The sequence below is a fragment of the Archangium violaceum genome, from assembly GCF_016887565.1.
In the GTDB taxonomy this organism is placed as follows: Bacteria; Myxococcota; Myxococcia; order Myxococcales; family Myxococcaceae; genus Archangium; species Archangium violaceum_B.
In genome coordinates, this window is record NZ_CP069396.1 from 9703963 (window position 1) to 9761633 (window position 57671).

The following is a 57671-nucleotide window of genomic DNA, read 5'->3' on the forward strand; positions in this document are numbered from 1 at the left end:
TCCAGGCCGCGCCCGACTTCGTCTCCGCCCGGCTCAACCTCGGCAACGCCTGGCGCGGCCAGGGGGACTTCGCCCGTGCACTCGCCGAGTACCAACAGGTGCTCCGCCTCGCGCCGGACCTGCCGGACACCTACTTCAACCTCGCCATCCTCCACCTCGACGCCGAGCCACGGGACATGGACGCCACCGTCCGGCTCCAGACCGCCCTCACCTTCTTCGACCAGTACCGCTCCAAGGGCGGCCAGGACGAGCGCGTGGACGACTACGTCAAGGAGGCCAAGAAGGGTATCCAGCGGGAGGAGAAGCGCCGCGAACGCGAGAAGAAGGAGCAGCTCCGCAAGGCCCAGAAGGCCGAGGACGAACAGAAGAAGGCCGCCGAGGCCCAGGCGACAGACACCCAGCCCTCCAAGGCCGAGGCCCAGTCCAAGGCCGACGCTCCGGCACCCGATTCCGCCCAATCTCCTACACCTGCCCCCAAGAAGCGCACGCCCCCTGCCCGGCCGGCCCCGGGCTCGGGTAGAGTGGCCGAGGACAAGAAGTGAGCCCTCCCATGCGCCCAGCCCTCGCCCTGCTGCTGCTGCTCGCCTCCGCGCCCGTGCTGGCGCAGGACCCGGCCGCCTCCAGCTCCGAGTCCAAGGACAAGGAGACCAAGAAGAAGAAGGTCATCCGTCTGGACGCCATCACCGTCGAGGGCCGCATCCAGAAGCCCCAGGCCTTCTACGTTCTCCCTCGCGGCAACCTGAACTTCGACGAGCTCAACAAGTCCGAGAGCTTCGTGCCCAAGGTCGTCAAGAGCGTGGAGAAGGAACCTTTCTAGGGTAGGAAGGGTCCCAGAGAAGAAACATGGCTTCCCCTCAGCAGAGCCGGATCCTCCGTGTCGGTCTCGTCCAGGATGGGCGCATCCTCGAGGAGCGCCTCCTGCGCAAGCCCGGCAACTTCACCGTCGGCCAGGATCCGAAGAACTCCCTCGTCCTGCCCCTTCCGGACCTGCCGGCCAGCTTCCCCGTCTTCGAGTACAAGGCCAACCAGTACAACCTGGTCTTCACCGACGACATGCAGGGCCGGGTGAACCTCGGCTCCTCGGACGTGGACTTCCAGGCGCTGCGCAAGCAGGGCATGGCCATGGAGCGCGCGGACCAGTACGTCCTGCCCCTCCAGGAGAGTGCCCGCGGAGTCGTTCAGCTCGACAAGGACCTGCGCCTCTTCTTCCAGTTCGTCACGCCCCCTCCCGACTCCGAGAAGCTCAAGCTCCCTCCGGACCTCCAGGGCGGCAGCTGGCGGACCATGGACCGGATGTTCTTCGGCATCCTGGCCGCCTCGCTCCTGCTGCACTTCTCCGGCGCGGCGGTGATCATCGCGTCCAAGCCTCCACCCGAGCCCGAGCTCGAGCTGGATCAGCTGGATGACCGCTTCGCCCGCGTGTTCATTCCTCCGCCCAAGCAGGAGGAGCCCAAGAAGCAGGCCAACGAGACCGCCCAGGCCGCGGCCCCCGAGAAGAAGCCCGACAAGCAGAAGGCCACCGAAGAGAAGCCCGCGGAGACCGCGTCCAAGCCCTCCACCCCGGAGGAGGCCGCCGCCCGGCGCGCCGAGGTGGCGAAGAAGGTGGCCGGCAAGGGCCTCTTGAAGATCCTGGGCTCCTCGGGCGGTGGCGGTGGCGCGTTCTCGGACGTACTCGGTGGCAGCACCGGCGGCGGAGACATCGCGTCGGCGCTGGCCGGCGCGGGCGGCGTGGGCATCGCCAATCAGGCCGCGGTGGGCTCCGGCGGCCCGCGCGGCGGTGGCAGCGGCAGCGTGGCCGGCATCGGCGACCTCGGCACCAGCGGCGGCGGCAAGGTGGACCTGGGCACCAAGAAGGAGGCCGAGATCTCCGGCCGTGTCACCAGCGCCACCCCCGAGGTGGACAGCGCCGACGTGGACCGCGACGCGCTCAGCCGCTACATCAAGGCCCGCCTCAAGGCCATCCAGAACTGCTACGAGAAGGAGCTCAAGCGCAACCCCAACCTCAAGGGCAAGGTGACGGTGCGCTTCAACATCATGCCTTCCGGGCGCGCCGGGGACATCGAAATCGAGGAAAACACCCTGGGCAGCGACGCGGTGGGCAGTTGCATCCGCACCGTCGTGCGCGGCTGGGTGTTCCCCTTCAAACCAGATGACGAAGTCTCGGTGGCCTACCCGTTCCTCTTCTCGCCCGGAGGATAGGCTCGGAGCGGCAACCTGAATCCCGGGGGGTCGGGAGACATGGAAAAGCTGGCCGTCATTTCATCCTCGCCGCTGTTCGAGATGCTCTCCAGCACGGAGCTGGCGCATCTGGCCGAGCTGGCCGAGCAGCGGCGCTACACCGATGGGGAGCTCATCTTCGAGGAAGGTGAGCTGGGCGACAGCCTCTACGTCATCGTGCGCGGCGAGGTGGAGGTGGTGCGGCGCGATGGCGGCGGAGTGCCCCGGCCCCTCACGGTGCTCACCGCTCCGGACTTCTTCGGGGAGATGAGCCTCATCGACAAGGAGTACCGCTCCGCCACGGTGCGGGCACGCACGGAGGCGGTGCTGCTGCGGCTCACCACCCAGCATCTGTCCACCTTCCGTCAGACCCACCGCGACGGCTTCACCTTCGTCGTCATCAACATCGCGCGCATCCTGTCGGCGCGGGTGCGCGAGGCCAATGCCCGGCTCGCGGCCAGGCAGGCGTGAGCGGCTCCGCGTTGACACCCCCGGCCCGGCTCTCTAGCGTCGAGCCCGTGCGCCGCGCCCCAGGAGTGAAGGACATGCGCTACATCGGAATGCTGGCGGTGGTGCTCATGAGCGGGCTGGCGGTGGCACAGTCCGCTCCCCGTCCCGCGCCCATCCTGGAGAAGGCCAGCGACGTACCGGATCCGGACAAGCTCAAGCGCAGCACCCAGGCGCTCACCGGCATGCGCGACGTGCTCCGGGACGTGCTGGGCAAGCTCGAGGAGGCCCGGCGCGCCAAGGACGTGGTGAAGCTCAACTGCGTCAACGAGAAGCTCACTCAAATCAAGGGCCTGCTGCGCATCTCCGAGCAGGCCGATGTGGCGCTCCAGGAGGCCGTGGCCCGGCAGGAGGCCGCCTCCAGCCAGCACGAGTACACCAAGGTGATGATCGCCCAACAGAAGGTGACCCAGCTGCGCGGCGAGGCCGAGGAGTGCATCGGGGAGCTCGCCTTCCGCACGGACGAGAACCTGGCGGTGGAGGTGGAGGAGCCCAAGGATCTGCCCGGGGGAGACCCCTCCCGGCCACGTCCCGTCGAGGACGTCGTCGTCCGTGCGCCCCCCGCCAGCCCCGTCAAATGATTCCAGCCCGGTTGCCGCCCCTACCTGCGAGCCTCCGAGGCCTCTGGGGCACGAGGAAGTCATTTCAGGTGGTAGGGATGTGCGTGCTATGACCGCGGGCTCGGGGTTTCGACCGTTTTCATGACGCAGCCAGCCAACAAGAGGGCCCGGTCCAGGGTCGGATGCCTGCTGGCGATGGTGGCGCTGTGGCCCGTACTCGCGTTCGGACAGTCCTCGCCGATCGGCATGGGCGGCAACGGCCTCAAGGTAGGTGAGGGCCGACTGCACCCGACGTTCGACCTCGAGATGAGGGTGGACAGCGCGGCCGGCTATTTCCCGCCACCGGGTAACACGACCCCCGGTGTGGTGACGGACACGCTCTCCGGCGAGGCCCTGCTGCACATCCGGCCCGGGTTCGTGCTGGAGCTGCCCGGCTCCACGGTGTCCGTGGACCTGAAGGGCTACGTGGACTACGTCCACTACACCGGCCTGCTGACGCCCGGTTCCACCGCCGTCTCCCACATCGAGGGGCTGGGGGATCTCAAGCTCACCTTCAACCGTGAATCGCCGGTGTCCGTGGAGGTGGGAGACCACTTCGAGCGCTCGGACCGCACGACCAGCGCGGCGATCGGCGCGGGCGTGCTGTCCCTCTTCAACGAGGCCCGGTTGGCCGTGCCGCTGCGGCCCGGCGGCGGCGCCCTGGAAGTGACGCCCCAGGTGTCGTGGGGCGTGGAGCTCTTCAAGCCGCTCGGAGGCCTCGCTCCGATAGGTTGCGACAACGCGCCCGTGTGCGACCCCACACAGGTGAACGGCTTCGACTACAGCAACCTGCGGGCGAGCCTGCAGGGCCGCTGGCGCTTCCTGCCGAAGACGGCGGTGGTGGTGGACGCCCAGTTCAACTACCGCAGCTACTTCCAGGAGAGAACCGATCCGGCCCTGCTGCTGCACGCGACGGCGGGTGTGGCGGGCCTGGTGACTCCGAAGATCTCCGTGACGGCCAAGGCGGGCTGGGGCAAGGACTTCGGCACCGCCCAGGGCAGCACCCTGCTCGCGCAGCTCGAGGGCACCTACCTCATGAGCCAGACGGCCAGCATCAAGGTCGGCTACGCGCGCGCCCTGGAGCCGGTGGCCACCTTCGGCCTGTTTCGCGATGACCGGGGGTACCTGGAGGGACAGGCCCTGCTCGGCGGCCGACTCACGGTGCGGGGCACCACCTCCCTCGACTTCCTGAGCTTCGGGAACGCATCCCCCCGGAAGGACACCCTCTTCCGGCTGGACGTGGGCCCCCATTACCAGTTCGAGCGATGGCTCATCGGTGGGGTCGGCTACCTGTTGGCCATCCGGGAGTCCTCGGCGTCCGGAACGGGCATCAACTACTCCCGCCACGAAGGGTATCTTCGGGTGACCGTGACGTACTGAGGCGGCCTCCGTGATGCGCACCCCTTCCCTACTCGTGCTGCTGCTCGTCGCGCTGACCGCGTGCCGTACCACCGCGCCCGCCCCGACGACGCTCGACGCCTCGGCGGCCACCGCCGCGACCTCTGACTCCGACGGCTCCGAGACCCGCCGCACCCTGGGCGCCGGAGACCTGGTGGACGTGCGCGTCTACCAGGAGCCGGAGCACTCGGGGGTATGGGCCGTGTCCCCCGAGGGCACCATCGACTACCCGCTGTGCGGGAAGATCCACCTGGCGGGCCTCACCTCCGGCACCGCCGCGGACGCGCTGCGCCAGTGTCTGGCCCGCTACCTGCGCCACCCCGACGTGTCCGTCGCCATCCGCGAGTACAACTCCAAGAAGGTCTTCATCTTCGGCGAGGTGCAGAAGCCGGGCACGTTCACCTATGTGGAGGGGATGACCATCATCGAGGCCATCACCATGGCCGGCGGTCTCACCAAGCTGGCCTCGCCCAACGGCACCCACGTGGCGCGTCAGGCCGAGGGCCAGCAGCAGAAGATCCGCGTCCCGGTGAAGGACATCCGCGACGGGCTGGAGAAGAACTTCTCCCTGCGCCCGGGGGACATCGTCTTCGTGCCGGAGAGCTTCTTCTAGGCGCTCAGGAGACCGGGGCCTTGGGCACCCAGCCGATGTCGGCGAGGAAGCCCTGGCTCTCGGTGAGGAGCTGCTGGGCCAGTCCCGGCGCGCAGGCGAGCACATCCCCAATCCCCACCCGGAAGGGAGCGCCGTCGATGCGCACCATCGTCCCGCCCGCCTCCTGCACCAGCAGCGAGCCCGCCGCCACGTCCCAGGGCTTGAGGCCGAACTCGAAGAAGCCGTCGAAGCGGCCCGCGGCCACGTAGGCCAGGTCCAACGCGGCGCTGCCCGTGCGGCGCATGCCCTGCGCCCGGACGATGAAGCGCCGCAACAGGCCCACCGGTCCCTCGGGCCGCTGGTGCACGTCGTAGGGGAAGCCCGTGCACAGCAGGGAGTGCCCCAGCTCCGTGGTGCTCGAGGCTCGCAGCGGTTGGCCGTTGAGCGTGGCCCCCTCCCCTCGCGCGGCGGAGAAGAGCTCGTTCAACATGGGGTTGTAGATGGCCCCGGCGAGCACTCCGCCTGGCCCCTCCACTCCCACGCTCACGCAGAAGTGCGGCACCCGGTGCGCGTAGTTCGTCGTGCCATCCAGCGGATCGACGATCCACCGCAGGCCCGAGCCCTGCGAGGCCCCGCTCTCCTCGGCCAACACCGCATGGCCCGGGTAGTGCTGGCGGATGAAGCCGAGCACCGTCTCCTCGGCCGCCCGGTCCGCGTCGGTGACCAGGTCGATGCCTCCCTTGTATTCGATGATGCGCTCGCCCTGGAAACGCTCGGCGAGCACCCGTCCGGCGAGCCGGGCTCCCTCCTCGGCGATACGGCGCAGGGTGGCGGGCGACTCGTCGGACATGGCGGCTCCTCCTTCTCAGTTCGCGGGCTCGGCGAGCAGGTGCTCGATCTCCGACTGGTACTTGGCGAGGAACTCCTCGGCGAAGCCCTCGTGGACGTAACGCACCATACCCTTGCGGTCGATGAGCACCGTGGTGGGCATGAGGCGGACCCGCAGCACCTTCTCCGACACCTCGGCGTTGGCGTCGAGGAGCACGGGCAGCGACACCTTCGTCTCCTTCAAGAAGGTGGGGATGGCGCGGGCATCCTCATCCACGTTGAGCGCATACACCTTCAGGCCGCGCGAGGCGTAGTGCTTCGCGAGATCCTCGTACATCGGGAGCGCGTCGCGGCAGGGCTCGCACCAGGTGGCCCACACGTCGAGCAGCACCACGCTGCCCCGGTCACTGGCGATGGCGTGGGGCTCGCCGCCCGGGTAGCGCTTCACGGAGAACTGGAGCGGCGCGGGCGCGGAGGACTCGGACGCCACCAGGGCACTGGAGGCGGTGGCGGGAGCCGCGGGCCCGGTGAGCGGCGGCATCTTCGACGCGCAGCCGGACAGGGCGAGCGCGGCCAGGGTGAGGTGCAGGGGACGCATGGCTACCGCTCCCCCCCGCGCGAGCGCAGCGCGACGAGCAGCTTGTCGATGAAGCCCCCGAAGGCGCCGTTGCTCATGACGAGCAGCACGTCCCCGTACTTCGCCTCGCGCGCCACGCGCTCCACGAGCGAGGGCACGTCCGGGGCATGGTCGGCGGCGATGCCCTGGGCCTTCAGCTCCTCGCAGACGCGGGGCACGTCCAACTCCTCGCCGGTGGGCACCTTGTCATGACGCTCGGGCACCTTGAGGCTGGCCCGCGTCGCGCCGGTGAAGGAGTGCGCGTAGTCCTCCTGGTGGATGTTGCGGCGGCTCGTGTTGGAGCGCGGCTCGAAGATGGCCCACAGCCGGCGCTCCGGGTAGCGGTGGCGGATGGCGGCGATCGTCTCGCGCACCGCCGTGGGGTGGTGCGCGAAGTCGTCCACCACGAGGATGCCGCCCGGCTCCCCGCGCACCTCCTGGCGGCGCTTCACCCCGCGGAAGGTGGCCAGTCCCTTGGCGATCTCCCCGAAGGTGAGGCCCAGCCCGCGCGCCGCGGCGACGACCGCGAGCGTGTTCTCCACGTTGTGCATGCCGGAGAGCGGCAGCAGCGCGGTGCCCAGCGCGGTGCCGCGCTCGACGACCTCGAAGCGGGCACCCTCGGGGCCGAAGCGGATGCCGCGCGGGGTGTAGTCCGCCGCCGCGCCCTCCTTGGCCACGTACGTCACCACCTGGCCCTGGCACGCCTTCGCCAGCTCCATGGCGTTGGGGTACGCGGTGCACACCACCAGCCGGCCGTCCTTCGGAATCAACCGGATGAACTTGTCGAAGGTGGCCTCGTAGTGCGGCAGGTCCTTGAAGATGTCCGCGTGGTCGAACTCCACGCTGGTGAGGATGGCCGTCTTCGGACGGTAGTGGAGGAACTTGGAGCCCTTGTCCCAGTACGCGGTGTCGTACTCGTCACCCTCGACGACGAAGTGCTGCCCCTTCCCCACCCGGTAGTTGCCCGAGTAGTTCTGCGTGACACCGCCCACCAGGAAGCTCGGATCCCTCCCGGCCTCCACCAGGACGTGCGCCATGAGCGAGGACGTGGTCGTCTTGCCGTGCGTGCCCGCCACCACGACGGAGTGCGAGCGGTCCAGGAAGAGCGAGCCGAGCGCGGCCGGGAAGCTCATCTGGGGAATGCGGCGCTCGCGGACGGCGGTGGCCTCGGGGTTCACCCGGCGGATGACGTTGCCGATGATGACGAGGTCCGGCTTCGCGACGTCGAGGTTCTCCGGGCTGTACGGGGTGAGCGCCTGGATGCCCCAGTTGCGGAGCATGTCGCTCATGGGCGGGTAGACGTTCTCGTCGCTGCCGGTGACTTCGTACCCGGCGGACTTGAGCATGCCGGCGAACGAGCCCATGCCGGTGCCGGCCACGCCGACGAGGTGGATGCGGCGCACGGCGCCGGGGGAGATGGTTTCGAGGACGTTGCCGTTGTCGTCAGCCATGTGCTTTCGGGGTCAGGTCGTTGAGGCCGAGTGCTTCCACGACGAGGTCGTGGAAGACGGGACGGAATTCGCGGATGCGCAGCTCCTTGCGGCCGTGCGCCACGCGGTTGGTGACGAGCGCCACCACGAGGGTGCGGCGCAGATCCACCCAGAGGCTCGTGCCGGTGAAGCCGAGGTGGCCCACCGCGCCCGGCGGAGTGTCGCCGATGAAGTGGCCCGCGCTGGACAGGCCCTGGGAGGGCGAGTCGAAGCCCATGGAGCGGGTGCTGCCCTGCACGATGGAATCCGACGCCAGCGCGCGGTGCCAGAGCGGCCCCGGAGCGAGGCTCGGGTCTCCCGCGCAGCCGGAGAGGACGGCCTGGCCGAAGCGGGCCACGTCCACCGCGGTGCCGAAGAGGCCGGCATGGCCACTCACGCCATCCATCACCCAGGCGTTGTCGTCATCCACCTCGCCGGGCACGGCGGGGCGCGAGGGCATCTCGCCCCATAGGCCCTCCTGACCGGGAGCGGGCTCGCGCGGCCGGGTGGCTCCGGTGGGCGCGACGCGGCCATCGGTGGGGAAGTCGGTGAGCCGGTGGAAGCGCGCGGAGAGACCCAGGGGCTCGGCGACATGGCGCGAGAAGAGGACATCCAGGGACGCGCCCCCCACCCGGGCGAGGATCTCCCCCAGGAGGATGAAGCCCACGTCGCTGTAGGCGGTACCGGTGCGCGGAGGAATCGCGAGCGGGGTGCGCGCGGCGGCCTGGATGACCTGCTCGCGGACGCGGGCGCGGGTGGCCGAGGGACACGAGGGCTCGAGGAGCTCGGGGGCGGAGGAGAGCGCCTCGGCGAAGAAGGGCACGAAGGGCGGCAGGCCGGAGCGGTGGTAGAGCAGATCCGCCACCGTGGCGCCCGAGTCCCCCACGGGCGAGCCCGGGAAGAAGCGGGCCACCGGAGTCTCCGGCCCCACCTTCCCCTCGGTCCAGAAGCGCAGGAAGAGCGAGGTGGTGCAGAGCACCTTGGTGACGGAGGCCAGGTCGAAGCGGGTGTCCCCGGTGACGTTGCCGGCCACACCGCCGAAGACCTGGACCCCCCGGTGCATCACCACGGCCTGGGCGGCCGGGAAGATGCCGAGCGTGACGGCCTCCTCGAGGGCACTCTGGAGATTGGCGATGGGGTGACTGCTCATGCCTGCACCGCTCCTTCAAGGAAGGTGAGGCGCGCCACACCGGCATCCAACCGCACCTGGGTGCCCAGCGCGATGGGGTAGTTGGGGATGACGTGGCCGACCGGGAAGCCAGCGGCACAGGGCAGGCCCGTCTCCTCGGCGAGCGAGCGGAGCACGTCGGCGCTGCCGTAGGGGGCGGCCTTCTCATCGCAGTCGGTGAAGTCACCGAGCACGATGCCACGCACCCGCGAGAAGACGCCCGCGAGCCGCAGGTGCGTCCACATGCGGTCGAGCCGGTAGGGGCGCTCGCCCACGTCCTCGAGGAAGAGGACGGCCCCATCGAGCGGGGGCATGTAGGGCGTGCCCAGCAACCGGGAGAACACGGAGAGGTTGCCGCCGAGAAGCGGGCCCTCGACGACGCCGGGCACGTAGGAGGCCTTGCCCTCGAGGGGCGGAGGGGGCTCGGGGGATTCGAGGAGACGGAAGAGATACTCCAGGACCTCGGGAGGCTGCTTGCCCAGGTGGGTGATGACGGGCCCGTGGATGGTGACGCGGCCGAGCCCCTGGAGCGGCAGGTGGAGGGCGGTGATGTCCGAGAAGCCGACGAGCGCGGTGGGCGCGGTGTCCGCGAGCGGGAGCGACGGCAGGAGGCGCATGGCGCCATAGCCACCCCGGGCGCAGAAGACGGCGCGGGCGTCACGGTCTGTGAGGGCGCGGGCCAGCTCCTCGGCCCGGCGGGAATCGGAGCCGGCGAGATAACGCCAGGCCTCGAAGAGATCGGGCCGATGGACAGGCGAGTAGCGCTGTCCGATGACGCCGAGACCGACCTCGAAGCTGGGGAGATCGAAGGGTCCAGCGGGGGCGACGACGTGGACGGTGTCGCGAGGACGCAGCGGGAGGGGCTTGAGCCAACGCACGGGCGCCTTCATAGCACTCGGAGCGAGGGTGTCCGCGTGCTTCGAGCAGGACGTGTCCGAGTGACAACCTCCCCTCTCCCCCCGGGAGAGGGCCAGGGTGAGGGTGCCTGCCCCCTTGGGTTCCAACCCCCTACCCGTCCCCGCGTTCCAACACGGCGGCGAAGAACCCATCGGTCCCGTGCAGATGCGGCGCACAGAACAAAAATCCATCCCGGACACACGAGGGGTCCAACCACCCGGCGCCGGGGGGCACGAGCCGGAACTCGGGGGCCTCGCGAAGGAACCCGAGCACCACCGCCTCGTTCTCGGCGCGATTGACGGTGCAGGTGGCGTAGACCAGCCGCCCGCCGGGGCGTACGAGCCGGCGAGCACGCCGGAGGATGTCCTGTTGCTCCCAAGGCAACACGGACAGGGACGAGGGCTCGAGACGGAAGCGCAGATCCGGCCCGCGCCGAAGGGAGCCCAGCTCCGAGCACGGGGCATCCACGAGCACCCGATCGGCGAGCACCCCCTCGGGAGGAGCCCGGAGCACCTGGACGATGGAGAGGCCCGCCCGGGCGGAGCGCAGCAGGAGCCGATCGAGCCGCTCGGCATCCGGGTCATACGCGAGGAGCCGACCCCGGTTCTCCATGGCGGCGCCGAGCTGGAGCGTCTTGCCCCCGGCCCCGGCGCACAGGTCGAGCACGGTCTCCCCGGGCCGGGCCTCGACGAGGAGCCCGAGGAGCTGACTGCCCTCGTCCTGCACTTCGAAGAGGCCCTCGCGCAGGGAGGTGAGCCCGTAGAGGTTGGGCCTGGGGCCCACGACGTGGAGCGCGAGGGGGCTGAGCGAGCCAGGGCGGGTCTCGACGCTCTCGGAGCGCAGCCGGTGCTCCAGGGCTTCACGAGTGGTGCGGAGCCGATTCACCCGGAGCGTGATGGGGCCGGGGACATTGAGGTGGGCGCAGAAGTCGCCAGCGGAGGGGCCGAGCTCCCGGGTGAAGTGCTCGGCGAGCCAGTCCGGCAGGGAGTACCGGAGGGCGAGGGACGGAGGCTCCTCGGAGACGAGGTCCAGGGGCGCCGCGAGTCCGGCGAGCCGGGCGGCCTCGCCGGCGGGGACACCGGCGAGCCGGTGCAGGAAGGCGAAGAGGAGCGCGGGAGGGGGTGCCTCGGGGTTGGCCAGGAGGAACCCGAGACGACGCCGCCACAGGCCGACGTTGAAGACGACCTCGGCGAGGGCCTGACGCTGCTCGCGGGAGAGGAGCCGGTGGGCGCGGAGGGTGCGATCGAGCACGCGCTCCGCGGCGCCGCCCGAGAGAACCTGGGAGAGGGCCTGGGTGACGATGGGAGCCAGTTCGTCGAGCGCCGACCAGGGAACCGAGCGAAGTCGTGAGAGCGGGTCAAAACGGGATGTTGACAGGACAGGCTCCGTTCTTTAGAAAGCACCTCGTTGTCGCGGCGGGCACCAACAGCCGACGCGCAGCGGACATATTCCCCGATAGCTCAGCCGGTAGAGCGGGTGACTGTTAATCACTAGGTCCGAGGTTCGAGTCCTCGTCGGGGAGCAAGATTCACCAGTAATTTCAGGGCCTTGAACGAAAGTTCAAGGCCCTTTTCATTTGCCCTCCCCTGCCCGTGGGCAAAATACGGGCAACCCCCCGGACGTTCTCCCCAATGGAGGGCGCGGGCGCATGGGTGAAAGCACGGGCAAGAGCCAGGACTACGCGGAGACGTAGGAGGGTGGGTTCATCCGCCACGACTCCAGGGGTCGCAAGGTCTACGTCATCCGCCGGATGATCAACGGGCGGAACTACAAGGTCAGCACGCGGGCGACCACGCTCCGAGCGGCCATGGAACAGCTCAAGCGGTTCGAGACCGACCCGGAGCACTACAACCCGGCGGGCTCGTCCCACGAGGAGCCCATCTACCTGGACGCGCCGCTCGCGGCTGAATTCCTCGCCTACTCGCGCGACGTGGACAAGAACAGCCCCACCTGGGTGAAGAAGCAGCAGGGCTACCTCGCGTGGTGGGTCGACCAACTCAAGAGCCGGGACCTGCGGAAGGTCACGCTCCTCGATGACATCCTCCCCGCCCTGGAGCGAGTGAAGGCCCGGGGTCATCGGATCGCGGTCCTCAAGCGCGTCTACTCGTGGTTGCGCAAGGTGAAGCACGTCCTCTCGGTGGCCGAGGATCCGACCTTCGGGCGGCTCACCGTGCCCCAGGCCCGGCCCGAACAGTGGAAGCGGGACAAGGTGATTCCCCGGGAGCACTACCTCCTGGCCCGAGAGCACCTTGCGCCTCACTGGCGCGATGGGATGGACGTGCAGGCGGGCACCGGCTGGCACGTCTCCGAACTGGTGCGCTTCGCCAAGATGGGGAGCGTGGAGCCGTACCGAGGCGAGGCCGAGGGGATCGCGGGCGTGCTGGTGTGTCCGCAGACCAAGAGCGGCGAGCCCTTGCGCACCGCCGTGTCCGCCGAGGTGCTGGAAGCCGGGAAGCGGCTGGTGGAGCGGGGCTCGTTCAGCTTCGAGAAGTACGCCCTGGCCATCAAGGGCGCCTGCAAGGTGGCGGGCATCCCGCTCTTCACGCCGGGACGGTTCCGGCATTCCGTCGCCACCTGGGCCATCGAGAAGGGAGCGGACCCAGCCTCGGTGGCGGCCTTCCTCAACCACAAGAGCCCAGCGACTACGCGGCGCTTCTACGCGACGCATGCCGTCCCAACGAAGGTTCCCACTCTATGTTGAATTCCACCATTGAGCCTGCCCCCTCCCGATGAACAGATGGCAGATTTCGTCAGGCCGGGGAGGCGGCGACGACAACTCGTGAAGAATCCCAGGATTCGAATTGTGTGACGGGAAATTGGAGGTGGGCACGATGCCCTTGGACCTGCACCAGTTGATGAAGGACCTGTCGGCTAGGCGAAGCGTATTTCACTCTGAAGCGGATTTTCAACATGCGCTGGCTTGGCAAATCCAGATGCAGCATCAAGACCGGAAGATCCGGCTTGAGTATCCCGCCTTCGGGATCGGCAGACAGAATGATGCCCTCGACATCTGGGTGGAAGACACCGCAGGTTGTGTTAGTGCCATTGAGGTGAAGTACATTACGCATGACCTAAACGCTCTCATAAACGGCGAGTCCTTTGCTCTCGTTAACCAAGGGGCTACCTCTCAAAAGCGGTTTGACTACCTGGAAGATATTCGGCGCCTGGAGTCACTGCTAACGGGCCCGGCACGTTTGGTCGGGTATGCCCTGTTTCTGACGAACAACAACGTGTACTGGAACAGCGCTGCTCGCTCCGCTAAGACGGATGCGTTTCCGCATACCTTTCGAGAAGGCGAGACCGTCTCGGGACAGCTTGCCTGGAAGCCCGGCATCCCCAACGGGACCCGGGGGCCTCGCGCAGAGTCTTTAACGTTGACTGGGCGGTATACGATGAACTGGAGGCAGTACGCTACCGTACAGGGTACGGGTTATGGCGAGTTCCGTTACGTCCTGGTCACGCTCCAGGGCTCCATTTGAGGTGACATTACTTTCCAGAGGCCGCCCTTAGTACGACCCGGTCACTTCCCCAGGGGCACTGCGGCTCTCCGAGGGGAAATCCTCCTCGGAGGGCGCTCGAAGCGACCGGTAGTCTAGCTAGGTGCGCAGGCGCTGGCGTGGGCGCACTCTCAGCTTGGCCCTCAACTGGCTATAGAGCCGGGCTTCTTGGTGCGTAGCGTCCTCCAAGACGACCACCAGAGCATAGGGTTCTTCCTCCACTTCCCCAAGCGCCCAGTTCCGAACCTGGCGCGTCACGACAACGAAGAGCTTCTCCTGAGGTAGCCACCTCGGGGTCTCCTTCAGAGTCCATGTGGCTGCCTGCACAGTTCCCCGGTTGCGGGCGAGCTTTGAAGGAAGAAAGGTGATGATCTCACCTTCGATGTCTTCGCGCTCGTCCTTGGGGGTCTTCCGGAACATGCGCGCGACATCATCAAGTGACGGGGCATGAACCACTTGGAAGCTGAACTCGCTTCCCCTGTACTCAAGTCGGGATTTGCGGACGAGCGGCATGTGGGCGAGACCCACCCGAACCTGCCGGAGGCGGCGCTTGCGCGGGCCGATGAAGTCTTCGGGGATAGGCACTTCGTAGAAGTGGTGCTTGTTCTCCCCGATGCTGGCCTCGGCGACCAGGGCCACCCGCTGCTCGGTTGAGGTGAGGGTCCGCTCCAGGTCCGGTCTTCCGTACCCGGTGACCCGCCGCAGATTCTCCACCTCATCTTTCTTACCCTTTTTACCCTTCTTACCCTTGAACTTCGCCTCGAAAAGCTTGCGGCTGGCCTCCGGCACTTCCGCGTGCACGACGATCAAGGCGCGAAGGAGATTGGCAGAGGCATGGGGGTAACTCCTGAGGAGTTGGCCTGCGAGATGAGCCACTTTGGGAGCAGCAAAGCTCGTCCCACTGTCGGATGCGAGCAGGTTGCCGCCCACGAACGCCCTGTTCGTGCTCGTCTCGCCAAGCTCAAACTCTCCACGGGGCCGCCCTTTCGCCCGGACGTCGACGAACCAGTTTCCTCCGTACTCCACGAGTTCTGGCTTGATGGCTTGGCGGATGGTGGGACCACTCCTTGAGAAAGGGGAAGGCTGGCCCGCTCGGGCAATAGGAAGGTGGTCTACAACGTTCGGATTGCGGGCTGCGGCCTGTGAGAGGTCGTGTCTAGCGAGGCTTCCGATGGTGAGGACGTTGAGTGCCGGCGCTGGGTCAATCAGTCGAGCGTCGTCTGTGAGGAGGTAACCGGGGTACTCAGTTAGCCAATCGGCCGGTCCGCCATCTGTTCCAAGGAAGTTGCCGACGGAGACGATGAACAGCACGTCGAGCTCACGGGCGAGCGTATCCAGGATGGATGCCCAGGGCCCGACATGGCCCCCTACGTAGGGGCGCCGTGCGTCTCCAACCGAGACGTTGAAGATGCGACACCTGTGCTCCTTCACAAAGTACCTGACGGCTTCTTCGACCTGATTCTCAATGAACCTGTCCTGGCCCTCGTTGTTCTCGTCGGTGATGCGCCCACTGAAAAGGCGCAGTTGGGGAACGAATTGCTTCTTGGAGGCGCACGAGAGCACATCGCCATAGAGCGCGAGCCCGGCAACCAGCGTTCCGTGCCCGTGCTCGTCCTCATGGGTCTTACCGGCGATGAAGGACTGGGCTTCGCCGACTGCGGGCCCGAGGAGAGGGTGCGCCGTCGTGAGACCACTGTCGAGAACGACAATCCCCGGGGCGCCATCCGGCGGTTGAGGAACAGTCGGGAGATCGCTCAATGCTATCCGGTGAAGATGAAGAGGGATGCTCATCCGGGGAGGAAGCTCCACCATGCGAACGTCCCGATACTTCAGGACCTCATCCAAGATGGTGGCCGACAGGCGCACCCTGACCAGCGTGGTGGTGGGTTGATTGACCCGGTCGAGGACCGTAGCGCCCTTCGTCTTGCACCAATCCTCGAAAGACTTGAGCATGGCCGTGCGCTGGTCATGGCGGTCCAGTGGCCAGAGCTCGACGTCCACCACGAAACTGGGGGTCTTGGGAACGCCCTCCAGAAAAAGTGCCCGCCCCATTCGCTCTTCAGGCCGCCAGACCCCGAAGGACCTGATGGCGAAGAGGATGTCCTGACGTTTCGGCGTTCCCTCCTTGGCGAGAATCGAAAGCCTGCTCTCGAACTCTGCGCGTCCCTTCTCATCGGCGAAGAGAACGACCACTGACCGGTCTTCCTGGGAAACGACTTGCAGACCTTCAATGGCCTCGAGTTCGCCAGAATCCAAGCCCTCGACTTCAAGGCGGAGAAGGAGCCTTTCATCGAAGCCCGGCACCTCTTCTTCAGCGCGCTCACTGCTCGTCTCAAGCTGCTCAAGAAGCTGTTGAGCGTAAGCGACCTTGTTGTCCGGGGCTTTGACCCCCCCGAATCCAGGTCGAGTTCTCCGTTCGGTGACAGGTTCCTGCCGTTCAAACGGCAGGTGATCGAGCTGTTCGGCCACTCTTCCCCCTCAATTGTCCGTAGCTCTGGCGCTTCGTGACGAGCCTCAGACGTTTCTCTTCACGCCCGCGTGCCTCCTCCAAGAGGTCGGGGGTGAGGAACTCCCGCTCTTTGAGGACCATCAGCTTGATGGCGCGGATGACGACCCGTTCCACGTCGGCGTGCGACATCCCCTTGAACCCGTGGAGAAAGTCACGGTTCGAGATGGGGAGCTCGTGCCGAACGCTTCTCAGCTTCGTGACCAGCAGTTCCTTGACCTGCTCAAGCGTCGGCTTGTCGAAATGGAGGACATCGTCAAAGCGCCGCCAGATGGCCAAGTCGAGCATCTGCTCGTGGTTCGTGGCCGCGATGATGAGGCTCCGTCCCCGGAAGCTGTCGAGCATCTGGAGGAAGGCGTTGACGACTCTCTTCAGTTCCCCATGCTCGGAGGAATCCTCACGCTCCTTCCCGATAGCATCGAACTCATCAAAAAGGGCGACGACGTGTTCTCGCTCTAGGAACTCGAAGACCTTACGCAGGTTGGCGGCCGTTTCCCCCAAGAAGGAAGAGACGACAGCATCGAAGCGGATGACGGCGATCTCAAGGCTCAATTCCGCAGCGATGACTTCCGCCGCCGTCGTCTTTCCACAACCTGGGGGACCACAGAAGAGAAGTCGGCTTGCTGGCCTTAGGCCGTAGCTTGCTAGCACCTCTCTGCGTCCATGCTCGATAAGAACCTCGTCGAGAATGGAGCGGTTCTCGTCCGCAAGAACGATATCCTGAAGAGTCCGCACCGGCTCGCGGATGCTGACCAGGTCGAGGCCGCGCTCCGCATCCCGAGGGACGTCACGGATGGGTCGAATCTGGCTCGGAACCTTCTGCGGAGAGGTCTCCCCATAGAGCACACGCTCAAGGTCATTGGCGAGGAGGTGATGCTTCTTGGCCCGCTCATCGCGGATGACCTCTTCGGCGGCACGACGGAAGGAGTCTCCATCGCCCTGGGCACCTGCCTTGATGAGCTGTCTGAGCAGTCGTCCTTCCGCCACGTGCATTCCCTCTGGGTGTCGTCCGACCATAGTAACGACCTCGGCTGACACCCACCTGCTCCATCATCGACTAGAGCGACCGTACAGACCAGCCCTCAGTGGCCTGCCCTCCTGCTGCAACCGCTGCCGCCCCGCGTCCTGTCCGGATAGGTCGCCTGCCTTGCGGCCGAGGCGCACAGGATGTTCACCGGCAGAGTGCTCCCGCGCCAGTTCCTGGCCAAGTGCGTTGGAGATCTCCTCCACCTACCCGGCGCCCGGTCCAAGACCCACAACTTGACCGTAACTGAGCCCTGGGCCTCGGTCCTCCATCGCGTCCAGTTCCACTACAAGGCGCCAACGGGATGGATTCCAGAGGCCACACCATAGCCTCGTCGGCGCTTCGCGCTTGGAGCACAGCAGGGCCGCCCCCGCCGAGGAATCTCCATCAGCTCCATGCAGACCGGTAATCCGTGAGTACGGCCCGTTAAAACCTGCGTGCTCTTTGGCATAAGGGCCCTGGTGGGCATTTCCGCTGATGTTCTGGCTGGTCGGCCAGTGCGTCTTCATCCAATCCCACCGAGGAGGAATTCAGATGGAACACGTCAGCCTCTCCGCTGAACTGGGGGAAATCTGTTATGCCATCGAGGGCGCCCACTGGATCGCGGACAGCGTCGCCATGGGCGCGGTACCCGACCCGGACCGGACGCACAGCGCGCCCGTCATCATCAGCGCCATCCTGCAGCTGGAGGAGAACAGGCCATTCTCCTCCAGCTGCGCGATACGCGCGTCTCGGGCATCCACCTCCACCATGCCCTGGCTACACCACGCCTGACGTCCTCTTGTCCAGCACCACGTTTCCGGTCACATTGGGCTTGCCCCGCACCGGCGGGATGGCTTCCACCAGTTTGAGCAGCTGGGTGATGTCGTGGCTGTTGGCCGCCGTCAGCTCCAGCGCAAGTGGGGTGCCTTCAGCGTCCGTCAGCAGGTGGTGCTTGCAACACCGTTTACGTCGGTCGACGGGGCTGGGGCCCGTCTTGCGACCGCCACCTGGAGCGCGCAGATGCGCGCTGTCTACCAGCGCCCGCTCCCAGTGAAGCAACCCTCGCGATTGCATCTCGACCAGCAGCGACTCCACCTGGGCGAAGCGGACTACGCGGTCCAAGCCATCGCTCGTCTCCTTCCGCTCATCCTCCCAGCGGTGTCACAAGTCGAAGTCGCCCAGATCCCCGCCGAGGTCATCCCCGAAGCCAGCATCGTCGGCCGCCACGTCCTCCCCCTGGGCCGACTCCTGCCCGCCCTCCTCTCCCCAGCCGCCTCCGTCGAAGCCCTGCAGGAACTGGTGGGCGATCGCCGAGCCGATGACCGTCCCCGCGATGCTGCCCAACAGGCTTCCGGCAAACATGCCGCCGAGGCTGCTCCCACCGAAGGAGCGCTCCAGCGTCCCGGGCCGGCGCACCTCCGCCCGCGTCGCCATTCGCGCCAGCGCTCGAGGATCCGGGTCGTTCGAGGCAGCGGCCGTCCTTTCCGCCGGAGGCAACTCCTGGCCCAGATCCTGGAGGACCCGCGCGCGTTGCTCGGGTGTGAGCTGCGCGAAGGCCTCGGCATGGGCCTGCTCGAGGGCTTCCGGCGGCGCCGTCCGCAACAGATACCGGTAACGGGCCAGCGCCTGATCATCGGCGGAGGGAACCGCCGTCCCTCCCCGGTTCGGCCTCGGGGTGGAAGAACCCCCACCGAAGAGGCGATCTAGAAACCCCACGGTGAACCTCCTTCGTTGCCCCCGCTGGGAGCAGTCCCTACACGCTGGAGACGTGCTGGCCGCTTCGCTCGACAGCATGACCGCTCCCCAGGTACCACCCGCCCCCGGGGTGGCCCTCAAGACGAGGGCCTGGAAGGCCGCCTGCTCGAGCAATTCTCGACGTCGCCGGAGGGCCTCGCGCGCCGCGTGAACTGAACTTGGGACGAGGCGGAAGTTGAAGCATAACGCGGGCGGCTCCACCCCCAACCTGGAGACTCCCGATGAAGCTGCGTACCTTCCCCTGGCGTGCCGCGGTCGCCGCGGTCCTCACCGCCGCGAGTGGCGCCGCGCTCGTGCCCACCACCGCGCAGGCCGCCGCGCCCCAGGTCAAGACCCAGGCGCCGGGCTACTACCGCATGATGCTGGGCGACTTCGAGATCACCGCCCTGTCCGATGGCACCCTCGAATTGCCTCTGGACAAGATGCTGACCAACATCAAGCCCGCCCAGGTGGAGAAGGCGTTCGCGCGCGCGTTCCTCAAGACGCCCGTGGAGAGCTCGTTCAATGCCTTCCTCATCAACACCGGCTCCCAGCTGGTGCTGGTGGATACGGGCGCTGGCAACCTCTATGGCCCGACGCTCGGCAAGCTGCTGGCGAACCTGAAGGCGGCCGGCTATCAGCCGGAGCAGATCGACGCCGTGTTCATCACCCACCTGCACCCGGATCACATGGGCGGGCTGATGACCGGGGACAAGCGGACCTTCCCGAACGCCACCGTGCATCTGGCCAAGGCCGAGGCGGACTACTGGATGAGCGCCGACAACATGAAGAAGGCGCCCGCTGAGGCGCAGTCGGGGTTCCAGAACGCCACGGCGATGCTGACCCCGTACGCCACGGCGGACAAGCTCGAGCCCTTCGAGGGTGACACCGAGCTGGTGCCTGGCATCAAGGCCATCACGACCTTCGGCCACACCCCCGGCCACAGCAACTACGCCGTGGAGAGCAAGGGCCAGAAGCTGATGCTGTGGGGAGACCTGTTGCACGTGGCGGCGGTGCAGTTCCCCGAGCCGTCGGTGACCGTCCAGTTCGACGTTGACTCGAAGGCGGCGGCGGCCCAGCGCAAGAAGGCCCTCGCCGACGCGGCGAAGCAGGGCTACTGGGTGGGCCTGGCCCACGTCTCGTTCCCGGGCCTCGGCCACGTGAGGTCCGAGGGCAAGGGCTACGTCTACGTCCCGGCCAACTACACCACGAAGCAGTAACCCCGCGGCGAACCGCGCGAAGCCGCTGGCACCACCGCGTAACACGCACCTGCACGCCAACGACAGGCAGGGGCGAGAGCGGGTTCGCCCAGGGGGATATGCAGACCCTGGTCTTCACGACCTCGTCCGTCAGCTATGACAACATCAGCCTCACCTGCTGGTAGCGGGTGGGAAGGAACGGGCCCGCTCCTCGGCTTGGAGCGGGCCCACTTCGGGTCTACAAAACCGCCCCCAGGAGTGGGATTCCCCGCCGCCCGCGTGCAAGCTGCACGTGTGCGGGCACGACTCAGTGAGACCCTTCAGGCGTGGATGCCTCCCGCTGGCAGTGCGGAGGCAACCTATGCAGCCAGCTTCCAGCATCTGGCGGAGCTGCTGCTCAACACGGCCACCTGCTACGTCGGCGGGCGACCCCACCGCTTCACCGAGCTCGAGTTCTACTTCACCCACCCGGACCACCCAGACCCGTTCACCCATGGCGACCCGATGCAGTGCGAGCGGGGACGCTGGTACTTCCACCGCACGGGCAACCAGTACCGCGGAGGCAGCTACAAGGGACTGGACATCGCACTCGGTGAACCGGGGGCTCCCGGGGGCATCCTGATTCGCGGAATGGAGCGGCTCGGAGACGCCGGCACGATGCTCGATGGTCCATGCCTGTGCGTCGACCACATCCTCGCGCTCACGGGCCATGCCTCCATCGCTTCACTGGTCTCGACCTTCAGCCGGGGTGTGGACCCGGAGCCTTCGGGCGCTTCGCCCCTCTACGTGGAGCTGGATGCCGCACCAGCCCCGGCGCGGAGGGTCTACGCCTCGGCGCGCGTGGGACTCACCCTCAAGCGAGGCACCTCCGTCGAGCGGGTCCGTTTCCTTCCCCGGCCCTACCGATTCCTGACGGAGCCGGCCCGCATCAAGAAGGGACGGCTGCATGTCGTCATCGCGCTCCACGCCCAGGGGTACCCGGCGGAAGAGGTGGCACGGCTGACGGGCTCCAGTGTGTCTCAGGTGCGCCGGTACGTGGCCCAGTACGAAGCAGGCCAGAGCCGCGCTCCCGCGGAGTTTGCCCGGGACCTGTCAACGGACGAGACCTGCCAGTTGCTCGGCGCCTGCGTGCGTTGAGGCGCGGCGCTCGGACACTTGAATCCCCTCCAGGCGCTCGAGAGCCACCCACCGGTGGCCTACATCTGCGCCAACGCGTCCGGCGATTCGGGGAGGACCTGGCCGCCATCCACGATGAGTGTCTGCCCGGTGATGTAGCCAGCCTCGCCCCGGGCGGCCCCACCAGCCGTCGATTCCCCGCGCAACCGGGAGGGCCCGTGAGACGGGCCTACTTCCCCGGCCAGCTCAACGCGCCCCGGCTCGTCACCAGGCCCGCGGTCACCCCGAGGGCCTGCGCCACATCCGCGGGCAGCGGCTTGCCACTCTGGTACGCGGGGCTCGTGCCACGCACGGTGTAGTCGCTCAGCGCCTGATTCACGAAGAAGGGGTCCCCTCCCGATGCGATGTCATGGCCGTGGCTCTCCCAGGCGTGGTCGGCATTGAGCGCGGCCAGGGACGTGTAGTTCACCCCGTCGGTGTCCACCCAGTTGACCAGCGACTTCCCAGCGCCTCCGGAGCGGTAGTAGCTGTTGTAGTCGAGCCCCGAGAAGAAGGTGTTGGGCCCCGTGTTGGTCGAGTTGTAGTTGGAGCGCGAGGCCTTGAGGGTGGTGATGTTGCCGCCGGACAGGATGTTGTTCGCCACGTCGACGTTCACCGTGTCCGGGCCAATGTCCGAGCCGCGCTTGTCCGCCTCGTTGCGCGCGTCGTCGTAGACCCAGATGTTGATGGCCGCGTTGTTGACCAGGGTGTTGTTGTAGATCTTCGTGTTCGAGGAGCAGGCCTGGATGCCGGCGTACGTGTTGCCGTAGATGAGGTTGGACGCGATGAGCCCCGTGTCCGAGACCTCGTAGAAGATGCCAATCTTGTTGTAGCGGGAGATGTTGTTGATGATCACCCCGCCGCGGCAGTCCTCGTCACACCAGAAGCCCGCGCCATTGAGGTTGTTCTCGAAGACGTTGCGGCGCACCGTGAAGCCATTCATGTGCGCGATCTTCACGCCGGCCTGCGCGCAGGACCGGGTACAATTCGTGCCGAAGCGCTCCGTGTTGTTGGCGTTGACGATGTTCTCCTCGAGCAGCAGACCGTCGTAGCCGACCGTGGCGGAGTTGGTCTGGCCATTGGAGCCGATGGCGGTGAAGCCGTTGTGCGCGAAGACGGAGCGGCGCACCACGCCCCCCTGGGACTTGATGGTGAGCGAGCCACCCGCCATCTGGGTGAAGACGCAGTTCTCGACCAGCGACTGGGTCGCGCCGATGTAGACGGCCGCGTTCGTGGTGTTGCTGTACTCGTTCGTCGCGTAGCGCTTGAAGCCAATGCCCTTCACGGCGTAGCCCGTGCCGCCCAGGACGAGGGCGACGGGGCGCGCGGCCACCTCCACGGTGTGGCCGCTCGGATTGGTGGCGATGTAGAGGCGGCGGTTGGTCCAATCATAGAAGAAGTTGCCCGGGGTGGCCTCCGCGAGCGTCTTCACCTCGTGCACGTAGCTCCCGTCGATGAAGACCATCTGGGGGTCGCCCGCGGCGGGGTTGGCCGGGTCGCCGTACATGTCGAAGTGGCTGCAGGGGCCCTGGTTCGTGGTGGACTGGGCGTCGTACGGGTAGTTGTAGTAGCCGCCATTGCAGAAGCCAGGCGTGCTCCAGTCCATGTACCAGTGGCCACTGCCGTCGCTGGTCCAGCTGGCGGCCGGCTTCACGTCCGTGCCGTCGAACCAGACCTGCTCGTGCGGGAAGGCCTGGAGCGTCAACGGCTTGACCACGACCTTGTAGTTGCCCGCGCCGTTGTTGTACCAGTCGCGGTAGGTCCCGCCACGCACCACGATCGTCCCGCCCGAGGGCACCAGGGTGATCGCGCGGTTGAGCGTCGCCACGGGGGCGGCCTGGGTGCCCGGGTTGCTGTCATTGCCATTCGTCGCCATGAAGATGGCGCCGGCCGGGATGGCGTAGTTGGTGTCCGGAATGAGCTGGCCCGAGTTGTCGAGGCCGCTGAGGCCCGGCTCGCCCGGCAGGGTGTAGGTCACCGTCAGTTGGGGACGGTTGGCGGCGGTGGTGGACTCGGAGGAGTCGAGCTCCAGGCCGTCCATGTTGGTGAGCGCATCCAGCACGAAGCCGTTGTTGCTGCCCGCGTTCCGCACCCAGCCCTGGATGGCCGTGACACCCGCCGCGTTGAGGTCCACGCTGTACTTGCCCACCGCCGACGGCAGGAGCGTCGCGAAGGACGTCGTGCCCCGATCGGAGGCGCCACTGGCGCCGCCCGTGGCCCAGGTGGTGCTGCTCGTCGCGTTCGTCCAGGTGGCCTGCGACTCGTTCCAGGCCCGGTTCGCGGCGTAGACGAAGAAGCCCTCGCCCGAGGTCGCGTTCCTCACGTTGAAGGTCAGCCGGGCCGACTGCACCAGCGCGGTCGCGGGGATGGAGCTGACGTCGAAGCGCAGCAAGGCGTTGGCGATCTTCCCCGTGCCGGTGGGGTAGTCGCGGTCCATCCGCAGCAGGGTGTCGCCTCCCGCGTTGGTGGATGGCAGGGCATCCTGGAGCCACGTGTCGGAGACACCCGCGTAGCTCGATGACGGTGACACCCCCCGCTGGAGGGACACCGTCACGTCGGTGGCCAGTGCACCCGGGCTCTCCGTGAAAGCGCCCGGGGCCTGGCCGCCCGGGAGTTCGGGTCCGCCACACGCGGCGAGGGTGCCGGGAACGAGAAGAAGCGCCACACGGCGCAGCCACATCCAGAGGTCCGCTCTCACGTCAGCTCCAATCCACGAGCAAATGAAAATCCACCCTTAAAGAGGAAAACCAGTATCTCGGGCTGGATTATCGCGCGCCGTGTCGCGCGGTTGCGTATGAGCTGATGGGGGCACTGCTGGGTGGATTGGCGGGTTGATACAACCGTTCGTTTGGATCCAAATGCCAATACCGGTGCCGCCAGGTTCCCGATTGGCACTGAGCATCATCTGGTGCGCCAGGAGAAGCGCGAGGACACCTGGCTGATACGATGCCGCACTTCGCGCCAGGCATCATCATCTGGGTCCACGCGCTCCTACCGGAACAGGCGCTTATTAGCGGCAGTCCCAATAGCAGTTGGCCATGTTCTCGCCCCAGGCAATGTCGCAAGTGCCGTTGCCGCAGATCGGCGAGCGGCAGTCCCACGAGCAGCTGAAGGAAGTCTCGCCGAGACTGCAGATGCCGTCGCCGCAGTACGGTTGCGGTTGCTGCCCACCACCGTCCCCGGTCGTCGACCAGATGGTCTGCCCACCGGAGGTGATGATCGCCAGGCTGCCATTGTCCTTGATGATCAGGTAGACACCGGTGTCCAGGACATTCCCGCCGGTATTGGAGGCCCAGATGGCACTGGTGGCAGTCGTACTGTTCTTGTAGACGACGAAATTGCGATCCTGCTGCATGTAAGCCACCGTGCCACCAGGGACATTGGTCGCCCAGATCGCTTTCATGTCGGCGAGACGGTACACCACCAGATTGCCATCGGTGGCTTGCAGGGTGAGAATATACGCACCATTGGCGGATACGAGCTGCTCTCCCGGATTCAGGGCCTGGTTGGCCGAAAGTGTGGAGGCTGCTTCAGCTCCCGTGGAGAACAGGCTCACCGCCAGGAGAGTCATCAACGCGATTGATTTGTTCATTCGGTGGTTATCAACGAATACCGTGAACATGGTCAAGCAGAATCCAGCAATCCCCGCAAATTGCACTCTAATTGCAAAACGCGTCCTCACCGGAGCGATCAATTGCATCCACGGCGAGGCGCACTGAGCGGGAAAGCCGAGCATACTCACCGTGCAGGAGGACGCGCTCTTCAATTCCTATCAGTGGGGCGTCATCGGCAAGCGCATGGCGGACAGAGGCGTGGCGGAGAACCCTGCTCAACCCGGCTCAACCGAAGTCAACCGGGGCCGATGGGGCGAGTCGATACCTGGTCATGGGAGTTTGATGGGGGTTGGTGAGGGTCGGGCCTGGTGCAGGGTGCTCCGGTACACGGCCAGGTCCACGGATGTGGACGGGACCTGAGCGAGCCAAGGGCGGTCCAGGGGCGGAAGGCCGACGCAACAGATCCGGATCGGCCGAGTACGCGCGGTGTGTTCCAGGTCGTCGAGGACGCGATGGAGCCGGTCTTGGCCGAAAGGACAGTACAGGAAGAAAACAGTGCCGATGGTGATGAAGCGGATCAGGTCCACGGCATCGCCCTCGACAAAGCGCACGCGACTCAGGTTCAGCCACGCCGCGCGTCCGCGTGCGGCCTGCACCAGTCCAGGCTGGAGCTCAAGGCCGATGCACCCGGCTCCCGTGAGCAGGTGCGTCAGCACGACGGCCCTTCCCAGTCCAGCTCCGACGTCCACGAAAACGTCGTCGCTCGTCACCGCGGCTTGCTGCACGGCTTCGAGCACCGTTGCCACGGGACAAGGCAAGTACGGCACGCACCCGCGCGGGAGGAGGGGATCGTCCTCGGGCAGCTCGTTGATGTCACACAGGAGGTCCAGCCAGGCATCGCGGTCCTCCGCGCAAATCCCGGTCAGCGCCGCCCTGAAGGTCGCAGGCGCGGGCCCGTTGCGCATGAGTGAGCTGCGCAGCACCTTCGCAGCATCCCGGGCGGTCTGTCGCATCGAGCGGACCCTAGCAAACGTATAGGAAGCATGGGAGCCCAGTTGAGGGTGAGCTTGCCCCGGTTTTGTGGACACACTGAGCCTGCCCCGATTTCGTAGACAAGCCATGGGCAACATCCGGGGGAAGCAGGCTGCCAAGACGCTCCGATTCCGCAGGACAACTTCACTCCCCCAGCCAGTAAAGGCCGCGCCGGGTGCGCAGCACCTGCTCCAGGAACTCCGAGAAGGAGCTGGCGACTGGCCCACAGTATTTCGGGTTGGGCCAGGCCTCGTGGTAGCCGTCAACGAGGGGGTAACGGCCATTCTCCTGGTGGGCCACGTCCACCAACACGTAGTTGCCGTCCTGCACATCGCAGATGGCCCAGTTTCATGGGAACCCCTTGGTAATGGTCTCCCCTGATGAGTAGCCCAGCCGAGTGTGCTTCGGCACAAGGATTCTGGCGGGCATCCCCGCAGGTGTCCCTCCCGGTCGGTATCAAAACTGACCTCATCAATAGAGCAACCCATCCACCGGTTGCAGGGGAGAGGGCAGCTCGGTCTCCCCGAGCATCTGCCTCAGGTTGATCTCGATGGTGCGGCAGAGCGCCGTCATGGGCGTGTCGCTGACCCCATCCTCGAAGGGAGTCTCCACGTCGCGCCCCACCGAATCCATGGCGATGAAGAGGAAGGCGATGATGGCGGTGACGAAGGGGGTGAGCCAGGCCAGGTCCGCCACCACCCCGAGCGGGAGGATGCCCAGGTAGGCGCGCACCATGGCGCGCGGCAGGACGTCGTACTGGAGCGGGATGGGGGTGTTCTTGATGCGCTCGCAGGCCCCGAGGATGTTCGTCAGCTCCGTGAGGGTCCGGTCGAACACCACCAGGCGGAACACGTCGTCCGGGCCCTGGTGCTGGCCGTAGGCGCGGCGCAGCCGGGTGGCCACCCAGATGAGGATGGCCGAGGGCACGTTCTTCTCCTCGCGCAGCGCCTCCAGCACGCTGGCGCGGAAGAAGGGGGTGATCTCCGGAAAGGGATCCTGCCGGCGCAGGTGGCAGCGAAGAGCGTTCACGAAGCCAATCTGGGCGTACACCAGCTCACGCTCGTCCTCGGTGATGGACTGGCCAGGGCCCCCGTACCGGCCCTGGCGCTCGCGTGCCGTCTGCTGCGTCTCGAGCGTGGCCACCAACCCCCGCCGCTCGGGGTGGTCCCTGTTGAGTGCCTTTCCGTAGCGGTCCCGCACGGCGCCATCGGAGGCCACGAGCTCGGCGATGCCCCGCACCGTCGCCCCCGACTCCACCGCGGTGCGCAGCAGCGGCGACGAGGCGCCCCGCACCAACGAGGGCTCCTCGGCGCTCGTCACCTCCGTCCGGGGCAGGAAGGTGAGCACCTGACGGGCGAAGGAGCGCGACATGTTCACCAGCGCGCCCCAGAGCGTGCGCGCCTCCCACCAGCGGTCGTAGGCGGAGTTGTTGCGAAAGGCGAGCAGCACGCCGATGGCCGCGGCGAGCACCGTCACGGGCAGCGCGGGCACCGCCAACCACCAGGCGCCGAGCAGCTGGTGGGCGACGACGACGCCGAAAGCGAGCACCACGTGCATCAGCACCGGCCGGCCCGTGTATTTGAGGACGATGTTCCAGGACAGCTTACCGCCGACCATCATCGCGAGGCGATCCTCCCACCCCGTCACGTACTGGAGCGCGGTCCAGGGCGCGATGGAGATTGCGTCGCGCCGCGGACGGCTGTCAGGGAGCGGACGTGGCGGGCTTCGACGACTGACCCCGAGCAAGGTCATACTCTCGGAAGTCAATCCGTTGGCTCGTGCCCTGTGGCGCCACCGTCACCCGGACCTGCCGCCGGTTGTCCGCGAGACCTTGTAGGGCTGGTGCGTTCCATTCCCCCGGCCACTCGAACGCCCTCGTGCCACGGGACTATAGTCGGGCTCCCCACCCCGGAGCGCTCGATGTCCCTCCCCCCGCTTCCCTTCACGCCGGTTCCCGTCCCCCGACTCGAGCGCCCTACCCTCGACGAGCTCCTCCCCCGGCTCCACGCCGAGCCCGTCATCCTGACCGGCCTGCTCGACAACTGCCGGCTGCTCACGGAGCTCCGCGCCCGTCCGTCCCTCGAACAGAAGCTCGGGCTCCTGCAGGGGTACTTCCGTGACACACCCATCGAGTTCGACGCGCTCCCACCCCGGTCGGGTGGTCACTACCTGCCCTCCTACGACGGGGACACCTCCCCCAACGCCGTCTCGACCGTCTCCGACGTGCCCTTCGAGACGTTCGCCCACCGCGTGAAGGCCGCGGAGTCCTCGGGCGAGTTCGTCTACGTCCGCAATCAGGTGCTCACGCCCGAGAGCCCCCTGCGCAATGCCATCCAGTTCGACTTCCTGCGCTTCGCTCCCCCCCAGGACGTGCGCAGCAAGGTGTGGATCGGCTCCAACGGGCAGATCTTCAACCTGCACTACGACGACTTCATCAACTTCATCTGCATGTTCGAGGGCACCAAGCGCGTCACGATGTTCTCGCCCGAGCGCCTGTCCTCGCTGTACCACGGCCCCTTCGACTTCATGAACAGCGGCGCCCCGGCCAGCTTCGTCCAGTTGCTCCGGCCGGACCTCGCGCGCTTCCCCAAGTTCCGCGAGGCCCTCGAGGACGCCCGCGTCGCCGTGCTCGAACCCGGAGACGTCCTGCTCATCCCTCCCCTGTGGTGGCACCACGTCGAGTCCTTCGGGCTCAACGTCATGGTCAACAACTGGATCCTCAGCGTGCCCCTGCGCACCACCGTGGAGATGTGGAAGGACATCACCCGCTCGCTCCGGCTCCTCTCCCGCGCGACCCGGGAACAACGCGACGCGGCTCGCGCCTTCTTCGCCCGGACCGTCTTCGAGCCGGCCGCCCCGGACGCCGCGTCCGGCCAGCTTCCCTCGGAGCTCCAGGAGCAGGCCCGCCGTACCCGTGAGCTCGTCCGCACGCTCCCCCCCTTCTGGCGCGCCTACCTGGCCCGGATGTACGACCACTTCATCTTCCAGGTGAATGGAGATCCGTTCCCCACCGAGCCAGGCGCCCTCGAGGCCCTGCTCGCCAGGCACGAGAAGAACGTCACCCTCTACCCGAACGCGACGCTGATCGACCCGCTGATTCCCTGAGTGGAATCCCGTCCGGAGGGGCCTCGCGGGAGCGCCTGGGGGCTCGTGCTAGGATTCCGGCCACATGAGCAACGGCCCCCCCGCCCGCGTCGAGGCATCCATTCCAGCGCTCCTGCGGCTGGCCTGGCCGATCATCATCTCGCGCTCCACTCAGATGGTGGTGGGCCTGGCGGACGCACTGATGGTGGCGCACCTCGGGGACACCGCCCTGGCCGCCACCACCACGGGCGCGATGAACGTCATGGCCGTCTTCCTCCTGCCCATGGGCACGACGTTCATCATCTCCAGCTTCGCCTCCCAGTACTACGGGAAGGGAGACCTCGCCGGGGCCCGCCGCTACCCCTTCTATGGCTTCGCCATCGCCGGCTTCACCCAGGTGCTCGGCCTCCTGATCCTTCCCCTGTTGCCCACCGTGCTCGGGCACTTCGATTACGCCCCCGATGTCCGCGCCACCTTGCAGCAGTACATCCAGGTGCGCTTGCTGGCCGGAGGCGTCGTCGTCGGCCTCGAGGCGCTGACCAACTACTACGCTGGCATCGGCAACACCCGGGTGCCCATGCTCGCCAACGTGGCCGCCATGGTCCTCAACGTGGTGGGCAACTGGCTGCTCATCGACGGCCACCTCGGACTGCCCGCGCTCGGCGTGGCCGGCGCGGCCTGGGCCAGCGTCGCTTCCACGGCGGTGGCCTTCTGCGGGCTGCTCGTCTTCTTCCTCCGCGACGGCCTCCGTCAGCCCCACCTGTCCTCCCGGCTGTCCGGCGGCGAGTTCCTGCGCGTGCTGCGTTTCGGGGTGCCCGCGGGCCTCAACTGGTTCTTCGAGTTCCTCGCCACCCTGTTCTTCATCAACGTCGTCGTCACCGGTCTGGGCACCCAGATGCTGGCGGCCTTCATGGCCGTCAACCAGCTCAACACCGTCGCCTCCCTCGTGGGCTTCGCCATGACCAGCGCGGGCGCGGTGGTGGTGGGACAGGCCATCGGCGCCGGGGCTCGTGACGAAGTGCCTCGCACCGTGCGCCTCACCTTCCTGTTGTCCGGCGGCTGGCAGGCTTTGATGGGTGTCTTCTATCTGCTGGCCCCCGAGTGGGTGTTCGCCCCCTTCGCCCAGGGAGAGCAGGCACGCGAGCTGCTCGCCCTGGGGGCGCGCGTCCTCATGCTCGCCGCGACCTGGCAGATCTTCGACGCCGCCGCCTGCACCCTGGCCGAGGCCCTGCGCGCCGCGGGCGACACCGCCTTCACGCTCTGGGCCCGGCTGGCGCTCGCCTGGGCCCTCTTCGTGCCCGGTGTCTACGCCAACGTCCGCTGGTTCGGCGGGCGCGAGGCGGCCGCCATGCTGTGGATGATGATCTACTTCGCGGCGCTCGCGGGCGTCCTGCTCGTGCGCTTCCGCAGCGGCGCGTGGCAGCGCTTCGAGCTGGTGCAGCGCTGACGCAGCCCCCCGCGTCCCCCCTGGTGCTAACCTCGCCCCGTTGTTGGCGTCCCCGCGCCCCCACCCCAGGATTTCTCCATGCTGGCACCCGCCCCCGCGCCCCGCCCCTCCCCGCACGGTGAACCCTCCCTCGCGCTTCCCCGCTCCTTCTGGAAGGACTTCGCCAGGAAGCACTGGGATCGCCAGCCGACCGTCCTCCAGCGCCCCTTCGCCGCGCACTTCCCCACCCCGGGGGAGATCTTCGAGGCCCTCCTGGAGACCAGCGCGCGCTACCGCCGGGGTGAGTTCACCCAACCCCTGCGCTTCTACATCGAGCACATGGACGGCCCTGGCGGGATGCCGTACTACTCGGTCCTCTTCGACCTCTCCAGGCACCTGCCCCAGCGCGAGGACGGCGACCTCGACGGGTATCTGGCGCGCCTGGACTCGCTGCTGGGCGGCAAGCGCTTCGGCATCGTCCTCAACCGCGCCCAGTGCTTCCAGTGGAACCACTGGCTGCAGATGACGAGCTTCCTGTCCGGCTTCCACGAGGCGCTCGGCGTGCCCCTGGGCGGCAGCGACTCGTGCGTCTTCCTCGGCAACTACCGCTACACCCCCTTCGGCGTTCACAAGGACGACCTGCACGTCTTCTACTTCGTCATCGACGGCGAGAAGACGATGAGCCTGTGGCCCTTCGACGCGCTCGCCGATCGCCAGGAGGTCCCCAAGGATGATCCCGACCTCATCCACAAGGCCGGGCTCATCTACCTGCGCGACAAGGAGGACGAGCAGCGGGTGCTCGCCAAGGCCACCACCCTCGTGGGCCGGCCGGGAGACGTCATGTACTGGCCCGCCTCCTACTGGCATCGCGCCGAGCCCTCGCGCGGGCTGAACATCAGCGCCTCGCTCGGGGTGAGCTTCCGTCCTCCGCCGTTCACCGGCATGGCGCCTCCTGGCGAGTGGCCCCGCCGCCTGCGCCACACCGAGCTGCCCGCCGGGCCGCGCTCCCGCCTCCCCGAGCCGGTGCGCAAGTCCCTCCAGCGGCGCTCCCGGCGCCAGGACGTGCTCTCCGCCGAGCGCGAGAGCACCTCCGAGTGGGTCCGCTTCCTCACCGGCGGAGCCCTGGAGGGCACGCCACTCGAGGCCCGGGAGGAGCCCCTGAAGCCCCAGGAGTGGATCCTCGCCAGCCGCGAGCGCCCCATCGTCAGCGTCCCCCTGCCCCAGGGGCAGGTGCTGGTCTCCGCCAACGGCCGCTCCGCTACCCTCACCCCGGCCCCCGCGGTGCTCCGCCGCGTCGAGAAGCTCCTGACGGCCCTCAACAGTGGCAAGCCCCAGCAGGTCGAGGCCCTCGAAGAGGCCTTCTTCTCCAGGCTGACGGCGCGCTCCTTCAACACGCGCGCCTTCCGCGCGCTGCTCGATGACCTGGTGCGCTGGCGCGCGGTGCGGCGCTGCGAGCCGCCCTCGAGCAGGGCCCGCTGAGCCCCGGCCTCAGCCCGACAGCAGCGGCGGGAGCACGAGCGTCGGGGTTCCACACCCCTCCGCGGTGGGGAAGAACGCCAGGTCCGTCCCCACGCCCCGCAGCGCGCGGAACGTCTCCAGCACGGGCAGGCTCAGCTCCACGGGGTTGATGCGCCGCACGCGTCGGCCCGCCTCCACCTCCCAGCCTCCCGCCACCAGCGTCACCAGCCCGGGGCGCGGCATCGTGGTGAACGTCTCGATGCGCGCCACCAGCTCCGTGTAGCGCTCGGGGAGCGCATCACCCCGTGGCACCACGAAGAGGTTGAGGGGAGAAGGAGCCGGCGGCGACGCCTCGGAGCGCAGGCCCCGGCCGTTCGGCTCCACCCCGAGCCGCGCCGCCGTCGCCGCCGAGTGCAGGAAGCCCACCAGCCGCCCCTCGTCGACGAGCCGCACCCGGCGCGCGAAGAGTCCCTCGTCGTCCGTCTCCCGCCGCTGCGTCCCCAGCGGGTGGAGCGGGCCATCCTCGACGCTCAGCACCGAGGGGAAGGCCTTCTTGCCCACCGCCCGCGCGAGGGCGGGGCTCGATGCCGCCACGTCTCCCCGGAGCAGCCAGGCCAGCCCCGCGACGAGCGGGGCCGCGACGGCGGGACGCAGCACGAGCGGCAGTCCCGGTGACACCGCCTCCGCTGGCCCCTCCAGCGCCTCGACGGCCTCCGTCAGTCGCGCTCGCAGGGCGGCGAGGTCCCACGCATCGCCCGACGGCGAGGCCACCGCATCCACCACGGCCCCGCGCGACGTCTCGCAGCGCACGAAGGCCTCCTCCCGGGAAGACAGGCCCGTCTGGAAGATGCCCTCACCGCGCACGAGCGCCGTCCACGTCGCGGATTGAGCGAGCACCTCCGCCTGCACCACGACTCCAGGAGGCACCACCGTCCGGGCGAGCTGCTCCGCCAGCCGCGACATCCGCTCGGCCGACAGCTCCGGCAGCTCCGGCGGCCACGGTCCGGCAGGAGGGGGTGACACGAGTCCCGGGGCACGGGAGCCCACGCCCAGGCGCCGCGTGGCGGCGCCCAGCACGCGCCGCAGGTCCTCGGGCCCTCCCACCGGCAGCGCCGCGAACCCGGACTCCTCTCCCCGCCACACCCGCCCCGCTCCCCACAGGGACTCGCCCCGGGCCAGGGTGGAGTCACCGGTGCGGGCCTCGTATTCCAAGGACAGCCGGCGGCTCGCCGTGAGGAAGAGCTCCGCCTCCAGGGAGGACTGTCCCCGCGTGAAGGTGGCCACCTCCACCCGTGCCGCCTCGGCCAGCGCGCGCAGGTCCACCCCCGCGCACGTCTCGCGCCCGCTCGTCCCTCGCGCCCCTCCGGAGGTCACCGGCATCCCCGTGCCCCCTCGCGCGTGCCCATCGGGCCGCCCGGGTGCTCTCCTGCGCGGCGGGCTCCTCCGCCCACCGCCTCCGTCCCCGGACACTCGGGTGCTAAGACACAGTGGGGAGGAGCCTCATCTTGCTGGATTGGTTCGTGGAACGGCGCGAGGTCATCGAGGTGGCCCACCAGCGCTCGGGGCTGCGCGTGCAGGAGCCCACCTGTGAGCGTGGCTACGCCGTCCGCCGGAGCACCTCCGGAGGCAGCGAGCAGGAGTGGACGGAGCTCGCCAACGGCACGCTCCCGCCCGGGGCCCTGCCCGCGGAGGTGGCTGGACGAGCGCGCGAGCTGCTCTCCCCCGAGCCGGCCCCGTCGGACGGCACCCGGGAGGCGGAGGTGGTGCGGCGGCTCGTGGACACGGCCCGGGCCGCGGGCGCGGCGCACCTGGACGTGCTGCTGCGCGAGGTGGACCAGCGCGTCCTCATCTCCCGCGAGACACACCTCGTCGAGGACCGCCGCCGCTACGCGCTCCTCGAGGTGAAGGCGTTTCACACCACCGAGGGCGGACTGGCGGAGCTGTGGCGCTGCGCGGCCCATCCGGACGGAGGGCGGCTGTACGCGGCACTGCCAGAGCTGGAGTCCCTCGTGGAGCGCATGGTGCGGCAGCTCCAGGAGCACAGCCCCGCCGTGCCGTGCCCCACCGGCCCGCTTCCCGTGGTGTTCCCCCCCGGAGCGGCCTCCGCCTGCTTCTTCCACGAGGTGTGTGGACACCCGCTGGAGGGCGATGTCGTCGCTCGGGGAGGCTCCTACCTCTCGCGCCGCCTCGGGCAGCGCGTGGCCGAGCCCTTCGTCTCCATCTCGGACGATCCAACCGATGGTCACGGGGCGCTCGTGTACACCTGTGACGACGAGGGCCACGCCGCGCAACCGGTGCCGCTGCTCCAGGAGGGATGCGTCGGCTCGCCCCTGCTGGACGAGCGGAGCGCCAGCGAGCTGGGACGCGCGCCCAACGGACATGGCCGACGGGTGGGGTTCAAGCACCCTCCCCTGCCCCGCATGGCGCACACCCGCGTCGAGCCGCACCAGGGCCACCTGGAGGCGCTGCTGGCCGACATTCCGCACGGGCTGCTGGTGCGCCACCTGACGCCCCGCCACATGAACCTCCTGTCGGGGGACTTCAGCTTCTACATCGTCGAGGCCCAGGAGATCCGCGAGGGCCGGCCGGGGCGGTTCGTGTCGCCCGGTATTCTCGAGGGCAACGGTCTGGCGGCCCTGGCCGGTATCGATGCGCTTGGCGGGGACCTCCAGAACCTGTTCGCCACCCGGGGCTGCCGCAAGCTCGACCATGGTCCGCTGCCAGTGTCGTTCGGACAGCCCACCGTGCGCTTCCGCCAGCTCCATGTGCGGCCCTGGCGCTAGTGGACCCATTCAGCAACACCGGGCGGGCAAGACCCTCACCCCCCGCCCTCTCCCAGGGGGAGAGGGCGCATGCGCAACCCGAGAGTCACCACTTCATGCACAGCCAGCTCATGTCCGGAGGCGGCGTGGGCTCGGCGTACGGATCCTCCGGCGGCGGAGGCATCGAGGACTCGTTGTGCAGCCGCAGCACCGAGACGCCCGGGCCAACCCGGCCCGTGAACGACGGGGCCAGCCAGGGACGCGGCCCCCCCGGTCCGGGCTCCTCGCCCTCCGGGGTCGTCACGGTATCGGTGAAGGTCAGAGACACCGGCTCCGTGCTCCCCTTCGGCAGCACGAGCGCGTAGTACCCCATCGAGCTGATGCCGCCAGGGTTCTTGGCGACGAAACCCATCGCCGTCTGCCCGGGGAGCTGCTTGGACGGAAGGTCCCAGTCGATCGGGTACAGCGTGCCCTGGTTCGTCTCCGCCGCGATGCCATCCGCCGGCGAGGTGAAGAAGTACAGCACCATGCTGGGCGCGTAGGTCCAGACGAGCACCACCCCTCCCGAGCCACTCACCAGGGAGCTGGGCGTCGTCGGAGTACCGGAGCGCGTCCGCAGGTTGGCCACCGCGCCAAGCGCGCCAGCCTCACCCGCTACCGTGGCCACCTGCGTCTGGCAGGAAGTCGTGCTGGCCACGATGGGCCGCAGCGTCGTGGTCGGGTAGTACTTCGCCACGGGCACGGGCAGATAGTCCGGCTCGGAGAAGATGTCCGGCGCCCCGAGCACGAGCCCCTCCGCGGGAGGCTCGGCCCTCACCTGGTACTCGATGGTGTCGCTGGTCGGAACCCCCGTCACCTGCCAGGAGCCATTGAACGCCGCGGGGTCGCTGCTGCTGACCACGGTGTCACCGTCGAGCACGCTCACCTTCGCGCCCAGCGCGGCCGCGCGGGTCAGATAGGGCGTCCCGTCGAAGAGCGCGTCCGGCGGAGGAGGAAACGGCTCCTCGCCCTCGGGGGGCGGGAAGCTCGGGAAGGTCTTGCTCGAGAAGAAGAAGACCTCCGGATCATAGACAATCCCCGACACGGTGGTCTGCCGCTGGGGGAGGTCCACGTAGACGGTGTCGGAGGACGTCCCGGGAGGGACGTCGCTCCCCGCGCACCCGGCCAGGGCGGCGGCGAGCAGGAGGCTGGTGGTGACGGACGAAGCCCTCATTGGATTCCTCGGGAGTCTCATTGGGCGGGCAGGAGGTGCCGGGTCGGCGGGGTCGCGGCATGGCACGCCTGGGCGCAGTTGCCGTAGGCGTTGGGCGTCTTCTGCATCTCCTCGAACTCCAGGTCGAAGTACTGCGTGCCGTGAGCCTCGAGGTGGCAGCCGTTGCAGGCGATGATGCTCGGGCGCAGCGTGCTCTCCCGGTTGAGGTGGCACAGCCGGCAGTCGGCCTTGCTCTGGTCGTACTTGCGCGAGCCCATGTGCAGCCGGTGCACCAGGTCGGAGACGTGACCCACCGTCTCGTCGAAGTGGCACGTCTTGCACAGCGCCACGTGGTCCACGGACAGGCCGTGGTGCAGGTTGGAGAGCGAGTTCACCCCGTTGTGGCAGATCTGGCAGTTGCCGATGTCCTCCTTGTAGGCCGTGGCCTTCTCCTGGCCCACCTGGAAGAAGAAGGGATCCATCCGGTTGAGGCGCTCGCCCATGAAGGAGCGGTGGTTCTTGAGGATGACGGCGTAGGTGCCCGGCTTGGCCGTGTCGGGCAGGCCGACGGCGTAGCGCGTGGCGGGCTTGGCATCCGCGTAGCCGGCCACGTAGGGCAGCAGGCCGGGCTCGACGAAGTACTTGGGCTCGCTCGTCTGGGGGAAGGCGAAGTAGGGCAGCTGGAAGGTGCCGTTGACCACCTTCAGGTCCTGCAGGGGGCCCACCACCTTGTAGCCGGACTCGGAGCTGCTGGTGTCACGGAAGACGGTCAGCATGCCCTCGTTGAAGTAGGAGACGCCGTTGGACATGTCCCCTCGGTACTGGTTGAGCGAGGGCAGCAGGTCGCGCGGGTGCAGGCCATGGCCATCACCGTCCTGCAGCGACACCAGGAAATCCACCGTCTCGCCCGGCATGTAGTACTTGCCGTTGCTCGGCTTCTGGAAGCGCACCTTCTGCTCCAGGCCGAACCCGCAGGGCACCGTCTTGTTGGTGGCCAGCCCGTCCGCGTCCAGCTCGTAGCAGGTGGCCTGCCGATCCTGCTCCGGCACGAAGTTCACCGGGAAGAGGAAGGGCTCGTCCGGCATGTGGCTCCAGGTGACGCGGATGACACCCTCACCCGTGAGCTGCGGCATGCGGAAGGACTTGAAGGGGTTGGTGGCGTTGGCGAACGAGACCTTCACGCCCGTGTGGTAGAGCGGCGGGCCGTAGCTGTCGGACTGGTGCAGCGTGGTGTCGCCCGGGGACTCCGGGCGGGCGATGCCGTAGATGGCCCAGCTCACACGGGTGCGGCCGGTGACGCTGTTCTCGGCCAGGAAGTCCCGGCGGCCGTAGACCTCCTTCACGCGCGAGACGCCGTCCGCGTCGAGCACCTCGATCGTCAGCGTGTCGTCGTCGGAGATCATCCACGCGGCGTTCTCGTAATAGGTCTCGCGGATGAAGATGCCTGGGCCGTAGGTGCGCCAGTCATCGCGGCCGATGGTCAGCCCCGTCCAGTCCAGGCTCTTGAAGCGCGACTGCTTGCGGATCCACGTGGCCGGCGTGCGGCGATCATTGAAGTCCGTGTGGACGTTGGTGACGGCGTCCATGGCGGTGAACTCGCGCAGGAAGTAGAGCGAGCCCGGCGTCACCTGGAGCCGCGCCGTCGGTTCCCGGGGAGGGCCCAGCGGAGCGCCGTCATTGAGGTTCTGGCACTGGTCCGGGTAGCCCGGCAGCGTGAGCGAGCCGCGCGTCACCGGCTCGCCGTTGGGGAGGATGGCGCAGCCGTTGAACTGCAGCAGCGAGAGCGAGATGGCCCCGGACGCGGAGCTGGAGTACGGATCGAACGCCTTCGCACCACGGCCACGCGTTCCCTCGACATCTTCGGTCCGGAGAACGTCACAGCTCGAGGTGAGCACCACAACGGAAAGGAAGAGGAGTCTCTGAAGCATTGTCATCGGGGGGGCACGGAGCCTGCGCGCACCGCCGCGGCGGCAACGACAGGGGGGTATCGGCGCTCGACCGCGGCAGTCTAGCGGGCACCCGCCAGGAAGACCAGGGCGGGCAGGGAAGGCGACTCAACCAGGAACAGGAGCATCGACGGGCCGGCCCAGGCGGAGCGCGATCACCCCGCGCCGGTACTCGATGGGCAGGCGGTCCGCCCGGACGTGCACCTCACCGGAGAAGTCCAGCGGGTGGGCCCTGGGCCGCTGCGCCTCGGCGACGAGGCGATCCTGCTCGAGGATGGCCAGCTCCGACTTCACGAAGATGTCCGGGAACATCCGCAGCCCCGGGTGGTAGGAGGCGAAGTAGAAGCACTGCATCTTCTCCTCCGACCAGGGCGAGGCGATGGCGAACACCGTGTGCTTGAAGAAGAGCGTGGGCTTGAAGGCCAGGCGCGCGGCGAAGGGGAACACCACCTCATATGTCAGCATGGTCTTGTCCACCTTGGGAGGGGCTCCCTCGAGGCCGGGCGCGAGCGCGGGGTAGGTGATCTGCGCGCGCAGCCCATCCGGGCGGCGCTCCACCTCATAAGGAGGCACCTCCTGCTGCTCCGGGTTGCCGAAGGTCCCCCGGTGCACCCAGGACAGGTGCGTGACGTCCAGGACGATCTCCACCATGCGGCCCGCGGAGATGTTCCAGTCCAGGCGAGGCAACGCGACGGTGGCCGCGCTCCCGTCCTCCAGCTCTGGCCAGTGGGGCAGCGGCGCCGCGGGCTGTGGCGCCAGGCACACCCAGATGAGGCCGTAACGCTCGGCGGCATGGAACGAGCGCAGCGCAGCGCCAGACGGAATGGGCGCGCCGGGCTGCGAGGGAATCCGCACGCAGCGTCCGTCCTGCCCGTACGTCCAGCCATGGAAGGCACAGCGCAGACCCTCGCCCACCACGTCACCGGCGCACAGGTCCGCGCCCCGGTGCGCGCAGTAGCGCTGCGTGGCGGAGACACCCGAGCCGGTACGCCAGACGACCAGCTCGGTGCCCAGCAGGCGCGCGGCGAGCGGGCGCTCCTTCAGCTCATGCGAGTAGGCAACGGGATGCCAGTACGGGGAGAAGGCCTCTTCGTAGGAACGCACGCCTGCTTCCATGGGACGAGACATCCAACCCTGCTCACGCGAGCGCGAGCGGGGCGATCTTGCTCTCGATCTCCTCGAGAAGGAAGTTGATCTCCTCGAGTTCGTCGAGCTTCTCCGGGGCCGCGGCGGCGGCAACGTGAACGGAAGCCACCTGGGTGGCGGGAGTGGACACCTCGGCGGCGACGACTGGCGTGGGGGGGGTCTCTTCAAACGCCATGAGAATCTCCGGGGGGGAGTGTTTCGAGTCTTGAGAAGCAATCGTGGCTCTCTCGGGTACCTCCTGTCAACGCGAGTAGCCCGTTATTCAAGAAAACGAGAACGCTGTACTATAGAGGACGATGACCCTGCCGCCGCTCCCGTTCGAGGCGAAGCCCCCTCGTCGACTCCACCAACCCAGCGCCGAGGAGTTCTGGTCGAGGGCCTTCGAGGAGCCGCTGGTGCTGACGGGCTGCATGGAGGACTGGCGGCTGCTGCGGGAGCTGCGGGCCAGCGACACCTTCGCGCGGAAGCTGGGCGTGCTCGGCCCCCTCTTCGGAGAGAAGCCGGTGACGTTCCACCAGATGCCCCGGCGCACGGAAGGGCACTACCACTTCCAGAAGGACAGGCTGGAGGGCAGGACGTTCGGCCAGCCCGCCCGGGACGTGCCGTTCGACGTGTTCGCGCGGCAGTTGCTGCGCAGCCTGGAGGGCGGCTCGGACGACTACGTCTACCTGCAGTCGCACCTGGTGGAGCAGGGAACCCCGCTGCGTGAGTCCCTGGGGCCTCGAATCCTGCCCTTCCTGAAGGAGCAGCAGGCGTTCCCGCGCATGTGGATCGGCTCCAACGGGCAGGTGGTGAACCTGCACTACGACGACTTCGTGAACTTCATCTGCATGGTCGAGGGGACGAAGCGGGTGACGCTGTTCGCGCCCGAGCTGCTCCCGTCCATGTACCACGCGCCCTTCGACGACATGCTCGAGCAGGCGCAGGCGAGCCACGTGCGGTTGCTGGAGCCGGACCTCGAGCGCTTCCCGCGCTTCCGCGAGGCGCTGCGCGAGGCCCGCGTGGCGGTCGTCAATCCCGGGGAGGTGCTCTACATCCCGCCCATGTGGTGGCACCACGTCGAGTCCTTCGGGCTCAACGTCATGGTCAACAACTGGGTGTTCGAGGAGCACTTCGACCTGGTGGTCCAGATGCAGGAGAACCTGACACGGGCCATCCGGCTGTTCATCCACCACCCCTCGGAGCAGCGGGCCCGGGAGCTGGAGCACTACCGGCGCACGGTCTTCGCGCCCGGCGTGGCCTCCACGCCCAAGCCGGCGGAGGACGGCAACCCGCTCGCGCGACACCGGGCCGAGACGCGGGAGCTGGTGGCGCGCATGCCGGACTTCCTGCGCCGGCAGGTCGCGCTCTACTACGAGCACTTCGTCTTCCAGGTGTCCGGAGACCCCATCCCCTCCCAGCCCGGAGCCTTCGCCGCCATGGTGGAGCGCAAGGCCCGCGTGGCCTCCTTCTTCGCGCGGGAGTGAGGCCGAGATGCCGGGAGAGATGCATGACACGCGGCCGCCGCGTTGGGACGGAGCGACCGCGATGCTCGGCGGGCTGCTGTGGCTCGTGGCCTACGGCGTGAACGTCGTGTTCGGACTCGAGAACGGACACGCCCCCCTGGCCCCCAGCGACTCCCGGCTCGCGTGGCTCGGCGCCGCCTCGTTCAGCGGGGCCCAGTTCCTCTTCGGCATCACCCTGGTGGGAGTGTGGCTGCGACTCCGGGGACGCGCCCGGTGGACGGGGCTCGTGGGGCTGCTGCTGGCGGCCGTCCCCCTGTGCTCGGCCGCCACCAACGCGGTGCTGCTGACGGGGCTGTTCGGGCCCGTCCGCGTCATCGGTGCCCTCGGGGCGCTCGGTGTGCTCGGCACCTGCCTCGGCGCGCTCTTCCTCGGCATCGCCTCGCTCCGGGCGCGCACCCTGCCCCGCTGGAACGCGCTCCTGCTGCTCGCCCTCGGGCCCGCGACCGTGGTGCTGCTCGTGCTCTCCACCCTGAGCTTCGGCCCCGGTGTGCCGGCCTACGTGGTGGACGACATGCCTTTCGCCATCGCCGGCTCCGCATGGTTCTCCCTGGGCTTGGCGCTGCGTCAACGGCCCTCCGTCCCCGCGCTAAGCTCCTGACCCCTCCCCGACCAGCCCCCCCGGATGAAGCCCCCCGCGCCTCCCGCCCTCGCCGCTCTGCTCCTGCTCTGGGGCTGCGTCGCCTCCGCCGCGGAGTGGCGCGGAGCCAGCCCGGGCGTCACTCCCCTGCCGGAAGTCCTCCGCACCTTCGGCAAGCCCAGCCGCCATGACTCCGTCCGCGGGGAGATCGTCCTCACCTACGCGACCAGGACGGCTCCCAACGGGACGCGCCTCGTGCGGTTCCGCTTCGACCCGGATGACGGCCTGCTGCGGCACATCGACGTGTTCCCCAAGCGCCCGCCGACGCGCGCCGAGCTCGAGAAGCAATTCGGGCCCTCCTGCGAGAGCGGCAGCGGGCCGGAGGACCCCTGCTACGAGCTCGAGATACTGCCCGGCAACCGGTTCTCCTTCCGGTACACCACGCTCGGCGTACAGGTGCTCTTCGAGCGCAAGCGGGTCAAGTCGCTGAGCTACTCGGTGCCGTCCCGCCCGAGCCCACCACCTCCCGCGCAACCCCCTCCCGAGACCGTCGCGAAGGCCCAGCCGGAACCGGAGCCGGAGCCGGAGGACACCTCCCCCGCTCCCGTGTCCGACCCGGCCCCCGTGGCCGCGCCCCCACCCTCGTCCTCGTCCATCGAGCTGGCGCCCGCGATCGTCGAGCCGGAACCCTCGACGTCCTCCTCCGCGGACGCGTTGATACAACCCGCGGTGATCGCCCCGCCCGGGGAAGACACGGCCACGGCACCCGAGCCCGAAGAGGCCATCGCCCGGAAGGACGACGCACCGTCGTTCCAAGATCTCCTCAGCCTGGGAGGCACCTACCTCCAACGCGCCGAGCTGTCCGGCTCCCGTGGCGGCCAGGGCACCGTGATGCAGCCCGTGCTCCCGGCGCTGGTGGACGTCTACCTCGATGCCAAGCCCTCGGAGAACGTGCGCAGCTTCGTGCGGGGACGGCTCCTCTACGATCCGCTCGACCGCGCCCTGTCCACGCCGACCATCCAGCTCGATCAGCTCTGGGTGCGGTTCGGCATCGCCGATCACGTGTTCATCACCGCCGGGCGCCAGCAGCTCAAGTGGGGCAGCTCCAAGGTGTGGAACCCCACCGACTTCCTCCGCCAGCCGAACCCGCTGCCGCTCGACACGTTCGACCTGCGGACGGGTGTCGACATGCTCAAGGTGAACATCCCCTGGGAAGCGATGGCATCCAACCTCTGGCTCATCGCCACGGCGGACCTGCGGGGACCCGAGTCGCAGCCGATCCGCTACGGAGGCGCCGCGCGAGCCGAGATGGTCCTCGGCCCGAGCGAGCTCAGCCTCACCGCGGTCTTCCAACAGGGACGCCGCCCCCGATACGGCGTGGACTGGTCCATCGGCCTGGAGAGAATCGACCTCAACGCCGAGGTCGCCCTGGTACGCGACAGCAGCACGCCCCTCTGGGAGCACACCGGGACGGACTTCGTTCCGCGCACGCTCGGTGAACCGAAGGTCCTCGCCAGCGGAGGCATCGCCACCTCGTTCCGCTTCGCCGACATCTACCGCGTCAACCCCCGGCTGGAGGTCTTCTACAACCAGCTCGGCACCGATGATCGCGCCCTGCTCACGTGGCTGCGCTCCACCAACGACTTCCAGCCGCTCTACTTCGGCCGCTTCTACGGCATGGCCCAGATCGCCATCGCCCGCCGCAGCATCCTCGAGCCGACGCTGCTCCTCACGCTGCTGGCGAACGTGCGGGACGACTCCTACCTGTCCCGCGTCGACTTCAACCTGCTGCCGCTGCGCGACGTGTACGTCCAGGCCTTCCTGGAAGCCCCCTTCGGCGCGCGTGGGAGCGAGTTCCGCTTCGTGCCAGACCCCTCGGTGGCGGAGCTCCCCGCCACGGGCCTCCCCCTGCTCCGGGCCGGGCTCAGCATCCGCATCAAGATGTGAGCCCCCCGCAACACGCTGACTCTCCCCATGACCTCGCGAAAAGACCTCGACCAGCTGACGCCGGGTGAAAAGCGCGCGCTGCTCAAGCAGATGCTGGAGCGGAACAAGCCGGCCGCCAGCTCCGGCACGCCCAACGTCGTGCGCGACGCGGGGCCGGTACGGCGTCCCTCCCACGAGCCGCCCGTTCCCTCCTTCGCGCAGGAGCGCATGTGGTTCCTGCACCAGCTCTCGCCCGGCTCGGCGGCCTACAACGTGGCCCGGGCGGTGGAGCTGAGCGGCGCCATCGACGCGCGAGTGCTCGAAACGGCCCTGCGCCAGATGCTCGCGCGCCACACCGCGCTGCGCTCCGTCTTCCCCTCCTCCGAGGGCCGTCCCCTCCTGTCCTTCCAACCGGTGCCCTCGCACGTGCTGGACACCGAGGACCTGTCCTCCCTGGCCGACGCCGAGCGCGAGGCGCTCCTGTCCCGCCGACTGCACGAGGAGTCCACGCGTCCCTTCCAGTTGGAACAGGGACCGCTCTACCGCTTCCGCCAGCTGCGCCTCTCGCCCCAGCGGCACGTCTTCCTGCTGGTGCTGCACCACCTGGTCGTGGACGGCTGGAGCCTCAACGTGCTGATGCACGAGCTGGGCACGCTCTACACCGCGCTCGTCCGCCAGCAGGTGCCCCAGCTGCCCGTGCCTCCGCTGGAGTACACCGACTTCGCCGCCTGGCAGCGCTCGCCCGCCGTCGCGGCCCGTGAGGCCACCCACCTGGAGTACTGGAAGCAGCGGCTCGCCGACGCGCCCGCGCTGCTGGAGCTGCCCACCGACAAGCCGCGCCCCGCGGTGCGCTCGGACCTGGGCACGCAGACCGAGCCGGCCGCGCTGCCGGCACCACTGGCCGCGGCGGTGCGCGCCTTCTGCCGCGAGCAGCAGGTGACGCCCTTCACCGTGTTCTACGCGGCCTTCACCGCGCTGCTGCACCGGTACTCGCAGCAGACGGACCTGTGCGTGGGAACACCCGTGGCCGGCCGCTCGCACCTGACGGTGGAGGGCGTGGTGGGCCTCTTCGTCAACACCGTGGTGCTGCGCGACACGGTCTCTCCCGCCACCTCCTTCTCCGCCCTGCTGGCCCAGGCGCGCGAGACGACCCGCGCCGCCTACTCGCACCAGGAGGCCCCCTTCGAGCGCGTGGTGGAGGCGCTCCAGGTGGAGCGCAGCCTCGGCCGCACTCCGCTCTTCCAGGTGATGTTCGACCTGTACCAGGAGGAGCGCTCGCTCGCGGATGCCCTGTCCGGGCTCGGCGCGCGCCCGGTGCACGTGGACACCGGCACCACCCAGTTCGACCTCGGCCTCACCGTCATCGAGAACGCGGCCGGCTTCTCGCTCTCCGTGCAGTACAGCACCGAGCTGTTCGAGCCCGCCACCGTCCAGCGCTTGCTGGGCCACTACGTCCGGCTCCTCGAGCACGCGGTGACGGCGCCCCTGACGTCCGTAGGCGAGCTGCACCTGCTCTCCTCCGCTGAGCGCCAGCAGGTGCTCCACGCCTTCAACGACACCGAGCGGCCCTTCGACGCCGAGGCCACCGTCGTCTCCCTCTTCGAGGCCCAGGTGGCGCGCACCCCGGACGCTCCGGCGGTGGTGGCCCCCGAGGGCACGCTCACCTTCCGCGAGCTCGCCACCCAGGCCTCGCGCCTCGCCGCGCACCTGGCGGCCGCGGGGGCCGGGCCAGAAGAGGTGGTGGGCCTGTGCCTGGAGCGCTCACTCGACGCGGTGGTGTCGCTGCTGGCCATCTTCATGAGTGGCGCCGGGTGCCTCCCCCTGGAGGCTTCCCACCCGGCGGCCCGCCGCGCGGCGCTGCTGCGGCAGTCCGGCGCGCGGCTCGTCGTCTCCCGGCCCGGGCTGTTCTCCGGGGTGGAGCTGGAGGTGCCCCTGGTGTCTCCAGACGTGCGGGTCCGCGAGGCCGTGCCTTCCACGCCCCCCCTGCGCGCCCGCGCCGAGCACCTCGCCTACCTGCTCTACACCTCCGGCTCGACGGGTGAGCCCAAGGGCGTCGAGCTGACCCACCGCAACGTCGTCCACTGCTTCGCGGCCTTCGACCCGTACTACGAGACGCATGCCGGGGACCGCTGGGCCTCGTCCGGCAGCCTCTCGTTCGACATCCACCTGGAGGAGCTGCTCTTCAGCATCACCCGCGGCGCGAGCACCATCCTGCGCGAGGTGGGTCCGCTGGGGCTGGGGCGCGACATCCTCCGGTACGGCATCACGCACGTCGTCATCACGCCCTCCTCGCTGGCCACCGCGCTGGAGGAGCCCGGCGCGCTGGAGGCCTTCCGCTCACTCAAGGTGCTCGTCACCGGCGGCGAGGTGCTGCCGGACCCTCTGGTGCAACAGCTCGCGCTGACGCGGACACAGCTGATCAACACCTACGGCCCCACGGAGACGAGCATCAACGTCGCAGCGGAGCGGACGCTGCCCGACCGGCCCGTGCGCCTGGGGCGTCCGCTGGACCGGTGCCGGCTGTACGTCCTCGACGGGCGCGGAGAACCCGTGCCTCCGGGAGTGCCCGGCGAGCTCTACATCGGCGGCACACCGCTGGGGCGGGGCTACCGGGGCCGATCGGACCTGACGGCCGAGCGCTTCGTCCCCGATGCCTTCTCCGGCGTCCCCGGCGCCCGGCTCTACCGCACGGGCGACCGCGTCCGGTGGAACGACGATGGCACCCTGAGCTTCCTGGGCCGCACGGACTTCCAGGTGAAGGTGCGCGGCGTGCGCATCGAGCTGGAAGAGGTCGAAGCCGCCCTCCTGCGCCAGCCCGGAGTCCGCCAGGCCGCCGTGGTGGTGCGCGGCCGAGGGCGCGACACGCGGCTCGACGCCTTCCTCGTCCTGGAGGGAGAGTCCGCCCAGGCGGCGAAGCGGCTCCGGGAGGCGCTGGGGCGCACGCTGCCCGAGGCCATGGTGCCCTCGCGCTTCGCCGTGCTCCCGGCCCTGCCCTTCACGACGAGCGGCAAGGTGGACAGGAAGGCCCTGGCGGCGCTGCCCGTGGAGGAATCGGCGGGGAGCGACGAGGGCGAGGGCCAGCCTCCGCGCGGGCCCGTCGAGGAACTGCTGACACAGCTCTTCCGGCAGGTGCTCGGCCTGGAGAAGGTGCGGCGCGAGGACGACTTCTTCCACCTGGGAGGCCACTCGCTGAGCGCCACGCGTCTGGTGGCCCGCGTGCGCCAGTCCTTCGGCGTGGAGCTGCCGCTGAGCGCCATCTTCGGCTCGCCCAACGTGGCGGGGCTGGCGCGTGAGGTGTCTCGTCTCCAGGGCAGCGCGGACGATCTGCCCGCCCCCACCGCGCGTCCGGCCGGAGAGGAGCCCGTGCTCTCCTTCGCCCAGGAGAGCATGTGGTTCCTGCAACAGCTCCAGCCGGACTCGACCGCCTACCACATGGCCGAGGCCGTGGAGCTCCAGGGCGAGGTGCGGGAGTCGGCGCTGGAAGAGGCCCTGCGGCGAGTGCTGACGCGCCACCCGGTGCTGCGCACCACCCTTGCCACTCACGAGGGGCGCCCGCGTCCTCGCGTCCAGCCAGTGCCCGAGCGGGTGCTGCGGGTGGAGTCCCTGGCCGACGTGTCCGACGTGGCCGGGCTCGAGGCCCACCTGCGGGCCCGGATGCGCGAGGAGATGGAGAGGCCCTTCCTCCTGGAGACAGGGCCGCTCCACCGCTTCGTGCTGTGGCGGCTGGAGCCCCGGCGTCACGTGCTGTTGCTCGTCTTCCACCACCTGCTGGTGGATGGCCTCTCCCTCGGGCTCGTGCTGCGCGAGCTGGGCCAGGCCTACGCCTCCCTCCTCCAGGGACAGGCGCCCGCCACGCCCCCACCGCACCTGGAGTACTCGGACATCGCCGCCTGGCAGCGCTCCGCGCCGGTGCGCGCCCGGGAGGACCGTCAGCTGGAGTACTGGCGGCGGCAGCTGGCCGATGCGCCTCGCCTGCTGCAACTGCCTACCGACAGAACGCGTCCTCCCGTCCTCTCCGATACGGGTGGCTCCACCTCGCGCCTCCCCCTGTCCCCCGCGCTCGCCCAGGCCCTGGGTGCCCTGTGCCGCCAGCACCAGGTCACCCCCTTCATGGCTTTGTACGCCGCCTTCGCCGCCCTCCTCTCCCGCTACTCGGGCCAGGATGACCTGTGCGTCGGCACTCCCGTCGGCGGCCGCACCCACCCGGCCACCGAGGACGTCGTCGGCCTCTTCGCCAACACCGTGGTGCTCCGCACCCGCCTCGAGCCGGCGGCGACCTTCTCCGACCTGCTGGCCCAGGTGCGCTCCACATCGCTAGAGGCCTTCGCCTGCCAGGACGTCCCCTTCGAGCGGCTCGTCTCCCAGCTCGGCGTGGAGCGCAGCCTCTCGTACGCGCCACTCGTGCAGGTGGCCTTCGCCTGGAATCACGCGGGCCGCCCGCTCTCGGAGGAGCTCCCAGGTCTCGAGGCCCGTTCCCTCCCGGTGCCCTCCACCGCCGCCAAGTTCGACCTGGCCCTCGTCGTTCATGAAACCGGCGCCAACGGCCTGGAGCTGGAGGCGGAGTACCGCTCCGAGCTGTTCGAGGCCACCACGGTGCAGCGGATGTTGGAGCACTACGTCCAGCTCCTCTCTCACGCGCTGCGGGTGCCCACCAGCCGCCTCGGAACGCTGAACCTGCTCTCCGAGGACGAGCGCCACTTCGTCCTGCGTGCCTGCAACGACACGCACCGGTCCCTGTCCTCTGACGACACGGTCGTCTCGCTCCTGTCCGCTCACGCCCGGCGCACGCCTCACAAGCCCGCCCTCTCCTTCGACGGCGGCCAGTGGTCCTATGCCGAGTTGGACTCGCACACCCACCGTGTCGCGCGCGTGCTGGCTGCCCAGGGCGTCGGCCCCGAGTCCCTCATCGCTCTCGTCGGCCCCCGCTCCGAGGCCACCGTCCGCGCCGTCCTCTCCATCCACAGGGCTGGCGGTGCCTTCCTTGCCCTGGAGTCTCGGCTCCCCCCGGCCCGCATCGCCCAGGTGCTCGCCGAGAGCCGCGCTCCCTTCGCCCTCTCTCTCGGTGACTCCGACTCCCTGCTGGCCGAGGCCCTCTCGCGTCTACCCGCGCATCAGCGCCCTCGCCTCCTCTCCCTCTCCGGCTGGGAAGCCCAGAGCCACGAGCCCTTGGCGCGGCGTGACTCCCCCGACTGCCTGGCCTACGTCCTCTTCACCTCTGGCTCCACTGGCGTCCCCAAGGGCGTCATGATCGACCAGCGCGGCATGCTCAACCACATCCTGGGCATGCAGCTCTCCCTCGGCTTGTCCTCCGAGGAGGTGCTCGCGCAGACGGCCGCTCTCAGCTTCGACATCTCCGTCTGGCAGATGCTGGGCGCCTTCGCCCTGGGCGCCACCACCTGGCTCTTCCAGGACGAGGTAGTGCGTGAGCCCGTGCGTCTGGCCCATGCCCTGGAGTCCGCTGGCGTCACCTCCGTGCAGCTGGTGCCCTCCGTCCTCCAGTCCCTCCTCGAAGACGGCCAGCTGCCCTCCTTCTCCCGCCTGCGCCGCATGGTCACCATCGGCGAGGCCCTCCCTCCTTCCCTCTGCCGCTCCTGGTTCTCCCTCTTCCCCTCCATCCCCCTGCACAACGCCTACGGCCCCGCCGAGGCTTCCGACACCGCCACCGTCCACTCCCTGCATGCAGCGCCCTCGCGCGCCAGCACCCCCATCGGCACCCCCAAGGCCAACATGGAGGTGTACGTCCTGGACGACTCCCTTCAGCCCGTCCCCGTCGGCGTGGTGGGTGAGCTCTTCATCGGCGGCGTCGGCGTGGGCCGTGGCTACCTCAACCGCCCGGAGCTCTCCGCCGAGCGCTTCCTCCCCCACCCCTTCTCCTCCTCCCCTGGTGCCCGCCTCTACCGCACCGGTGACTTGGGCCGCCGCCTGCCCGACGGCACTCTGGAGTTCGTCGCCCGCGCCGACTTCCAGGTGAAGGTGCGCGGCATGCGCATCGAGCTGGCGGAAATCGAGTCGGCCCTGCTGCGCTTGCCCTCGGTGCGCTCGGCGGTGGTGATGGCTCGCGAGCGCCGTCCCGGCGACAAGTACCTGGTGGGCTTCGTCGTGGCCGAGCCGGGCAATAGTGAGGCCTCGCTGCAACAGGCCCTGGGCCGTGCTCTGCCGGGCTACATGGTGCCCGCGCGCTTCGTGCTGCTGGAGTCCCTGCCCCTCAGCCCCAACGGCAAGGTGGACAGGAAGGCCCTGGCCGCTCTGCCCGTGGAGGAGTCGGTGGGCACCGCCGAGGGTCAGCCTCCGCGCGGGCCTGTCGAGGAGCTGCTCGCACAACTCTTCTGCCAGGTCCTCGGCCTCGACAAGGTCCTGCGCGAAGAAGACTTCTTCCACCTGGGCGGCCACTCGCTGAGCGCGACGCGGCTGGCGGCTCGTGTGCGCCAGTCCTTCGGCGTGGAGCTACCGCTCAACACCGTCTTCGGCTCACCCACCGTGGCGGGCCTCGCTCGCGAGGTGTCTCGGCTCCAGGGCAGCGCCGGGCAGGAAGTACCGGCGCCCTCGCCTCGCCCGGCTGGTACGGCCCCCGTGCTCTCCTTCTCCCAGGAGCGCATGTGGTTCCTGCAACAGCTCGCTCCAGAGTCGGCGGCCTACAACGTGGCCCGAGCGGTGGAGCTGAGCGGCGCCATCGACGCGCAGTTGCTCGACACGGCCCTGCGCCAGCTGCTCGCGCGCCACACCGCGCCGCGCTCCGTCTTCCCCTCTTCCGAGGGCCGCCCGCTCTTGTCCTTCCAGCCGGTGCCCTCGCGCGTGCTGGACACCGAGGACCTGTCCTCCCTGGCCGAAGCCGGGCATGAGGCGTTCCTGTCCCGCCGCCTGCACGAGGAGGCCTCGCGCCCCTTCCAGCTGGAACAAGGGCCGCTCTACCGCTTCCGCCTGCTGCGCCTCTCACCCCAACGCCATGTCTTCCTCGTGGTGCTGCACCACCTGGTCGTGGACGGCTGGGGCTTCAATGTGCTGATCCAGGACCTGGGCGCCCTCTACACCGCGCTCAGCCGTCAGCAGGTGCCCCAGCTCCCGGCGCTGCCCCTGGAGTACTCCGACTTCGCCGCCTGGCAGCGCCTGCCCGCCGTCGCGGCCCGTGAGGCCACCCACCTGGAGTACTGGAAGCAGCAGCTCGCCGGCGCGCCTCCGCTGCTGGAGCTGCCCACCGACAGGCCTCGGCCAGCCCTCCGGACGGACAAGGGCGCACTGGCGAGACCGCTCCCACTGCCCCCCGCCCTCGCCCAGGCGCTGCGCGCCTTGTGCCGCGAGCAGCAGGTCACTCCCTTCATGGCCCTGTACGCGGCCTTCGCCACCCTCCTCTCCCGCTACTCGGGCCAGGACGACGTGTGCGTCGGCACTCCCGTCTCCGGCCGCGCCCATGTGGCCGCGGAAGGACTCGTGGGCCTCTTCCTCAATACCGTGGTGCTGCGCACCCGCCTGGGTGCCGCGCGCCCCTTCGCGGAGCTGCTGGCCCAGGTGCGCGAGACCACTCTGGCCGCACACGCGCACCAGGAGGCCCCCTTCGAGCGCGTCGTCGAGACGCTCGGTGTGGAGCGCAGCCTCGATCGGACTCCGCTCTTCCAGGTGATGTTCGACCTGTACCAGGAGGAGCACACGTTGGCCGAGGCGCTGTCCGATCTCGGCGCACGCCCTGTGCACGTGGACACCGGCACCACCCAGTTCGATCTCTACTTCAGCGTCGCCGAGAGCTCCGCCGGCTTCGAGCTTTCCCTTCAGTACAGCGCCGAGCTGTTCGAGGCCACCACGGTGCAGCGGATGTTGGAGCACTACCTCCAGCTCCTCTCCCATGCGCTGCGGGCTCCCACCGCTCGACTCGACTCCCTGCGCCTGCTCTCCGAGGACGAGCGTCACTTCGTCCTGCGTGCCTGCAACCAGACCCATCACCCTCTGGATCCACGGGACACGGTCGTCTCGCTCCTGTCCGCTCACGCCCAGCGCACGCCTCACAAGCCCGCCCTCGCCTTCGACGGCGGCCAGTGGTCCTATTCCGAGTTGGACGCGCACACCCACCGTGTCGCTCGCGTGCTGGCGGCCCAGGGTGTCGGCCCTGAGTCCCTCGTCGCCCTCGTCGGCCCCCGCTCCGAGGCCACCGTCCGCGCCGTCCTCTCCATCCACAGGGCTGGCGGCGCCTTCCTTCCCCTGGAGTCTCGGCTCCCCCCGGCCCGCATCGCACAGGTGCTCGCCGAGAGCCGTGCTCCCTTCGCCCTCTCTCTCGGTGACTCCGACTCCCTGCTGGCCGAGGCCCTCTCGCGTCTACCCGCGCATCAGCGCCCTCGCCTCCTCTCCCTCTCCGGCTGGGAAGCCCAGAGTCCCGAGCCCCTGCCTCGCCGCGACTCCCCCGACTGCCTGGCCTACGTCCTCTTCACCTCTGGCTCCACCGGCGTCCCCAAGGGCGTCATGATCGACCAGCGCGGCATGCTCAACCACATCCTGGGCATGCAGCTCTCCCTCGGCTTGTCCTCCGAGGAGGTGCTCGCGCAGACAGCCGCTCTCAGCTTCGACATCTCCGTCTGGCAGATGCTGGGCGCCTTCGCCCTGGGCGCCACCACCTGGCTCTTCCAGGACGAGCTGGTGCGCGAGCCCGCGCGTCTGGCCCATGCCCTAGAGTCGGCCGGCGTCACCTCCGTGCAGCTGGTGCCCTCCGTCCTCCAGTCCATGCTGGAAGACGGACAGGCCTCCTCCCTGCCCTCCTTCTCCCGCCTGCGCCGCATGGTCACCATCGGCGAGGCCCTCCCTCCTTCCCTCTGCCGCTCCTGGTTCTCCCTCTTCCCCTCCATCCCCCTGCACAACGCCTACGGCCCCGCCGAGGCTTCCGACACCGCCACCGTCCACTCCCTGCATGCAGCGCCCTCGCGCGCCAGCACCCCCATCGGCACCCCCAAGGCCAACATGGAGGTGTACGTCCTGGACGACTCCCTTCAGCCCGTCCCCGTCGGCGTGGTGGGTGAGCTCTTCATCGGCGGCGTCGGCGTGGGCCGTGGCTACCTCAACCGCCCGGAGCTCTCCGCCGAGCGCTTCCTCCCCCACCCCTTCTCCTCCTCCCCTGGTGCCCGCCTCTACCGCACCGGTGACTTGGGCCGCCGCCTGCCCGACGGCACTCTGGAGTTCGTCGCCCGCGCCGACTTCCAGGTGAAGGTGCGCGGCATGCGCATCGAGCTGGCGGAAATCGAGTCGGCCCTGCTGCGCTTGCCCTCGGTGCGCTCGGCGGTGGTGATGGCTCGCGAGCGCCGTCCCGGCGACAAGTACCTGGTGGGCTTCGTCGTGGCCGAGCCGGGCAATAGTGAGGCCTCGCTGCAACAGGCCCTGGGCCGTGCTCTGCCGGGCTACATGGTGCCCGCGCGCTTCGTGCTGCTGGAGTCCCTGCCCCTCAGCCCCAATGGCAAGGTGGACAGGAAGGCCCTGGCTGCCCTGCCCGTGGAGGAGTCGGTGGGCACCGCCGAGGGCCAGCCTCCGCGCGGGCCCGTCGAGGAGTTGCTCGCACAGCTCTTCTGCCAGGTCCTCGGCCTCGACAAGGTCCTGCGCGAGGACCATTTCTTCCAGTTGGGAGGCCACTCGCTGAACGCGACGTGGCTGGTGGCCCGTGTGCGCCAGTCCTTCGGCGTGGAGCTGCCACTCAGCACCCTCTTCGCCTCACCCACCGTGGCCGGACTGGCACGTGTCCTGACCGGACTACAAGGCAGCGCGCTGCACGAGGTGCCAGCGCCCTCGCCGCGCCCTGCCGATGCGCCCCCCGTGCTCTCCTTCTCCCAGGAGCGCATGTGGTTCCTGCAACAGCTCCAGCCAGACTCCAGCGCCTACCACATCACGGAGCTCGTGGAGCTGGAGGGCGAGCTGCGCTCCTCCGCTTTGGAAGAGGCCCTGCGGCTGGTGCTGACGCGCCACCCGGTGCTGCGCACCACCCTCACCGCCCATGAGGGGCGCCCGCTGCCCGTCATCCAGCCGCTGCCCGCGCAAGTGCTGCGGACGGAGTCCCTGGAGGACGCTCCCGATTCCGAGGCCCTCCTCCTCTCGCGCCTGCGCCAGGAGATGGACAGGCCCTTCCTCATGGAGGCCGGCCCTCTCCACCGCTTCTGGCTGTGGCGGCTCTCGCCCCGGCGCCACGTGCTGCTCGCCGTCTTCCACCACCTGCTCGTCGACGGGCTCTCCCTCTCCCTCTTCCTGCGTGAGCTCGGCCAGGCATTCTCCGCCTTCAGCCAGGGCCAACAGCCCTCGCTCCCCGCGCCCGCCTTGGACTACTCGGACGTGGCGGCCTGGCTGCGCTCGCCCGCGCTCGCCTCCCGCGAGGAGCGGCAACTGGAGTACTGGACCCGGCAACTGACCACCGCGCCCCGCCTGCTCCAGCTGCCCACCGACAAGCCCCGCCCCTCCGTCCTCTCCGACAAGGGTGGCTCCACCTCGCGCCTGCGCCTGCCCGACTCACTCGCCCAGGCCCTGGGTGCCCTGTGCCGCCAGCACCAGGTCACCCCCTTCATGGCCCTGTACGCCGCCTTCGCCGCCCTCCTCTCCCGCTACTCGGGCCAGGACGACGTGTGCGTCGGCACTCCCGTCTCCGGCCGTACCCACCCGGCCACCGAGGACGTCGTCGGCCTCTTCGCCAACACCTTGGTGCTGCGCACCCACCTGGAGCCCTCCGCCTCCTTCTCCGCGCTCCTGTCGCGGGTCCGCACCACCGCCCTCGAGGCCTTCGCCCACCAGGACGTCCCGTTCGACCGGCTCGTCTCCCGCCTCGGCGTGGAGCGCAGCCCCTCGCACGCGCCGCTCGTCCAGGTGGCCTTCGCCTGGAACCACTCCGCGCACGCCCTGGCCGAGGCCCTGCCCGGCCTCTCCGTCCGCCACCGCTACCTGCCCGTCACCGCCGCCAAGTTCGACCTGGCCCTCGTCGTCCAGGAGTCCGGCTCCTCGCTGGAGCTGGAGTTGGAGTACAGCGCCGAGCTGTTCGAGCCCTCCACGGTGCAGCGACTGCTGGAGCACTACCTCCAGCTCCTCTCCCACGCCCTGCGGGCCCCCGATACCCGCCTCGATTCCCTCCGCCTCCTCTCCGAGGACGAGCGCGAGCGCGTGGTACGGGTCTTCAACACGCCCCCCCGTCCGCTCAACACCCGCGCCACCTTCGCCGCCCTCTTCGAGGCCCAGGTGGCACGCACGCCGGAGGCCACGGCCCTCGTCGCGCGTGACGGCGCGCTGACGTACCGGGAGCTGGACGCGCGAGCCACCGCGCTCGCCCGGCATCTCGCCTCGCTGGGAGCGGGCCCCGAGTCCGTCATCGGCGTCTGCCTGGAGCGCACCACCGAGCTGCTCGTCTCGCTGCTGGCCGTCCACAAGGCGGGCGCGGCCTACCTGCCCCTGGAGATTTCACACCCGCTCGAGCGCCGCATCGCCCTGTTGCGCAACGCGGGCGCACGCGCGGTGGTGGCGCGTCCCGAATCCTTCCCCGAGGCGCTCCCCGCCATCGCGCACGTGACGCCCGAGGCCCAGAGCACCGAAGCCGCGCTCGGAGCCGCCGAGCCGGAGAACCTCGCGCTGGTCCTCTTCACCTCCGGCACCACCGGCGAGCCCAAGGCCGTCGAGCTCACCCACCTCAACCTCTGCCACCTCTTCGAGGCGGCCGATGCCGCGTACCCCACGTGCCCGGGTGACATCGTGCTGGCGGCCATCTCGGTGGCGTTCGACGTCCACGTGGTGGAGCTGCTCTATCCGCTGGCACGGGGCGCGACGATCATCCTGCGGGAGACCGGAGCCCTGGGGCTGGCCCGGGACATCGTCCACCACCGGGCGACACACCTGATGGCCACCCCGTCCGTGGTGACGGCAGCGCTCGACGAGCCGGAGGCACCCGAGGCCTTCCAGCGGCTCTTGTTCCTCCAGCTCGGAGGCGAGGCCCCTCCCGAGTCGCTGGTGCGCCGGCTGGCGGGAGGCCGGGTCCAGCTGCTCAACGGCTACGGCCCCAGCGAGACGACCTGCATCACCACCCTGCACCCGATGCGTCCGGGCGCGCCCATCCGGCTGGGGCGTCCGCTCGACCGGGTGCGCGTGTACGTGCTCGACGCGCTCGGCCAGCCGGTTGCCCCCGGCGTGCCGGGAGAGCTTCACATCGGCGGCGAGGGCGTCTCACGCGGCTACCACGGGCGCCCGGAGCTGACGGCCGAGCGATTCGTCCCCGACGCCTTCTCCGGCGTCCCCGGCGCCCGGCTCTACCGCACGGGTGACCGCGTCCGGTGGAACGCCGATGGCACCCTGAGCTTCCTGGGCCGCACGGACCTCCAGGTGAAGGTGCGCGGCATGCGCATCGAGCTGGAGGAGGTCGAAGCCGCCCTCCTGCGCCAGCCCGGAGTCCGCCAGGCGGCGGTGCTCGCGCGCCAGCGTCACCAGGAGACGCGCCTGGAGGCCTTCATTACCTACGAAGGGGACGCCCCCCGTGCGGAGGAGACGCTGCGCGGGGCGCTGACTTCGGCGCTCCCAGGAGCGATGGTGCCCTCGCGCATCGTCGTGCTCGACACGCTCCCCCTCAAACCTACGGGCAAGGTCGATCGCCAGGCCCTGGCCGCGCTGCCCGTGGCGGCTCCAGCACCGCGGCCCGCGGGCGAGCCCCCGCGCGGGCCAGCGGAGGAGCTGGTGGCCGAGCTCTTCCAGCGGTTGCTGGGCGTCGAGCACGTAGGGAGGGCGGGCCACTTCTTCGAGCTCGGCGGCCACTCGTTGAGCGCGGTACAGCTCGTGGCCTCTCTGCGTCGGGCCTTCGGCGTGGAGCTGCCGCTGAGCACCCTTTTCGCGGATCCCACGGTGGCGGGACTCGCCGCCCGGCTCGGCACCGCGCCCCGGCGGCGGGAGGAGCTACGGCCATCCGGCCCCCGCCCGGCACGCGTCCCCGCGTCGCTGGTGCAGGAGCGGCTCTGGTACGCACTGCAGCTCCCGGAGGCTCCGCCCTATGTGGTGGTGCTCGGACTGGTGCTCGAGGGCCCGCTCGACAGCGCGAGGCTGGAGGCGGCCCTCTCCACGGTGGTGGAGCGCAACGAGACGCTGCGCTCCACCTTCTTCCAGGAGGGAGAGACCGTCTTCGTACGCACGGGTGAGGTGTCCGGACCGCTGCTCGCGCGGACGGACCTCTCGCACCTGCCTTCCGGAGAGGCCCTGGCGGCGGCGCGGGAGCGCGCGACCCGACACGACCACCAGCCCTTCGACGTGGCGCATGGCCCGCTGTACCGCTTCGAGCTGCTCCAGCTGGACGCGACGAGGACGCGGCACGCGCTCCTCGCGGCGGTGAGTCACCTCGTAGTGGACGGGCTGGGGCTGCGGGCCCTGCTGGACGAGGTGGCGGCGGCCTACCGTGCGCCGCTCGCGGGCGAGCCGTCCGCGCGGCCGGCCGACTCCGTGCAGTACGCGGACTTCGCCCTCTGGCAGCGGCGGCCCGAGCACCTGCGCCAGATGGAGGAGAGCCTCGAGTCCTGGAAGCGGGCGCTGGCGCACGCGCCGACGGTGCTGGACCTGCCGCTGGACTTCCCGCGCCGGGCCCCCGCGCTCAACGCCAACATGCGGCCGGTGCGGCTGTCGCTGCGGCCCGGGGACGTGGAGGTGCTCCGAGGGCTGGCCCGGAGCGAGGGCGTCTCCACCTTCACCGCCGTGCTGGCGCTCATGCAAGCATGGCTGCACCGGCTGAGCGCCCAGCCGCACGTGGTGGTGGCCTCGCCGTTCTCGGGGCGCACCCTGCCCGAGACGGAGCACCTGGTGGGCTACTTCACCCAGGTGCTGCCGCTGTGCACCGACGTGTCGGGAGAGCCCTCCTTCCGGGAGTTGCTGAAGCGGGCCCTCGGCGTCGTGACGCACGCCACGGCCCACCAGGAGGTGCCCTTCAAGCGCATCGCGGACACCGTCCAGCCCGACGCGGATCGCACCGCCCCCCCGCTGGCCCAGGCGCTGCTGCTGCTCGACTCCATCGGCACCCCGGGCTTCGAGGGGCTCGCGGCATCGGACCTCGCGGCCGAGGGCGTCATCCCGGCCTATGACGTGGTGCTGCACCTGGTGGAGAAGCCCGGGGGCGTGATGGACGGGGACCTCGCCACCGACAGCGCCCTCTTCACGCGGACGACGTCTGAGCGCATGGCCCGCGCCTTCGAGCAGCTCCTCGCCGAGGCCGTGCGTGCCCCGGACGTGCCGCTCTCGCGCCTGTCCCTGCTGTCGGCGGAGCAGCGCGCGCGGGTGCTGGAGGCGCTCGACGGCGGAGCCCAGGACGTGCCCGCCGGGGCCTGCGTGCACACGCCCTTCGAGGCACAAGTGCGCCGCACGCCCGAGGCTCCCGCCGTCTCCCACGGCGCCACCACCTGGAGCTACGCGGAGCTCAACGCCCGGGCCAACCTCCTGGCATCCCGGCTCCTCGAGCAGGGTCTGCGTCCCGAGGAGCGGGTGGGCGTGGTGATGGAGCCCTCCGCGCAGGGCCTGGCGGTGCTGCTCGGCATCCTCAAGGCCGGTGGCGCCTACGTGCCGCTCGATCCGGGCTGGCCGGAGCCGCGCAAGCGCGTGGTGCTGGAGCGCGCCGGGGTGAAGCGCCTCTGGGTGGACGCGGAGCTGCTGGAGGCACACGCCACCCTCGTGCCCCTGGTGGAGGTGCCGCCACAACCGGAGCGGGTGCCGGGAGA

At 69.1% G+C, this 57671-nt stretch carries 39 protein-coding genes, 1 tRNA gene and 2 pseudogenes (2 of these 42 only partly in view); 21 read left to right on the top strand and 21 right to left on the bottom strand.

Going from position 1 to position 57671, the window contains the following annotated elements; translation table 11 throughout:
* The 7 genes from JRI60_RS38680 to JRI60_RS38710 all read left to right on the top strand — a co-directional run.
* Positions 1-542: the final stretch of a tetratricopeptide repeat protein gene (locus JRI60_RS38680; RefSeq protein ID WP_204221039.1), read on the top strand. The gene continues 886 nt to the left of window position 1, outside the view; 542 of the gene's 1428 nt are visible here — the last part of the coding sequence; the start codon falls outside the window, past its left edge; it ends in the stop codon at positions 540-542.
* A gap of 8 nt (positions 543-550) precedes the next feature.
* Positions 551-817 carry a hypothetical protein gene (locus JRI60_RS38685; protein ID WP_204221040.1) on the top strand — a complete coding sequence of 89 codons (267 nt, stop codon included), beginning with the start codon at positions 551-553 and terminating at the stop codon, positions 815-817.
* Positions 818-843: 26 nt separating this feature from the next.
* Positions 844-2199: an AgmX/PglI C-terminal domain-containing protein gene (locus JRI60_RS38690; protein ID WP_204221041.1), complete on the top strand. Its 1356-nt coding sequence runs from the start codon at positions 844-846 to the stop codon at positions 2197-2199.
* A 39-nt stretch (positions 2200-2238) separates the two neighbouring features.
* The gene (locus JRI60_RS38695) at positions 2239-2688 is read left to right on the top strand and encodes a cyclic nucleotide-binding domain-containing protein (RefSeq protein ID WP_204221042.1); all 450 of its coding nucleotides are present in this window, start codon (positions 2239-2241) and stop codon (positions 2686-2688) included.
* A 74-nt stretch (positions 2689-2762) separates the two neighbouring features.
* Positions 2763-3305, top strand: a complete 543-nt coding sequence (locus tag JRI60_RS38700; RefSeq protein WP_204221043.1) for a hypothetical protein — start codon at positions 2763-2765, stop codon at positions 3303-3305.
* 120 nt (positions 3306-3425) lie between these two features.
* Entirely contained in the window at positions 3426-4703 is a 1278-nt protein-coding gene (locus JRI60_RS38705; RefSeq protein WP_204221044.1) for a hypothetical protein, read from the top strand.
* A 13-nt stretch (positions 4704-4716) separates the two neighbouring features.
* Entirely contained in the window at positions 4717-5334 is a 618-nt protein-coding gene (locus JRI60_RS38710) for a polysaccharide biosynthesis/export family protein (protein WP_204221045.1), read from the top strand.
* Between the two features lie 4 nt (positions 5335-5338).
* On the opposite strand, the gene JRI60_RS38715 is transcribed toward JRI60_RS38710, so the two are convergent.
* The 6 genes from JRI60_RS38715 to JRI60_RS38740 all read right to left on the bottom strand — a co-directional run bounded on the left by JRI60_RS38715 (position 5339) and on the right by JRI60_RS38740 (position 11542).
* Complete coding sequence (locus JRI60_RS38715) at positions 5339-6163, bottom strand: inositol monophosphatase family protein (RefSeq protein ID WP_204221046.1); 825 nt, start codon at positions 6161-6163, stop codon at positions 5339-5341.
* Between the two features lie 15 nt (positions 6164-6178).
* Complete coding sequence (locus JRI60_RS38720; protein WP_204221047.1) at positions 6179-6739, bottom strand: TlpA family protein disulfide reductase; 561 nt, start codon at positions 6737-6739, stop codon at positions 6179-6181.
* 2 nt (positions 6740-6741) lie between these two features.
* Complete coding sequence (mpl, locus tag JRI60_RS38725; protein ID WP_204221048.1) at positions 6742-8208, bottom strand: UDP-N-acetylmuramate:L-alanyl-gamma-D-glutamyl-meso-diaminopimelate ligase; 1467 nt, start codon at positions 8206-8208, stop codon at positions 6742-6744.
* Positions 8201-9376, bottom strand: coding sequence for a serine hydrolase domain-containing protein (locus tag JRI60_RS38730; RefSeq protein ID WP_204221049.1), 1176 nt, complete (start codon positions 9374-9376; stop codon positions 8201-8203). The genes mpl and JRI60_RS38730 overlap by 8 nt, the downstream gene beginning before the upstream one ends.
* Entirely contained in the window at positions 9373-10284 is a 912-nt protein-coding gene (locus JRI60_RS38735; protein WP_204221050.1) for a S66 peptidase family protein, read from the bottom strand. The genes JRI60_RS38730 and JRI60_RS38735 overlap by 4 nt, the downstream gene beginning before the upstream one ends.
* 118 nt (positions 10285-10402) lie before the next feature.
* Positions 10403-11542: an RsmB/NOP family class I SAM-dependent RNA methyltransferase gene (locus tag JRI60_RS38740; protein ID WP_430384341.1), complete on the bottom strand. Its 1140-nt coding sequence runs from the start codon at positions 11540-11542 to the stop codon at positions 10403-10405.
* 198 nt (positions 11543-11740) lie between these two features.
* Between JRI60_RS38740 and JRI60_RS38745 the strand changes: the two genes are divergently transcribed.
* From JRI60_RS38745 to JRI60_RS38755, 3 genes are all read left to right on the top strand, one after another.
* A tRNA-Asn gene (locus JRI60_RS38745) sits at positions 11741-11813 on the top strand.
* A 228-nt stretch (positions 11814-12041) separates the two neighbouring features.
* Positions 12042-12992: a tyrosine-type recombinase/integrase gene (locus JRI60_RS38750; protein WP_204221051.1), complete on the top strand. Its 951-nt coding sequence runs from the start codon at positions 12042-12044 to the stop codon at positions 12990-12992.
* A 130-nt stretch (positions 12993-13122) separates the two neighbouring features.
* Positions 13123-13770: a hypothetical protein gene (locus JRI60_RS38755; RefSeq protein ID WP_204221052.1), complete on the top strand. Its 648-nt coding sequence runs from the start codon at positions 13123-13125 to the stop codon at positions 13768-13770.
* 117 nt (positions 13771-13887) lie between these two features.
* Here JRI60_RS38755 and JRI60_RS38760 read toward each other — a convergent pair whose 3' ends face one another.
* Positions 13888-16257 carry a S8 family peptidase gene (locus JRI60_RS38760; protein WP_204221053.1) on the bottom strand — a complete coding sequence of 790 codons (2370 nt, stop codon included), beginning with the start codon at positions 16255-16257 and terminating at the stop codon, positions 13888-13890.
* On the bottom strand, positions 16226-17332 hold the full coding sequence (locus tag JRI60_RS38765) for an AAA family ATPase (protein WP_239469974.1): 1107 nt from the start codon (positions 17330-17332) through the stop codon (positions 16226-16228). Before JRI60_RS38765 ends, JRI60_RS38760 begins: the two co-directional genes overlap by 32 nt.
* Positions 17333-17852: 520 nt before the next feature.
* Between JRI60_RS38765 and JRI60_RS38770 the strand changes: the two genes are divergently transcribed.
* Positions 17853-18092, top strand: a complete 240-nt coding sequence (locus JRI60_RS38770; RefSeq protein WP_204221054.1) for a hypothetical protein — start codon at positions 17853-17855, stop codon at positions 18090-18092.
* Between the two features lie 39 nt (positions 18093-18131).
* Here JRI60_RS38770 and JRI60_RS38775 read toward each other — a convergent pair.
* Together JRI60_RS38775 and JRI60_RS38780 are read right to left on the bottom strand one after the other, a co-directional pair.
* Positions 18132-18386, bottom strand: a pseudogene (locus JRI60_RS38775) (transposase); the annotation flags it as partial.
* 75 nt (positions 18387-18461) lie between these two features.
* Positions 18462-19016, bottom strand: coding sequence for a hypothetical protein (locus JRI60_RS38780; RefSeq protein ID WP_204221056.1), 555 nt, complete (start codon positions 19014-19016; stop codon positions 18462-18464).
* Positions 19017-19276: 260 nt separating this feature from the next.
* On the opposite strand from JRI60_RS38780, the gene JRI60_RS38785 reads away from it, so the two are divergent.
* Positions 19277-20254, top strand: coding sequence for an MBL fold metallo-hydrolase (locus JRI60_RS38785; protein WP_204218676.1), 978 nt, complete (start codon positions 19277-19279; stop codon positions 20252-20254).
* A gap of 258 nt (positions 20255-20512) precedes the next feature.
* Entirely contained in the window at positions 20513-21370 is an 858-nt protein-coding gene (locus JRI60_RS38790; RefSeq protein WP_204221057.1) for a hypothetical protein, read from the top strand.
* A 59-nt stretch (positions 21371-21429) separates the two neighbouring features.
* Here JRI60_RS38790 and JRI60_RS54725 read toward each other — a convergent pair whose 3' ends face one another.
* From JRI60_RS54725 to JRI60_RS38815, 6 genes and pseudogenes are all read right to left on the bottom strand, one after another.
* The gene (locus JRI60_RS54725) at positions 21430-21555 is read right to left on the bottom strand and encodes a hypothetical protein (RefSeq protein WP_275439051.1); all 126 of its coding nucleotides are present in this window, start codon (positions 21553-21555) and stop codon (positions 21430-21432) included.
* A gap of 23 nt (positions 21556-21578) precedes the next feature.
* Complete coding sequence (locus JRI60_RS38795; protein ID WP_204221058.1) at positions 21579-24086, bottom strand: DNRLRE domain-containing protein; 2508 nt, start codon at positions 24084-24086, stop codon at positions 21579-21581.
* A gap of 312 nt (positions 24087-24398) precedes the next feature.
* A complete protein-coding gene (locus JRI60_RS38800) occupies positions 24399-25010 on the bottom strand; it encodes a hypothetical protein (RefSeq protein WP_204221059.1) in 612 nt (203 codons plus the stop codon).
* A gap of 261 nt (positions 25011-25271) precedes the next feature.
* Positions 25272-25955: a class I SAM-dependent methyltransferase gene (locus JRI60_RS38805; protein WP_204221060.1), complete on the bottom strand. Its 684-nt coding sequence runs from the start codon at positions 25953-25955 to the stop codon at positions 25272-25274.
* Between the two features lie 163 nt (positions 25956-26118).
* A pseudogene (locus tag JRI60_RS38810) lies at positions 26119-26319 on the bottom strand (SMI1/KNR4 family protein); the annotation flags it as partial.
* A 126-nt stretch (positions 26320-26445) separates the two neighbouring features.
* The gene (locus JRI60_RS38815; RefSeq protein ID WP_204221061.1) at positions 26446-27594 is read right to left on the bottom strand and encodes a bestrophin family protein; all 1149 of its coding nucleotides are present in this window, start codon (positions 27592-27594) and stop codon (positions 26446-26448) included.
* 300 nt (positions 27595-27894) lie between these two features.
* Between JRI60_RS38815 and JRI60_RS38820 the strand changes: the two genes are divergently transcribed.
* The 3 genes from JRI60_RS38820 (at position 27895) to JRI60_RS38830 (ending at position 31963) form a co-directional block, all read left to right on the top strand.
* Positions 27895-29079, top strand: coding sequence for a cupin-like domain-containing protein (locus tag JRI60_RS38820; protein ID WP_204221062.1), 1185 nt, complete (start codon positions 27895-27897; stop codon positions 29077-29079).
* Between the two features lie 64 nt (positions 29080-29143).
* A complete protein-coding gene (locus JRI60_RS38825) occupies positions 29144-30505 on the top strand; it encodes an MATE family efflux transporter (protein ID WP_204221063.1) in 1362 nt (453 codons plus the stop codon).
* 78 nt (positions 30506-30583) lie between these two features.
* Positions 30584-31963 carry a cupin-like domain-containing protein gene (locus JRI60_RS38830; RefSeq protein WP_204221064.1) on the top strand — a complete coding sequence of 460 codons (1380 nt, stop codon included), beginning with the start codon at positions 30584-30586 and terminating at the stop codon, positions 31961-31963.
* Between the two features lie 9 nt (positions 31964-31972).
* Here JRI60_RS38830 and JRI60_RS38835 read toward each other — a convergent pair whose 3' ends face one another.
* Positions 31973-33322, bottom strand: a complete 1350-nt coding sequence (locus tag JRI60_RS38835; protein ID WP_204221065.1) for a metallopeptidase TldD-related protein — start codon at positions 33320-33322, stop codon at positions 31973-31975.
* A 128-nt stretch (positions 33323-33450) separates the two neighbouring features.
* Between JRI60_RS38835 and JRI60_RS38840 the strand changes: the two genes are divergently transcribed.
* A complete protein-coding gene (locus tag JRI60_RS38840) occupies positions 33451-34725 on the top strand; it encodes a TldD/PmbA family protein (RefSeq protein ID WP_204229275.1) in 1275 nt (424 codons plus the stop codon).
* Between the two features lie 85 nt (positions 34726-34810).
* Here JRI60_RS38840 and JRI60_RS38845 read toward each other — a convergent pair whose 3' ends face one another.
* The 4 genes from JRI60_RS38845 to JRI60_RS38860 form a co-directional block, all read right to left on the bottom strand.
* The gene (locus JRI60_RS38845; protein WP_239469976.1) at positions 34811-35917 is read right to left on the bottom strand and encodes a hypothetical protein; all 1107 of its coding nucleotides are present in this window, start codon (positions 35915-35917) and stop codon (positions 34811-34813) included.
* A 17-nt stretch (positions 35918-35934) separates the two neighbouring features.
* Positions 35935-37830, bottom strand: coding sequence for a hypothetical protein (locus tag JRI60_RS38850; RefSeq protein ID WP_204221067.1), 1896 nt, complete (start codon positions 37828-37830; stop codon positions 35935-35937).
* Between the two features lie 120 nt (positions 37831-37950).
* Entirely contained in the window at positions 37951-38946 is a 996-nt protein-coding gene (locus JRI60_RS38855) for an aromatic ring-hydroxylating oxygenase subunit alpha (protein WP_204221068.1), read from the bottom strand.
* 34 nt (positions 38947-38980) lie between these two features.
* Entirely contained in the window at positions 38981-39163 is a 183-nt protein-coding gene (locus JRI60_RS38860) for a Xan family putative trans-acting RiPP leader peptide (protein WP_204221069.1), read from the bottom strand.
* 121 nt (positions 39164-39284) lie between these two features.
* Between JRI60_RS38860 and JRI60_RS38865 the strand changes: the two genes are divergently transcribed.
* The 4 genes in view from JRI60_RS38865 to JRI60_RS38880 are tightly spaced (at most 27 nt apart) and all read left to right on the top strand, a layout consistent with a single transcriptional unit that may run on beyond the window.
* Positions 39285-40454 carry a cupin-like domain-containing protein gene (locus JRI60_RS38865; RefSeq protein WP_204221070.1) on the top strand — a complete coding sequence of 390 codons (1170 nt, stop codon included), beginning with the start codon at positions 39285-39287 and terminating at the stop codon, positions 40452-40454.
* A 19-nt stretch (positions 40455-40473) separates the two neighbouring features.
* Entirely contained in the window at positions 40474-41091 is a 618-nt protein-coding gene (locus JRI60_RS38870) for a hypothetical protein (RefSeq protein WP_204221071.1), read from the top strand.
* 24 nt (positions 41092-41115) lie between these two features.
* Complete coding sequence (locus tag JRI60_RS38875; RefSeq protein WP_204221072.1) at positions 41116-43017, top strand: hypothetical protein; 1902 nt, start codon at positions 41116-41118, stop codon at positions 43015-43017.
* A 27-nt stretch (positions 43018-43044) separates the two neighbouring features.
* A protein-coding gene (locus tag JRI60_RS38880) for a non-ribosomal peptide synthetase (protein WP_239469978.1) crosses the window boundary here: on the top strand, positions 43045-57671 show its 5' portion. It continues 2227 nt past the right edge of the window; the window shows 14627 of its 16854 coding nt (coding positions 1-14627); the start codon lies at positions 43045-43047; the stop codon falls past the right edge of the window.

What these genes read in the sequence shown, in the direction of transcription:
- JRI60_RS38695 (WP_204221042.1), top strand. Translation starts at nt 2,239, where the DNA reads ATGGAAAAGCTGGCCGTCATTTCATCCTCGCCGCTGTTCGAGATGCTC.
- JRI60_RS38710 (WP_204221045.1), top strand. Translation starts at nt 4,717, where the DNA reads ATGCGCACCCCTTCCCTACTCGTGCTGCTGCTCGTCGCGCTGACCGCG.
- JRI60_RS38770 (WP_204221054.1), top strand. Translation starts at nt 17,853, where the DNA reads ATGGAACACGTCAGCCTCTCCGCTGAACTGGGGGAAATCTGTTATGCC.
- JRI60_RS38815 (WP_204221061.1), bottom strand. Translation starts at nt 27,594, where the DNA reads ATGATGGTCGGCGGTAAGCTGTCCTGGAACATCGTCCTCAAATACACG.
- JRI60_RS38875 (WP_204221072.1), top strand. Translation starts at nt 41,116, where the DNA reads ATGAAGCCCCCCGCGCCTCCCGCCCTCGCCGCTCTGCTCCTGCTCTGG.
- JRI60_RS38690 (WP_204221041.1), top strand. Translation starts at nt 844, where the DNA reads ATGGCTTCCCCTCAGCAGAGCCGGATCCTCCGTGTCGGTCTCGTCCAG.
- JRI60_RS38820 (WP_204221062.1), top strand. Translation starts at nt 27,895, where the DNA reads ATGTCCCTCCCCCCGCTTCCCTTCACGCCGGTTCCCGTCCCCCGACTC.
- JRI60_RS38705 (WP_204221044.1), top strand. Translation starts at nt 3,426, where the DNA reads ATGACGCAGCCAGCCAACAAGAGGGCCCGGTCCAGGGTCGGATGCCTG.
- JRI60_RS38720 (WP_204221047.1), bottom strand. Translation starts at nt 6,739, where the DNA reads ATGCGTCCCCTGCACCTCACCCTGGCCGCGCTCGCCCTGTCCGGCTGC.
- JRI60_RS38845 (WP_239469976.1), bottom strand. Translation starts at nt 35,917, where the DNA reads ATGAGGGCTTCGTCCGTCACCACCAGCCTCCTGCTCGCCGCCGCCCTG.
- JRI60_RS38870 (WP_204221071.1), top strand. Translation starts at nt 40,474, where the DNA reads ATGCATGACACGCGGCCGCCGCGTTGGGACGGAGCGACCGCGATGCTC.
- JRI60_RS38825 (WP_204221063.1), top strand. Translation starts at nt 29,144, where the DNA reads ATGAGCAACGGCCCCCCCGCCCGCGTCGAGGCATCCATTCCAGCGCTC.
- JRI60_RS38755 (WP_204221052.1), top strand. Translation starts at nt 13,123, where the DNA reads ATGCCCTTGGACCTGCACCAGTTGATGAAGGACCTGTCGGCTAGGCGA.
- JRI60_RS38850 (WP_204221067.1), bottom strand. Translation starts at nt 37,830, where the DNA reads ATGACAATGCTTCAGAGACTCCTCTTCCTTTCCGTTGTGGTGCTCACC.
- JRI60_RS38685 (WP_204221040.1), top strand. Translation starts at nt 551, where the DNA reads ATGCGCCCAGCCCTCGCCCTGCTGCTGCTGCTCGCCTCCGCGCCCGTG.
- JRI60_RS38785 (WP_204218676.1), top strand. Translation starts at nt 19,277, where the DNA reads ATGAAGCTGCGTACCTTCCCCTGGCGTGCCGCGGTCGCCGCGGTCCTC.
- JRI60_RS38715 (WP_204221046.1), bottom strand. Translation starts at nt 6,163, where the DNA reads ATGTCCGACGAGTCGCCCGCCACCCTGCGCCGTATCGCCGAGGAGGGA.
- JRI60_RS38735 (WP_204221050.1), bottom strand. Translation starts at nt 10,284, where the DNA reads ATGAAGGCGCCCGTGCGTTGGCTCAAGCCCCTCCCGCTGCGTCCTCGC.
- JRI60_RS38805 (WP_204221060.1), bottom strand. Translation starts at nt 25,955, where the DNA reads ATGCGACAGACCGCCCGGGATGCTGCGAAGGTGCTGCGCAGCTCACTC.
- mpl (WP_204221048.1), bottom strand. Translation starts at nt 8,208, where the DNA reads ATGGCTGACGACAACGGCAACGTCCTCGAAACCATCTCCCCCGGCGCC.
- JRI60_RS38835 (WP_204221065.1), bottom strand. Translation starts at nt 33,322, where the DNA reads ATGCCGGTGACCTCCGGAGGGGCGCGAGGGACGAGCGGGCGCGAGACG.
- JRI60_RS38865 (WP_204221070.1), top strand. Translation starts at nt 39,285, where the DNA reads ATGACCCTGCCGCCGCTCCCGTTCGAGGCGAAGCCCCCTCGTCGACTC.
- JRI60_RS38700 (WP_204221043.1), top strand. Translation starts at nt 2,763, where the DNA reads ATGCGCTACATCGGAATGCTGGCGGTGGTGCTCATGAGCGGGCTGGCG.
- JRI60_RS38860 (WP_204221069.1), bottom strand. Translation starts at nt 39,163, where the DNA reads ATGGCGTTTGAAGAGACCCCCCCCACGCCAGTCGTCGCCGCCGAGGTG.
- JRI60_RS38750 (WP_204221051.1), top strand. Translation starts at nt 12,042, where the DNA reads ATGATCAACGGGCGGAACTACAAGGTCAGCACGCGGGCGACCACGCTC.
- JRI60_RS38830 (WP_204221064.1), top strand. Translation starts at nt 30,584, where the DNA reads ATGCTGGCACCCGCCCCCGCGCCCCGCCCCTCCCCGCACGGTGAACCC.
- JRI60_RS38730 (WP_204221049.1), bottom strand. Translation starts at nt 9,376, where the DNA reads ATGAGCAGTCACCCCATCGCCAATCTCCAGAGTGCCCTCGAGGAGGCC.
- JRI60_RS38800 (WP_204221059.1), bottom strand. Translation starts at nt 25,010, where the DNA reads ATGTTCACGGTATTCGTTGATAACCACCGAATGAACAAATCAATCGCG.